The following is a 56,159-nucleotide window of genomic DNA, read 5'->3' as shown; positions in this document are numbered from 1 at the left end:
CCGTCGTTTAGCAAAGCGATTCCGCGATGTCCAGCAAGCTGGCGCAAGTTTTCCCGACTTTTACCAAGCCGAAAGGCCGCCGGATTCCGGCGGCCTTTCATGGGCTTGGCGATGCTGTTCGCGGCCAATGCTCAGAGCCGGCCGGAGCGCTCCTGGTCCGGACCGTCGTCGCGGTCGAAATGATGGTCGCGGCCGCCGCGCTCCCAGCGATCCATGCCACGCTCGAGGCGGTGGCGGCGCCAGCCCTCGGCACCGAAACCGCGGCCTTCCATGTGGGTGAGCATGGTCAGGCGCCGCTTCTGGTTGTCGTCGAGCGTCTTGTAGAGCGGGTCGGCGGCATCGGCGATCTTCTTCAGCGAAGTAGCGGTCGCCGCCATGTTGTCGGCGCGCTCGCGCAGACGCGCAACCGGATCATCGGGCTTCTGCGCCTTGTCGGCATCGGCCTTTTCCGCGGCCATCCGCGCATTGGCGCGATCGAGCCGCATCTTGGCGAACTCGCGGACCGCGGTCTCGACCGGCGGCCACAGCTTCTCCTGATCAGCGTTGAGCTTCAGCCCGGCGTGCACCGCAGCGATGCGCGCATCGAGGAATGCGGCCCGGTCCTCCGGGCTCATCCGTGTCTGGCCATGAAACCAGGGGCGATGCTGGGCATAGACCGCAGTCGAGCCGGCTATCGAGAGTGCCGCGAGACCGGCGAGCAGAACTTTCTTCATCCAAACCTCCTTTGAAGTTTCCCTGAGGATGATGCTGCCCGGTGCCGCCTTCAACTTACGGATTGGACAGAGAGAGCTTTCTTGCCAAGATGTAATCCGTTCCATTGCCCATCAGAAACATCCAGCGCGCGAGCTCGCGCGTTGGATTTCTTGTTTGTTTTTGCGCATGATCTCCGCGCAAACGCTCCGCGTTTGTCGCGGGGGAAACCGCTTCTCATTTTTCCGGATCATGCGCGCGTCAAATCATTCCCAACAACCGCGGCAGCCACAGCGAGATCTCCGGCACGTAGGTGATCAGGCCGAGGAACACCAGCATCGCGCACAGCCACGGCAAGACAGAGATCGTGATCTCGCTGATGCCCATCTTGGCGATACTGCTCGCGATGTAGAGATTGAGTCCGACCGGCGGATGGCACAGCCCGACCTCGGTGTTGACGATCATCAGGATGCCCAGATGCACCGGATGCACGCCGAGCTTGGTCGCCAACGGAAACAGGATCGGCGCCATGATCAAGAGGATCGATGACGGATCCATCACGTTGCCGGCGAGCAGCAGGATGATGTTGACGACGAGCAGGAACATCCAGACCGAGAAGTTCTTGTCGATGATCCAGGCCGCCATCTCCTGCGGGATCTGCTCATGCGTCATCAGGAACGAGAACAGCACCGCGTTGGTGATGATGTAGAGCAGCATCGAGCTCATGCTCGCCGCCTGCAGCAGCACCTTCGGTACTTCGGAGAGCTTCAGCTCCTTGTAGACGAACACGGTGATGAAGAAGGCATAGGTCGCGGCGACCGCGGCGGCCTCGGTCGGCGTGAAGATGCCGCCATAGATGCCGCCGAGCACGATCGCGATCAGCAGAAGGCCCCAGATGCTCTCACGGAACGCCGTGAACTGCTGGCCGATGGTGGCGCGCGGCATCTTCGGGTAGCCGTTGCGCTGCGCGACGAAGAAGGTCACCGCGGCCAGCATCAGCGCGAGCAGCACGCCCGGCACGATGCCGGCCATGAACAGCGCACCGATCGAGGTGTTGGTCGAGACGCCGTACAGCACCAGGATGATCGAGGGCGGCACCAGGATGCCGAGCGCGCCCGAGGTCGAGATCACGCCGACGCCGAACCGCTTCGGATAGCCGTGATCGACCATCGCCGGCATCATGATCGAGCCGATCGCGACCACGGTTGCAACGCTCGAACCCGAGATCGCCGCGAACATCGCGCAGGCCGCGACGCCGGCCAAGCCAAGGCCGCCGGGCAGATGCCCGACCAATGATGTCGTGAACGCGATCATGCGCCGCGCGACGCCGCCGCGGGTCAGGAAGGTGCCCGCCAGGATGAAGAACGGGATCGCCATGATGCCGAAATTGTCGAGGCCGGAAAACAGCTTCAGCCCGACGCTCTCGATCGGCACCTCGGTCATCGTGAACAGGAAGGTCAGCACGGTCAGGCCGAGCGAAATCGAGATCGGCATGCCCGTCAGCATCAGGGCAAACAGCAGTCCGAAAATCAATGCGGCGCTCATCACGCTTCTCCAAGCGCGACGGGCGCGGTCTTGCTGGTTTCGACGCCGTCGACATGGGAGGCGTCATGGTGCGGCAGCTCGCCGGTCTTCCAGTAGGTCCAGCACACCTGCAGGAAGCGGAAGCACATCAGATAGGAGCCGAGCGGGATGCAGGCGTAGACGATCCAGCTCGGGATCTCCATGTCGGGTGACACCTGGTCGGTGTGCATCAGCTCGAACACGAACTTGGCGCCCATGGTGCCGACGATCGCGGTGAACAGCGCGCCGCCGAGCAGGCCGAAGGTGATGGTGCGCTTGCGCCAGAAATCATTGAGGCGGTTGATCAGCACGTCGACGCCGACATGGATGCCGGTGCGCACGCCGTAGGCGGCGCCGAACTTCGCCATCCAGATGAACATGTAGATGCACAGTTCCTGCGACCAGGCGAGGTTGATGCCGAACAAATACGGATAGAGCACGGGCACGTCGACCAGGAAGCGATGCACCACCGTGACGAAGGTCAGGAGCGTCGCGGCCCCCATCAGGCTCGCGATGATGATTTCCTCGAGCCGGTCCAGAATCTTCAGCAGCATTGATCTCCCCTGTCATGGCCGCCCCCCGCGGCCAGAGCGTTGTCTCCCTCACCCCGTTCTTACGGGGAGAGGGTTAGGGTGAGGGGCTTCTTCCTCGCGCACGTTGATAGTTGCGCTGGCGGAGACTCCCCCTCACCCGGAATTCAAGCTGCGCTTGAATTCCGACCTCTCCCCGCAAGCGGGGCGAGGTAAGGCACGCCTCAGTTCATCGGGCTGCGGCCCGTTTCCTTGAGGAATTCGTCGATCAGCGGCTGACCGACCCGCGAAGCGACGTCCTTGTAGACCGGCATCATCGCCTTGCGCATCGCCTCGTCCTGCTCGGGGGTGAGCGAGATGATCTCGGTCTTGCCGGCCTTCTTGATTTCGGCGAGCGCGTCGTCGTTTTCCTTGGCGGACTGGTTGTTGCCGAACTCGGTGGCTTCCTTCATCGCCTTGGAGAGCTCGTCGCGGATATCGGCCGGCAGGCCGTCCCAGAACTTCTTGTTTACGACCACGACGTAGCCGATGTAGCCGTGATTGGTGACGGTGGCGTACTTCTGCACCTCATGCATTTTCTGGGTGTAGATGTTCGACCAGGTGTTCTCCTGGCCGTCGACCACGCCGGTCTGCAGCGCCTGGTAGACGTCGGAGAACGCCATCGCCTGCGGGATCGCGCCGAGCGCGCGGAACTGGGCCTCCAGCACCTTCGACGACTGGATGCGGAATTTGAGCCCCTTGTAGTCTGCAGGCGCGACCAGCTTCTTGTTCGCGCTCATCTGCTTGAAGCCGTTGTCCCAGTAGGCGAGACCGGTCATGCCCTTGGAATCCAGCTTCTTGAGCAACTGGGCGCCGAGCGGGCCGTCGGTCACCTTGCGCAGCGATTTCAGGTCCGGGAGGATGTAGGGCAGATCGAAGACTTCGAATTCCTTGATGCCGATCGGACCGAACTTCGAGTTCGACGGCGCCAGCATCTGGACCGCGCCGAGCTGGAGCGCCTCGAGCTCTTCCTTGTCCTTGTAAAGCGTCGAGTTCGGGTAGACCTCGACCTTCACCTTGCCGCCGGTGTACTTCTCGGCCAGTTCCTTGAACTTGTCGGCCGCCTTGCCCTTCGGCGTGTCCGAGGCCACCACGTGGCTGAATTTGAGAACGATCGGCGCCTGCGCCGAGGCCGGTCCGACAAAGCTCAAAGCTGCGATCGACGCCGCCGCCAATATGAATCTACGCATGTTTCCTCCCGCGTATTGCGGAGCACGAATTCCGGCCCCGAGACATCCGGCCGCACCATTACAGAGAAGCCACGACGATTGCCATTGCCCCTTTAGCAGGGGCTATTTGCGCCGTTGCTGCACTGCAAAATCCGATGCGACGGTATTCCTTTCGGCTCTTGCGACCGTTCAATGACACCGCCCGCACGCTGTGCCCGGCCATGGCGATGCGGTCAATGCGGGTTTCGGCAATGGCGGATTCGCCGGGCGCGAATGCTGGTACCGCAGGATTGCTGGGATAGGTGACCATCGCCAAGCACGCGGTGTCATCACTCGCGAAAGCGGGTGATCCAGTATTCCAGAGACGGCAGTACTTGAGTCGAGAGGCCGCGGCGTACTGGATCGCCCGGTCCCGTCTTCGCCAAGGCTTCGACGGGGCTTGCGGTCTTGGGCTCGCCGAAGCTTCAGCGGAGGCGGCGAGCCGGGCGATGACAGTTGTAGATGAGGATATAGCTTCGCATTCTCGCGACATGAATTGTCCGAGCTTTGCTCTTTCGTTCCGCCCTCTCCGTTGGTGAGGGCGCAGGGAAAGCCGGGTGCCGATCGCACCCATGGGCCCCGAGCAATGGGGTAGAAAGCTCGGGGGTAGGACCACAGGTGTAACCGGAGCAATCCGGCTTTCCCTGCGCGATGGCTTACGGCTTATACGTGCTCTCCCCGGCGAGACTTGGCTTTGTTGTCACCGTCTTCACAACGCGCATTGCGCAATCGGAAGAGACACCTACCACTAGGGCGTCAGGCCTGCACGATTTCGCCGTCCGCCTCATGCGCGTTCGTCAACTGCGCATTCGGCGTCCACCGCATCTCGACCCGCGTTCGTGACGACCGCGAAGCGCCCCTCGATCGGGCGAGACGCGCAGACCATACACTGAGTTGCGCTTCGGATAAAGCGAAATATTTTTGCCGCGGGCACTTGACGCGTTTCGCTGATTTGCCCGTCGTGTCCAATCGGCAACAGCTCTGCCGGCGGCGACATCAGCAACGGGCCAGGCGCGAAACCGGTCGCCGCCGAGTCACCCTTCCCGCCTGCGCCCGGCGAGCCCTGCGAAGATGGAAAAGAACAGCACGTTGTAGAGGACACCAAACATGATTTGCACGCACACAGCCGTCTTGGCCCAGCCCGATTTGGGAAAGATGTCGCCGTACCCCGTGCTCGTCATCGTCACGATGCTGAAGTAGAGCGCGTTGCCGAGAGTGAGCTGGGCGGAGAAAGCGTCGGTGTCGCGACGAACGATAACCGTATAGATCACGGCAAAGCAGAATGCCGCCAGGGCGTAGGCTGCCGTCACCCGAAGCAGGATTCTCCAGACCGGTGTCTGGTCGAGGTAGTGAACGCTGTCAGGGCCGTAGATGCCCTGCAGCGTCTTGACGATGCGCCAGGCCAGATAGAGCCAGATCGCGAATACGCCCGCCTTGGCGACGCCCCCCACCGACGCCGTGACGGCGTTTTCAGGCAGCAGATGCGGCACCGCGGCTTCGACCAGCAGTCCGAAAACGCTGCAGGCAAACACCACCGGAACGACAAGCCGGACCCATCCGCCTGTCAGGTCTCCCCGGCCCACCGCGTTGTCCGGCTGCCCGCTCATGAACGCGCGGCGCCCGGCGGAAGCGCATAAAGCGTCATCGCGAATATCGCATAGATCAACAACAGCATGACGCCGACGAACCATGCGGAGCGGCCACCGCTTGTGATGAAGCCGCAGGTAATGGTCGCTAACAGCACCATCGCCACCGCACCCGGCCAGAACTGCAAGTCCATTGGCGCAGGACCGATGACATAGCTGAGGATCACCAGCACCGGCGCCACAAACAGAGCAATCTGGGACGCGCTGCCGAGCGCGATGCCGACACTCATGTCGAGCCGGTTCTTGCCGGCCGCCGAAAATGCCACGGCCATTTCTGCGGCTCCTCCGACGAGCGAGACAACAATGAAGCCGATGAAGGCCGGGCTCATCCCCAGGGCCTGTCCTGCGCTCTGTACGGATCCGACGAATATCTCGCTGACCAGGGCGACCAGCACGGTGACAGCGACAAGCGTACCGACCGCGAGCCGGATCGGCCAGTTCGCTTCATGCTCCGGGTCGCCATGGTCCTCTGACGCAAATAGACCCTTGTGCGTCCGCAGCGAAAATAGCAAACCAAGTCCATAGGCAACGATCAACAGAAGCGCGAGGCCAAGGCTAAGCTTCCTGGTCACCGCATCACCTTGCGCCAGCTCGCGTTCGGCGATTGCCGCTGGAGCGAACAGCGCGATCGAGGCCAGCAGCAGCAAGGCCGCCTGCAGCCGCGCGCCGGCACGATTGAATTCCTGGATCGGGTAGCGCAATCCCCCGAGCAGAAAGCAGCCGCCCAGCATGAAGAGCGAATTGGTGACGATGGCGCCGACGATCGACGCCTTCACCAGCAGATACTCGCCCGCATGAAGCGCTGCCAGGGCAATGATCAGTTCGGTCAAATTTCCCAATGTCGCGTTGAGCAACCCGCCGATCGCATCGCCGGTTCTGGCCGCGACGCTCTCGGTGGCGTGACTGAGCAGCGCGGCCAGCGGCACGATCGCCAGCACCGCCAGCACGAAGAGTGCGGTATGTGCGGAGGGGGCCACGAGTTCTGCCGCCAGTACGGCAGGAACGAAGATCAGCATCCAGAGCAGTGGGCTGCGGCGAATTTCATCGAGCAAAGGAGCCATTATCCGTCCCCCGCATGAAACAAACTTCCGGGCGGCCGGTAGCCGCCATGGCAAACTCAGTGGCCGCTCAGCACCAGTGTCTTGACCGGCAGCAGCAAGGCCTGGATGCGCAGCAGCAGCGCGTGCACCAGCCCGGTCGCGTCGACGACATGCAAGGCGAAGCCCTTGAGCGCGCCGGTCTTCGGATCGGCGATCACGTCGTGGTTGCTGGTGTAGGCGTTGACGATGCAACTGGAGCCCGGCGTGACGCCTTCGAGGCCGCCGGCATAGAGCGGCTCCAGGAATGTCAGGATCGAACCCGGCTGGCGCAGCGCTTGCGGATCGATCAGTTGCTCGCCGGAGCGGAATTGACCGGCGGCGATGTAGTCCTGCACGCCGGTGACGACGAGCGGAATGATCACCCAGGGCTTCGAGATGCAGGTCGCCTCGGCGATCATGCCGGGCTTCATGACCTGGGCCTCGATCTGGCCAAAGCCGGCCTGTAGCACGCTCCGGCCGGCGCCCTCGGGGATCAAGATGCCGGCCGGGCGCATCATCTGATTGACGACGTCGCCGGTCCGCAAGGTGAATTGCTCGACCCGCCCGTCGACGCCGGCGCGAATATAGGTCTTGTCGAGATCGACCTGCGCCTCCGCCATCGCGGCCTCGGCGCTCGCCTTCTCGGCGGGCAGCAGCGTGGAGACGCGCAGCGCCGCGGTCTCCCGCGCCGCGCTCGCAGCGTCGATGCCCGCCTGTCTTTGATCGACGGCGACCTGCAGCTTCTCGATGTCGCGCTGCGGCACGATGCCGGGATTGCGGCGCTGCAATTCGCTCTTGCTGTCCAGCTCGTCCTTGGCCTGCTGCCAGTGCGACCGGGCCTCGCCGACCTGGGCCTCGGCCTTGACCACATCGGCCCGCGCGCTGGTCAGCGACGCGTCGACCTCGGCGACTTTGCGCTTCGCGGATTCCAGCGCGGCCTGCTGCTTCGAATGATCGAGCCTGAACAGGACATCGCCCATCTTCACGGGGGCGCTGTAGCCGACATTCACTTCGGCGACTCGGCCGGCCACTTCAGGCAGGATCGGCACGGTGCGGAAGTAGATCGCCGCCGAATTGGTGGAGGGATGGTAGTAGAAGATCATGGTGATCAGCGCGATCGTCAGCATCAGGCAGCCGGTGATGCCCCATCTGAGCTCGTGCCACACGGAAAAGAAGGTGATCTCCTTACCGAAGCGCTTGCCCTGCCGGTAGCGGCGATAGAGATAGTCCGGCAGGATCGTGAACAGGGAGCACAGCAGAAGCTCAAGCATGGCCCTGTCCCTCCTCTGCGGCGGAGCTTGCATCCGGCTCCGATAGCGGCGCGGGCCGCGGCGGCGTGGCGTCGGCAATCCGCTCCACCGATCCCGCGATCGTGCGCAGCGGCGTGCTGAAATCCGGCAGGTCGATCATCGCGAGCAGCAAGCCGGCGATCCAGAAGACGTGCATATGGGTGAACAGCGAGATCAGGCCGAGCACGGCAACGATCTCGAACTGCAGCTTCTGCGACTTGTGCGCCATCCGCTCAGGCAGGCTGTGCAGCTTCCAGTACAGCGTGCCCACATACAGGATGGTCGCGACCAGGAAGATGCCCATCACCACCATCAGGGTGTCGGCGCCGTCGGGACCCGGAACGAAGAACGGCAGATGGTGCGGTGCCGCCGGATGCATTTGTCCGCTCACGACCGTCCTCCCTGCGCGCAGAGCGCGGGCCTTTGCATGGCCCTCTGGAGGCATGGTTCCCTAATGTCGGCGCTTTATCAAGAACCGTAGTTCCACGGATAGGACAGTCGCGCCTGGATCAAAGGGCGAGGGCCGCATGGATGGCACGGCAATGTCGTGCCAGGGCATCATGCGAGACCACGAATGTCTTCAGCGGCGTTGCGATGTCGTAGAAATAGATGTTGGCAATGAATCCATAAATGCCGGCGTCGATCGAGGTCGGTTTGTCGCCATGCAGATAGCCTTGCGCCGGAATCAGGCTCGCGAGGGCCGCGAGATCGGCGAGCCCGCGGGCCATCGCGGCGTCGGGCGCAAAGCGGCCGATGCCTTGATAGTAGTAGCGCTGGGCGTTGAACGCCTTGGCCTTCATCAGGCCGTCGTCGGTGAGATCAGGATGCTCGCGCTTGAGCGCATCGCGGAACTGGGGCCAGTAGCGCTCGTCCTGCCAGCGCGAATAGGACATCACCCAATAGAGATCGTCGAGCGTACGGGTGACGAGGAGATTGGTCGTGCGTTGTGCCGGCGTCAGCGCCGCGTCCAGTGTCACGCGATATTTTTCGGTGACATAGGCGAAGATGGTCTCGCTGTCGCCGACGGTGTCATCGCCGTCGACGATATAGGGCAGTTGCTGGCGCGGCGCCTTGGAGGCATCGAAAATGTGCTCGTGCCGGAACGGCACACCCGCGAGCCTCAGAAAGGCGAACACCTTCAGCCCATAGCCATTGTTGTCGGCGACGCCGAACAATGGCGGATAGGAATAGAGCGTGAGCATGGCGGCTCCGTCGCGTTCAAGCCGGCAACAGGCTACCTCAAGATTGATCGGCTGGAAATGTCAGCCGGGTACGCCCGGGTCGGGACGCAGCCGGTTGGTGGCTGCGCCCCGATATGCCGACCGGCACGGCCGGCGCTCACCTTACCGCGACGCGGTGCTGATGTTCTCGCCGAAGAACTTCCAGGTCTTGCCGTCGAACTTCGCGAGCTTGAAGGTGTCGAAGGTCGAATAGTCGGTCGGCGACACCGAGACCGTGATGCCGGGCAGCAGCAACGGCAGCGAGACCTTGCTGAGGTTGGTTGCCTGCTTCAGCAGGTTCTCGCGCGTCAGCTCGTCGCCGCAGTTCTTCAGGATGATCGCGGTGAACTGCGCCGAGAGATAGCCGATCTGGTTGCTGCCATCGATCGGATTGCCTTCGGGATACCATTGCTTCATGAAGGCGAGATAGTCCTGCACGCCCTTGTCGGTATCCCACGCCGGGTCGCCGACCACCTTGGTGGCGAGCGCCGTCATCAGGCCGGTGGACGCTTCGAGGCCGGCAGGCTCGAGCACGCCGCCGATCGAGCTCGCGACCGAGACGATGAAGTGCGTCGGCTTCCAGCCGAGATCGGCCACCTTGCGGATCGCCTGCGCGCCGAACTTCGGCGTCGTGATCGTCATCAGCACGTCGGCGCCCGCGGCCTTCAGATTGACGATCTGGGAATCAATCGTGGGATCGGTCACCTCGTAGCTGAGCTCCTTGACGATGAGACCGGCCTTCTCGCCCAGCGCCTCCTTGAAGCCCTTCAGATAGTCCTTGCCGAAATCGTCATTCTGATAGATCACGCCGACCTTCGCGTTCGGCAGCTCCTTGAGGATGTACTTGCCATAGATCTTCGCTTCCTGCGCATAGGGCGGATAGAACGGCGTGGTCCAGGGAAACTCCTTCGGATCATTCCACTTCGAGGCCCCGGTGGAGATCAGGAGATGCGGGATCTTCTTGCCGTTCAGATATTTTTGGATCGACGAATTGGTCGGCGTGCCCAGTGAACCGATATCGGCAAGGATCTCATCCTGCTCGACGAGCTTGCGCGTCTGCTCCACCGTCTTCGGCGGGCTGTAGCCGTCGTCCATGCTCAACAGCGTGATCTTGCGGCCGTTGATGCCGCCTTGGCTGTTGATCATCTTCCAGTAGGCGGCTTCGGCCCTGCCCTGCGTGCCGTAGGCCGAGGCCGGACCGCTGTAGGGCATGGTCTGCCCGATCTTGATTTCGGTATCGCTGGCGCCGGGATCGTATTTCTTGTCGGCGGCGAGCAGCGCCGAGGTGGAAACAAGGCTGAGCGCGGCGATCGCCGCGAGCGTGATGCAACGCATGTGTTCTCCCCATTCGCGCCGCTGTTTGCCGCGGCGTCGGGCGAGATAATGATCATGCCCGCAGGGGATGTCGACCCCTTAAGTCCGGACTGCCCTCGCCCTCACAGCCCCGTCCAAGCCATCACGGCGGTGAACGAGGCCCAGAGCGTCCATCCGAGCCCGGCCAGGGAAATCAGCGCAGCCGCCATCGCAACCGCCAGCAGCAGGCCGTCCTCCTGCAGATATGCGATCGCGATCAGCACGACCACCATTCCGGGAATGACGTTGACCAGGGGCAGCGGCCAGCCGGCCGAAAAGGCCAGCAGAAAGACCACCAGCCCGACGAGGCGGTCGATCACGTCGCGGCGCGCATCCCAGCGCGGCCGGCTGATCCGCTCGATCGCCTGCAGCATCGGGCGGACAAACACGGTGAACCGCTTGAAGCGCTTGAAGTCGAACTGCCGCTTCGAGATGAAACGCGGAAACGACGGCGCGCTGTGGCCAAGCATCATCTCGACCGCCGGAAACAGCAGCGCCAGCGTCGCAATGGTCGCGACGCCGGGAATGATCACCAAGAGCCCAAGCAGCAGCAGGAGCAGGCCGAACGACCGCTTGTCCAGATTGCCGAGGAGCCATTCGAGGTCGACGGGGCCGTCCGGTGCTTGAGCGACGAGTTCCTCAAGAAGCTGGGACGTGTGCGTGGGCGCCAATGGGGCTCCGGACGAAAGGGACATGGACGCCAAAGTGGTCAGACTCGGCGTCGATTGCAACCGTCGCCGAAGCAGACTAGGAAGCATGGGTGACCCACGATTCCGATCAGGCATGGCACAGCCATGCGCCATCAAGTCCGGATCCTGCCGCGCGCCGCCGCTGGCCGTGGTTCCTGTTGATCGTCGTCATTCTGGCGCTTGCGGGCGCAGGCGGCGTCTACGCCTGGCCGCAAATCGCACCGCTGGTACCCTCGCTCGGCAACGCCGCGGCCGGCGACAAGGCGGCGGCCGACAAGGAGGCGCTGCCGGATCTGCTCGCCGCCCAGCAGAAGCTCGAGGATGACGTCGGTGCGCTCGGCAAGTCGGTGGCCGACCAACAGGAGCAGTTGAAAGCGATCACCGACCAACTGGCGGCCCTGACGTCGAAGGTCGACGCGCTGCAGCGTCCCGCCCCGGCTCCCGTGCCGCCACCGGCCGCGGCCGAACAACCGCATGCACCCGTGGCGCAAGCAGCCCCGAAGCCGCGCAAGCCGCCGGTTCGGGCGCCAAAGCCGTCAGGTCCGATTTCGACCGGCGGCGCGCCGCTGAGCGCGGCACCGAGCAACAACTGAGCCGCAAGTCTCCGTCAGGGTGACGGAATTGACTTACTCAGCTTGCTCAGTGGCATCACTCGCGCATGCGGGTGATCCAGTATTCCAGAGACGGCTGTGCTTGGCCGATAAGCCGCGGCGCACTGGGTCGCCCGGTCCCGTCTCCGCCAAGGCTTCGACGAGGCCACAGGTGCCTGGCACGCCGAAGCTTTAGCGGAGGCGGCGAGCCGGGCGACGACAACAGGGGATGAGGACAAAGCTTCACATCTTCTCAGCAGCGGCAGGTCAGCCGCGTGCCGGCTCCATGCCCGCCCGCTTGATGGCGGCAAGCAAGCGATCGCTGTCCGACGACAGAAAATCGATCAGCCGCTTGGCCGCTTCCGGCGCTTTGGCGTCGTTGACAATGGCGGCCGTGAAGGTCTGGACCAGCTGGAGGTCGGCAGGCAGCAGGCCGACCAATTCGATGCCGCTCTCCTGAACCAGTTCGCTGGTCGGCCCGATCGAGCAATTTGCCCTGCCTGCCCGCAGCGCTTCGGCCGCCTCGGTACCGCGCGCCTCGAGGGTGAGCCGCACCGTGTCCGGCAAGTTCAGCTTCGGCAAGATTTTGTCGCGAACGAACTGTCCGCTGGTGCTGCTCGGCGCCACTATTCGGCCCGCGTCGATCAAGGCGTTCCTGAGCGCGAGGTCACTGCTGATATCAGGCTTGCGATCGCCGGTGCGAACCGCGGCGGCCAGCGGCGCCGTCGCCAGCCCGGCGTCGGACCCCGGACGAATCCGACCGTCTTCGATCAGCGCGCGAAGTCCCTCGCGCGAAAGGATCACCACATCCGCTTGGGTGCCATGCGCAAGCTGGTGCCGGATGGTCTTCGGACCGATCCCCTCCGACGCGCCGGAGCCGGTTTCCACCTTGATGCCGGTGCTTCGCTCGAACTCGGGCAGCACCTCCCGGTAGACCGCAGCAAAGCCGCCGGAGATGATGACCTTGAGCGTCGTCAATGCAGCGGCTCCCATTCCGTCCCGCGACCGCTATTCGGCCGCGGTCCGGATATCGATCTTCTCGGCGCGGACCGCGCAGAACTTGAACTCCGGAATCTTGCCGAACGGATCGAGCGCCGGATTGGTCAACAGGTTCGCCGCCGCCTCGGCGTAGCAGAACGGCATGAACACCATGTTCTCGGGCACGTCGCGATCGGCGCGCACCTTGACCTCTACCGCGCCGCGGCGGGTCTCGAGCCGGATGAAGTCGCCGGGCGCGAGCCCCTTCTTGCGCATGTCCTTCGGCGTCATGAACGCGACCGCCTCGGGCTCGATCTGGTCGAGCACCTGGGCGCGGCGCGTCATCGAGCCGGTGTGCCAATGTTCGAGCACGCGTCCGGTCGACAGCACCATCGGATACTCGTCGTCGGGCAACTCGTCCGGCGGGATCACCTTGGCCGGCACGATCTTGCCGCGGCCGCTCGCGGTCGGGAAGCCGGTGGTGAAGATGATCTCGTTGCCGGGCTTGTCGGGATCGTCGACCGGATAGGTCACCGCGCCCTCGCGCAGCAGGCGCTCCCAGGTGATGTTCTTCAGCGACGGCATCAGCTCGGCCATCTCGGTGAAGACCTCGCCCGGTCCGGCATAATTCCACGGCAATCCCATCCGCTTGCCGATCTCCTGGATGATCCAGAGATCCTGCCGCGCATCGCCCGGCGGCTTGATCACCTCGCGCGCCAGCTGCACGCGGCGATCGGTGTTGGTGAAGGAGCCGGATTTTTCGGCGAACGCCGAGGCCGGCAGGATGACGTCGGCGTGGAACGCGGTCTCGGTGACGAACAGATCCTGCACCACGAGATGGTCGAGCTTGGCCAGCGCCTCGCGCGCGTGCTGCAAATCCGGGTCCGACATCGCGGGATTCTCGCCCTCGACATACATGCCGTGGATTTCGCCGGCGTGGATCGCGTTCATGATCTCGACCACGGTCAACCCGCGCACCGGATCGAGCTCTTGCCCCCACAATTTCTCGAACGCGCCGCGCATGTCGTCGCGGCCGACCGGCTGGTAGTCCGGCAGGAACATCGGGATCAGGCCGGCGTCGGAGGCGCCCTGCACGTTGTTCTGGCCGCGCAGCGGATGCAGCCCAGTGCCGGGACGGCCGACCTGGCCGGTGATCAAGGCCAGCGCGATCAGGCAGCGCGCATTGTCGGTGCCGTGGACATGCTGGCTGATGCCCATGCCCCAGAAGATGATCGACGACTTGGCGCGGGCATAGGCGCGCGCCACCTCGCGCAGCGTCTCGGCGGGAATGCCGCAGATCTGAGACATGCGTTCCGGCGTGAACTCCTGGATCTTGGCCTTGAGGTCGTCATAGCCCTCGGTATAGCCGGCGATGTACTGCTCGTCGGTCAGGCCTTCGGTGATGATGGTGTGGATCATCGCGTTCAGCATCGCGACGTCGCTGCCCGGCTTGAAGGCGAGGTGCTTGGTGGCATGGCGCGACAGCGTCTGCCGGCGCGGGTCCATCACGTAGAGCTTGGCGCCGCGCTTGGCGGCGTTCTTGATGTAGGTCGCGGCGACCGGATGGTTCACGGTCGGATTGGCGCCGATCACCCAGATCACCTCGGCATCGGCGGCCGCCGCGAACGGCGCCGATACCGCGCCGGAGCTCAATCCCTCGAACAGCGCCGCCACCGACGAGGCGTGGCACAGCCGCGTGCAGTGATCGACATTGTTGGAGCCGAAGCCGGTGCGGACCAGCTTCTGGAACAGATAGGCCTCTTCATTGGAGCCCTTGGCCGAGCCGAAGCCGGCGAGCGCCTTGGCGCCCTTCTCGTCGCGGATCTTGCGCAAGCCGGCGGCGGCGAGATCGAGCGCCTCGTCCCAGGTCGCCTCGCGGAAATGGGTGTAGGGATTGGCCGGGTCGACCTGGTCGTTGGCATCCTTCTTGACGCCGGGCAGCCGCACCAGCGGCTTGGTCAGCCGATTGGGATGGTGGATGTAGTCGAAACCGAAGCGGCCCTTGACGCAGAGCCGGTTGTGATTGGCGGGACCATCGCGGCCTTCCGCGTAGATCACCTTCTCGTCCTTGACCTCGTAGGTGACCTGGCAGCCGACGCCGCAATACGGGCACAGCGAGTCCACCTTCCTGTCCGGGTAGGTGACGCGGGTCTGCTTGTCGTCGAGCATCACGGCCGGCATCAGCGCGCCGGTCGGGCAGGCCTGCACGCACTCGCCGCAGGCGACGCAGGTGGATTCGCCCATCGGGTCGTCGAAGTCGAACACGATCTTCGCGTCGTGATTGCGATACGCCATGCCGATCACGTCGTTGACCTGCACCTCGCGGCACGCCCGCACGCACAGGCCGCACTGGATGCAGGCGTCGAGATTGACGCGCATCGCCGGATGGCTGGTGTCGGCGCGCCAGCGCTCGGTCGCCGGGAAGCGGCTTTCGGTGACGCCGGTCTTCTCGGCCCAGTGCCAGAATTTCGAATCCGGATCGTGCGAGGTCTCGCGCGCCGGCTGGTCGGCGACGAGCAGCTCCATCACCATCTTCTGCGCCGCCACCGCGCGCTGGCTCGCCGACTTCACCTTCATCCCGACCGTCGGCGTCCGCTTGCAGGATGCCGCCAGCACGCGCTCGCCTTCGATCTCGACCATGCAGGCGCGGCAGTTGCCGTCCGGTCGATAATCCGGCGCCGGCGAATAGCAGAGATGCGGGATCTCGGTGCCCTGGCGCTTGGCGACCTGCCAGATAGTCTCGCCGGCCCGCGCCTCGACCTGATGGCCGTCGAGTTCGAACTGGATCATCTGCGGGCCGCCGCCCGTTCCGCCGACCTTGCCGATCGGCTCGCTGTGCGTGACGGTGACGCGACCATCTGGGGCATTGCTTCCTCCGGCCGCGCCCTTGGCGTCGTGACCGTAGCCCTGCGGCGGAGAGTTCTTGTCCTTGCTCATTCAAAATCCTCGTCGAAATTCGCCCTACTCGCCCCGCCTATTCGGCGGCTTGCTGCGGACGAAAGCCGTCCGGAAAATACTTGATCACTGAGGTCAGCGGATTGGACGCCGCCTGACCGAGGCCGCAGATCGACGCATCGCGCATCGCCTGGCTCAATTGGTCGAGCAGTTCCTTGTTCCAGACCGGCTGCTGCATCAAGAGCGCCGCCTTCTCGGTTCCGGCGCGGCACGGCGTGCATTGCCCGCAGCTCTCGTCCTCGAAGAACTTCATCAGGTTCAGCGCAGCCTCCCTGACGTCATCGGCCTGCGAGAGCACGACCACGGCGGCCGAGCCGATGAAGCAGCCGTATTTCTCCAGCGTACCGAAATCGAGCGGGATGTCGTCCATCGATGCCGGCAGGATGCCGCCGGACGCGCCGCCCGGCAGATAGGCCTGCAGTGTGTGGCCGTCGGCCATGCCGCCGCAGAACTCGTCAATCAATTGGCGCAGCGTAATGCCGGCCGGCGCGAGCTTGACGCCGGGATGCTTGACGCGACCCGACACCGAGAAGCTGCGCAGGCCGTGGCGCTCGTTGCGGCCGTGGCTCTTCCACCAGTCGGCGCCCTTCTCGACGATATCGCGCACCCACCACAAGGTCTCGATGTTGTTGATCAGCGTCGGCAGGCCGAACAGCCCGACCTGGAACGGATAGGGCGGCTTGTGCCGCGGCAGGCCGCGCTTGCCCTCGATCGATTCCAGCAGCGAGGATTCCTCGCCGCAGATATAGGCGCCGGCGCCGCGCCGCAGATGCAGCACCGGACCGCCCGGCGGGAGCTTGGCGATCTCGCGCGCGAGGATGTCGCGGCAGGCCGGATACTCGTCGCGGATGTAGATGTAGACGTCTGGCGCCTCGACCACGCGGGCGCCGATCAGCATGCCCTCGAGGAAGCGATGCGGATCGGTCTCGAGATAGTAGCGGTCCTTGAAGGTGCCGGGCTCGCCTTCGTCGCCGTTGACCGCCATCAGCCGCGGACCGGGTTCGCCGAGCACGGCGCGCCACTTGCGGCCGGTCGGGAAACCGGCGCCGCCGAGACCGCGCAGCGAGGCATCGTCGAGCGCCTTCAGCAGATCCTCGCGCGGCAGCTCGCCGGAGCGCAGCCGCGCCAGAAGCTGGTAGCCGCCGCCGGCGACATAGGCGTCGTAGTCGACGTAAGAAGGAAGATGCACATGGGTGTCGCCGTTCTTTGCCGCCGCGAGCACGGTGCTGACGGTGGCATGATCGACGAAGTTGTGGCCCACCTCGGCCGCGGGTGCGGTGTCGCAGCGGCCGACGCACGGCGCGCGCACGACGCGGATGCCGGGGCCGGCGCGGGACTGAAGATCCCTGAGCAGCTGCTCGCCGCCGAGCATCGCGCAGGTCAAGGAATCGCAGACCCGCACGGTGAGCGGCGCGATATCCGGCTCGCCCTCCTTCACGATGTCGAAATGCGCATAGAAGGTCGCGGTCTCGAACACCTCGGCGAAGGACAGCTTCATCTCGTCGGCGAGCGCGGCCAGATGCGCCGCCGAGATCTGATGGTACTTGTCCTGGATCAGATGCAGGTACTCGATCAGCATATCGCGCCGTCGCGGCCGGTCTGCGAGCAGCGCCTCGATCTCATGCGCGGCCACCGGGTCGACCTGGCGTCCCTTCGGCGTGGCTTTCGCCCGCTTCCTGCCCTGCCCGGGATGCTCGAACGCGCGAACCTTGTGAACGTCGCCTTGGCTCATGAATCCTCGCCTTGAAACCGCGTCTTTGAAACCGCGTCTTTGAAACCGCGTCTTGAAACCGGGTCTTGGAACTCCGCTTTGCACTGACAGCGTCGGTTCAATCCAACTCTATTCACTGGCATGCCACAGGCAAGCAGATTTAGAACGCCTCTAGCAGCGTCGGGTTGCCGCGCAGGCCATTGTTAATGTTTACCTATCGAGCGATCTGAATTTCAAATCGCGCGATCCGCTCACAGCAGATCGGCGTAGCCGAGAAAGCCGACGGCATCGCCCGGCTCGACCCGCACGACGGCCTCGCCGAGCTCGATCAGCCCATCGGTCTCGACCAGCGACGACAGCAGGCCGGCGCCCTCGCGGGGAAACTTGGTCGCCTCCAGCGCACCGTCCGCCGCCCGGCGCAGCGAGGCGCGAACATATTCGCGCCGCCCGCTCTTCTTCTTGTAGCTGAAGGCGGCCCGCACCGGCATCGGCAGCAACGGCGTCGGCACCGCGCCCGACAGCGCCAGCACGGTCGGCCGCACGACGTGCACAAAGGTCACGAAGCTCGCCACGGGATTGCCGGGCAGACCGATCAGCGGCGTGCCGTCGATGATGCCCATCGCCACAGGCCGGCCGGGCTTGATCGCCATCCGCCATAGTACCAGCGAGCCGGCCTGTTCGATGCCGGCCTTGACGTGGTCCTCTTCGCCGGTCGAGACCCCGCCGGTGGTCAGGATCAGGTCGTAACGCCGCGCAACCTGCTTCAGCGCATCGGCAAGTTCGGCCCGCTCGTCGCGCAGGATGCCGAGATCGCCGACCTCGCAACCGAGCCGCCGCAACATCGCCATCAGCATGAAGCGGTTGGAATCGAACAGCTGTGCCTCGCTGCGCACGCTCCCGGGCGCCGCCAGCTCATCGCCGGTGGAGAATACCCCGACGCGCAGCCGCCGCACCACATCGAGCGTGGTGAGCCCGAACGCCGCAGCAACGGCGATGTCCTGCGGGCGCAGGCGCCGGCCCGCCGCCAACGCGACATGGCCGCGTGCGATGTCCTCGCCGGCCGGACGCACATTGGCGCCGGTCTTCAGGCCGGACGGCAGGATCACGTTGCCGGCATCGTCGATCCGCACGTCTTCCTGCATGAACACGGTGTCGGTGCCGTCGGGCATCGGCGCTCCGGTGAAGATCCGCACCGCCTGGCCGCGCCGTGCGGGCGCCGCCGGCGCGCCCGCCTGCACCCGCCCGGCGACCGGGAACGCGCGCTCGCCGCTCGCCGGCACATCGGCGCCGGATACCGCGTAACCGTCGACGGCGGAATTCATGAACGGCGGCAGCGGCAGCGGCGCGGCGATGTCGCCGGCCAGGATGCGCCCGTCGGCGTCAACCAGCGCAACGGTCTCCGTCTCGCCAACCGGCTTGACGCGCGCAGCGATGATCGCGACGGCTTCGTCGACCGACATCATCGGTCCGCCGAATGCGAAGCAGTCGTCCGAAAGCTGCGCCATGATCTTAGTCCTCGGCCATCGACAGGATTTGTTCGACCCGGATCGCGAACTGCGGCGTTATCCTTCAAGCCGGACCAACAATGCCGGTTCCGGCAAGCCGGCGGAGAGTGGCCAGTCGGTCTCCGACCGTGCTTATATCCCCAGCTTCGCCACCATGTGAACCCATCGGGACTGCGACCTGTGACCGAGAAGACCACCGCTCCCATCATCGTTCCTGATCCGGACGACCCGCGCCTGACCGAGCGCGTGGTCGGCGTCGATCAGACCGGCGCGCGGACCGAGATCAAGGTGCCGGTGGAGCGGCCGTTGACGCTGTACCTCAACGCGCAGGAGATCGTCACCATGATGACGATCAACGACTATCCCGAATACCTCGCGCTCGGCTACCTCTTGAACCAGAACATGCTGAAATACGACGACGTCGTCACCGAGGTCGAATATGACGACGATCTCGAGGTCGTCGTGGTGCGCACCGCGCACCACACCAATTTCGAGGCCAAGCTGAAGAAGCGCACGCAGACCTCGGGCTGCGCCCAGGGCACGGCGTTCGGCGACCTGCTCGAAGCCGTCGAGAAGGTCGCGCTGCCGAAGGCCGAACTGCGCACCTCCTGGCTCTACCGGATGACGCACACCATCAACACGATGCCGTCGCTCTATCTGGAAGCCGGCGCCATCCACGGCTGCGTGCTGTGCAAGGAGGCGACGCCGGTCTGCTACACCGAGGATGTCGGCCGGCACAATGCCGTCGACAAGATCGCGGGCTGGATCTATCGCCACAATGTCGATCCGGCCGACAAGATCCTCTACACCACCGGCCGGCTCACCTCGGAGATGGTGATCAAGACGGTGCGGATGGGCATCCCGATCCTGGTCTCCCGCTCCGGCTTCACGGCATGGGGCGTCGATCTGGCACGGCAGGTCGGATTGACGCTGGTCGGGCGCGCCCGCGGCAAGCGCTTCATCGCGCTGTCGGGTGAGGAGCGGATCGTCTACGACCAGAACCTCGACTATGTCGAAGAGGAATCGATGCGTCACAAGCGCAAGGGCGAGACCGACAATGACTGAGATCCCGGGCGTGCTGCTGGCCGGCGGGCTCGCGCGGCGGATGGGCGGCGGCGACAAGCCGATGCGCGTGATCGCCGGCCGCACCATCCTGCAACGGGTGATCGACCGCCTCGCCCCGCAATGCGGCGGGCTGATCATCAACGCCAATGGCGACCCCGCGCGGTTCGCCGCGTTCGGCCTTCCGGTCGTCGCCGACGATGTCGCCGATTTTCCCGGCCCCCTCGCCGGCATCCTGGCCGCGCTCGATTGGACTGCCGCCAACCGGCCGGATGCGAACTGGGTGCTGAGCGCGGCGGGTGACTGCCCGTTTCTGCCGCGCGATCTCGTTACACGTCTGGAGCAGGCGCGCGCGGCCGAGGATGCCGAGCTCGCGGTCGCATCATCCGGCGGGCAGACCCATCCGGTGATCGGCCTCTGGAGCGTGCGCCTGCGGAACGAATTGCGCCACGCGCTCGTCGAGGAGGATATTCGCAAGATCGACCGCTGGACCGCGCGCTATCCGCTGGCGACGGTCGCATGGCCGACCGAGCCGCTGGACCCGTTCTTCAATGCCAATACCGTGGAAGACATCGCGGAAGCCGACCGCCTCGCCGCACTTGATGGCGGCTAAGGCGGCTGTTCGCATTGAACGCTTCGGCGCGACCGGCAACTGCCGATCGCGCCGAGACTAATCCAGGCGAAGTCCAAGCGGAGCAGCCGATCTGGGCTCCACGGTCAATCAATGCCCCGCGGCGATCCTGGTCGGGCCGCAGACGTCGTCCGCGTCGTGGTCGTTGTCGTGGCCACGGCCATTGTCCTTGATGTGGCCGTGGTCGCCATCGCAATTGACCGGCGCGAACGAGACGCCGCGGTAGACCATTCCGAATGCGGGCGCCGCGACGACGTCGAAGGCTTCATACGCGGGAAGCTGCGTTGCCGCGACCTTGTCGGTGATCGCGACCACCGAATTCGGATCGGCGCCGGGCTCGACCGAAGTGCCCACCGTCGACGTCACCGCGAAGATCGTCGCGGTGCCGTCGCGATTGAGGCGGCCGGTGATGTTGCGCAGGCCGCCGGTCGCCGGATCGGTCGGATATCCGTTCACGTGATAGGTCGCACCGAGGCTCAAGCCCCTCTGCAGCGTGTAGGCGAGGCTCCAGCTGCCATTGGCATAGACCCATTTCTGCAAGCCCGCGGTCGTCGACGTGGCCGCGTCCGCCAGAACGCCGTCGCCTTCCTGGGCGACATAGAGCGTCGTCGCATTGGCGAACCAGATGCCGAACGGATAGAAGCCGTTGGCGCCGGAGTTCGCCGCGGGATTGTTCGGGAAGCCCGGAAGAATGCTGAACGTGGTTGACGCGGCGGTATCGCGGGTCGGCAGCACGCCGGCCTGGCCGACCTGATAGACCGTGTTGATACCGTTGCTGCCGCTGCCCTTGGTCACGTAGAGCGTGTTGCCGGAGATCGCGAGGCTGCGGAAATTGTTGTCCTTGCCGGATTTGTCGACCGCAAAGCCGAGCTGGGCAACCGAGAAGCCGAACTGGAAGCCGTTCTTGCTGCCGGGCGTTCCCTGCTGCACGCCAACCACGGTGTCGGACCCATCGACACCGGGCGTCGCGAGCTGCACGCCGGTATCGTTGACGACGAGCACCGGCTGGATGCCGCTGCCGTTGCCGGCATTGCCGACCGTGAAGTACTGGTCGGCCTGGGTGCCATTGACCTTGTTGGCGCGGATCGCGCCGCGGCCATTGTCGCCGCTGTAGACGTTCACCTTGGTCCGGTGCAGCGAGCCGTCGAAATCGAGCTCCGCCACCACGCGGGCATGCACGCCGGTGTCCGGATTGGTGGGATCGACATGGTTCGGCGAATTGGAGTTGGAGATGTCGAGCTGATTCACCGCGGCGTCATAGCCCATGAACGTCACGGCCTTGCCGTCGGGCGACAAATGCAGCGACAATTCCGACTTCGAGCTGAAGCTCGTCACCGCCACATCCGCCGGAACGCTCAGCGCACCGATTTCGCGAAGCCTGTGGCCTTCCAGATGGAATTTCTTGATCACCACCGGCGCCGTCACGCCGAAGTTCGAATCGACGGACACGTTGTTGAAGACCTCCGGATAGCCGCCGTCGGCCACCGCCTTCGCGCCGGTCGGCAGGGTTTGGCCCACGACGACGGTCGACGGCTTGCCGGCATAGACCGCGGTGCTGACCAGCAATTCATGCGGATTGCCGACGGTCTGCGCGAGCGCCGGATGGACCGCAAACAGCAGCGGTGAGAGCGCCGTCCCGGCGATCAGGCGCCGGACAATGACGCGGTGGGTGGTTTGCGACGTGGCGATCGATTTGAACATGAGCCCCCCATTCTTGAAAATCGGAATGGGTTCGTCATACGGGGCCGATCGCAACACCTTGTGACAGATCGCCGCACACGTGTTCACGTTGTGGAAATCTTGCCGCGCGCGGGCTTGCAGGAGAGCAAGTGCTAGCTGGCTCGCCCGCCAAGGCGCTCGCCCCGATCCGTTTCGATCGTGCGCAGATAGTCCAGCATCAGACGGCTGGTTGCGGACAGATGCGCGGCATCGCGGACCACGATCTTCAGCTCGCGCCGACCCCAGTCGTCGCGCAGCGGGATCGCGCGAAGGCCCATGCCGGCGCCGATGACCTGGAAGGCACGATCGGGGATCAGGCCGAGCCCCATATTGGCCTGCACCATGCGGCAGACCGCATCGAAGCCGGGCACATTGATGCGCAACCGCATGGTCTTGCCGGCCTGCGTCGCTGCATATTGCGAGCGCAGATAGATCGAGCTGGCGGTGTGCAGGCCGATCTGGTCGAAATCGAGCGTCTCGGTGAACAGCAATGTGTCGCGGCCTGCCAGCGGGTGGTCCGGACGCATCACGACCACCAGATTGTCGTAGCGATAGTGGAAAACCTCGAGCGCGCGGCTGTCGGCCTCGGCCGAGCAGATGCCGAGTTCGGCCGCGCCCTCCTCGATGCCGCGCACCACCTGCCCGCTCGGCCGCTCCTGCAGATCGACGCGCAGCAATTCATGCGCTGCGAAGAAAGCCGAGAGATCCTCGGGCAAATACTGCACGATCGCCGAAAGATTGGCGAGCATGCGGACATGGCCGCGCACGCCTTGCGAATATTCCGACAGCTCGACCGCGATCTTCTCGACATTGAGCAGCGTGACCCGGGCGTGATGCAGCAGCGCCTCGCCGGCCGGCGTCAGCGCCATGCCCTTGGCGAGCCGCTTGAACAGCGTGACGCCGAATGCCAGCTCGAAATCGTTCATCCGCTTCGAGACGGCAGAGGCCGCGATGCCCTGGCGCAGCGCCGCGCGGGTCAGGTTCTGCTCGTCGCAGACCGCGACGAACAGGCGAAGCGTCGTAAGGTCGACGCGGCGGGTGAGCGCGGTCTCAGCCGGCGTGGCGGGGCGTGGAAGGTCGACGGCGACGGAGGAGATCGGCATGGGCGGTGTCCCCGGGGATCAGCGCAGGTTAGCGCCGGGGATGCCGCGGAAGATTCCAAAGCAGTGCGGGATCGGAGGAATTGTTGGGATAGGATTCCAACGATGACGCATAAGACCGGATTTTATTGCAAACCGACCTGCCCCATGGCCATCGTTGTGAGGTATGAGCGAAGCGACGAAGCCATCGGCGCCTCGGCGATCGGAGAGATGGATTGCTTCGCTCCACTCGCAATGACGGCAGCGATAGCCAGCACACAATCCCTCACCGTCACCCCCGCGCAAAGGCGTCGCCTTTGTCGCTGGAGGTGCGAGCGGAGCGAGCCTCGAAGGGCGACGGCCCGGTTCTGTCCGCGAGGCGACCGTCACGCACTGAAGCAGCGCGGCCGTGCATCCTTCGAGACGCCGCTTCGCGGCTCCTCAGGATGACGGAATCCCGATCAGCGCGCTCCATCTATCACCGTCATGCTGAGGAGGCCGCGAAGCGGCCGTCTCGAAGCATCGACGGCCACGAGCTGGGCCGTGCATCCTTCGAGACGCGCTGCGCGCTCCTCAGGATGACGGGTTCGAAAGATGCACGCCCTCAAACAAAAACGCGGCGCCGGGGCGCCGCGTTTCCGAATGCGTGATCCAGCGAACCGTCAGCCCGCGGCCTTGGCCGGGACGTCGTCGCGCTGGCGCTTCATCACGATCTTGTTCAGGGCGCCGAGATAGGCCTTGGCGGAGGCGACCAGCGTGTCCGGATCGGCGGCGCGCGCGGTCATCGAACGGCCTTCATGGGCGAGACGCACCGAGACCTCGGCCTGCGCGTCGGTGCCTTCGGTCACCGCGTGGACCTGGTACAGTTCGAGCTTGGCCTCGTGCGGCACCAGGCGCTTGATGCAGTTGAACACGGCGTCGACCGGACCGTTGCCCTCGGCTTCCTCGATCTTGATCTGGCCATCGACGTCGAGCTTCATGGTCGCGCGCTGCGGGCCATGGGTGCCGGCGATCACGGTCAGCGAGGCCAGCTTGATGCGGTCGTGCGCGGCCGCCATCTCCTGATCGACCAGCGCCTCGATGTCCTCGTCGTAGATGTCCTTCTTGCGGTCGGCCAGCGCCTTCATCCGCGTGAAGGCATCCTCCAGCTGGTTGGCGCCGAGCTTGTAGCCCATCTCCTCCAGCTTGTGGATGAAGGCATGGCGGCCGGAATGCTTGCCGAGCACCAGCGACGACTGCTTCAACCCGACCATCTCGGGCCGCATGATCTCGTAGGTCGAGGCGTCCTTCAGCACGCCGTCCTGATGGATGCCGCTCTCATGGGCGAACGCATTGCGGCCGACGATCGCCTTGTTGTACTGCACCGGGAACGAGGTGGCGGCCGACACCACCTTCGAGGCGCGGGTCAGCTGCGTGGTGTCGATCTTGTTCCAGTACGGAAACTTGTCGTTGCGCACATTGATCGCCATCACGATCTCTTCCAGCGCGGCATTGCCGGCGCGCTCGCCGATGCCGTTGACGGTGCACTCGACCTGGCGCGCGCCGCCGACGATGCCGGCCAGCGAGTTGGCGACCGCCATGCCGAGGTCGTTGTGGCAGTGCACCGAGAAGATCGCCTTGTCGGAGTTCGGCACCCGCTCGATCAGGGTCCGCATGAAGTGGGTGTATTCCTCCGGCACGGTGTAGCCGACCGTGTCAGGGATGTTCACCGTGGTGGCGCCGGCCTTGATGACGGCTTCGACGATCCGGCACAGATAGTCCATCTCGCTGCGGGTGCCGTCCTCGGCCGACCATTCGACGTCGTCGATCTGGTTGCGGGCGCGGGCGACCATCGCGACCGAGGTCTCGATGACCTCCTCCGGGGTCTTGTTCAACTTCACCCGCATGTGCAGCGGCGAGGTCGCGATCACGGTGTGGACGCGGCCGCGGCGGGCGAACTTGACGGCTTCGGCGCAACGATCGATGTCGGCCGGATGGGCGCGGGACAGGCCCGCGATCACCGAGTTCTTGGAGCGGCGGGCGATCTCGCTGACCGCCTGGAAGTCGCCTTCCGAGGTGATCGGGAAGCCGGCCTCGATGACGTCGACACCCATATCATCCAGGAGCTCGGCGACCTCGAGCTTCTCCTCGAAGGTCATGGTGGCGCCGGGGCACTGCTCGCCGTCGCGCAAGGTGGTGTCGAAAATGATGACGCGGTCCTTCTCGGACTTATCAGCGGTGGCCATGTCAGAAATTCCTTTGAGCTTTTGCGCCCGTCATTTGCTGCTTCGAGCGATTGGTTGGGCGATGATCAGGGTCCGGTGATCTCGTACAAACCCCTGAGTGCCCAGGCGCAGACGCCCAGCCGGCCCTCAGGGGCAGGTAAGAAGCAGGCCGCCAATAAGCAGGGTGGGCGTTCCGGCCGGGATCGTGGCGGTAGCCTTGGCCACCTCCCTCGAAATCCCATCAATTTGGCCGCGAATCAGCATTGCCGGACCCTGTTGAGCGCCAAAATCCTCGGCCAAAACCATTGACGGTTGGTTGCCGGGAGCGCTTGAGCGCCGCCGTTCTAGACGATTATGGCAAGCCGCCGCAATGGGTAAAGAGGGACAGCGGGGTTGACCTATATGCAGCCGGCGGAGGTGATTGGACGTCGCTGCGCGTGACGGACGCACCGGCAGATGGGTTCCCTCCCCCTGAGTGGCGTGCTCACCTTACGCGAGTGACGACGCGGCTTACGACTGCTCCCCCTCACCTGCGTCCGCGCGAGCTCGCGCGCAGGCTCGACGGCGAGCGGCCATAGAGAGTCGCGAAGGCGGCGTTGAAACGGCGGACGCTGCCGAAGCCGGCGCGGAAGGCGATCTCGGTCATCGCCTCGTCGGTGGTATCGATCAGGCGCTTGGCGCGCTGCACCCGGCGGGTGGCCGCGACCTGCTGCGGGCTGGCGCCGACATGGCGCGCGAACAGCCGCGCCAGATGGCGCGCGGTGATGCCGAGCCGGTCGGCCAATGCGGCGACCGAACCGCGCTCGAGCGCGCCGCCGTCGATCAGTTTCAGCGCGCGCGCAACCGTGGAACGGGTGCCGTTCCAGGCCGGGCAGAATGGCGCGGTTTCGGGACGGCAGCGCAGGCATGGCCGATAGCCCGCCGCCTCGGCCGCGGCGGCGGTCGGGTAGTAGGTGACGTTGCGCGGCAGCGGATGCTTCACCGGACAGACCGGGCGGCAATAGATCCGCGTGGTCTTCACCGCGGTGAAGAAGCGACCGTCATAGCGCGCGTCGCGCCGCAGCCGCGCCGCGTTGCAGACCTCGAAGCTGAGCATGACCGGACACTAGCGCATCATACGATGAGGAAAAGTGGCCGGCGGTGATGAGGTCCGATTCCGGCCAGCACGTCGCGCCGCGCTGACCTAGATCGAGCCGATCGATCAACCCTGCATCCATCCCCCGGAGACATCGCAATGACCAGCCCGACTGCAAAGGACATCGTCCTCAACGCCTGGCAGACCTTCAGGACCCGCGACCCCGGCCAGATCGCCGCATTGTTCGCGCCGGACGCCGAATGGATCGCACCGGGGCGCAACGCCACCGCGGTCGCGCTCGATCATACCGATCACATGGTTGGCGCGGATGCGATCGCCCGCTTCATCTCGACCGAGATGCACCGCCTGTTCTCCGAGATCGACATCACCTTCCGCGCGGTTCACGCCGACGGCAACAGCGTGATCGTCGAGGAGCGCATGCGCGCGACGCTGCCGGGCGGCCGCGCCTACGATAACGACTACTGCTTGGTGTTCGTGGTCCAGGACGGCCGCATCAAGCAGGTGCGGGAATACATGGATACCCGCAAGGGCTGGCAGATGGTGTTCGGAGAAGCTGTGGCGTAAAGGCTGCCGCGCAACGCCAAGACTAACGCCAAGACTGACGCCAAGGCAAACACCAAGACTCTGGCGCGCCCGCGCCAGCACTCTCGTGAGGGGCGCACGACGAAAGGGTTCCTTCCCCCGTTGCGGGGCAGGGTTAGGGAGCCGCCGAGGGGTGCTCTCCTCACCTAACCCGGTGGCTCCCCATCGGCCGTCGATACCGGACAAAGCTGCGTGGCACGCGTGCAGCGAAACCTGTCATACACCATGGCCCCATTCGTGCCGCCGCCACCGACAACCAAGGCGCGTGCGCCCGGACAAATCAATCTTTGCTCAACAGGTTGAATCTAGTCTGCCGTCGCTTCAGCGATGATGGTTAAGGAGATATGGGGATCATGCCTGCGACGAAAATGGCCGAAGGGCTCAATCAGCGACAAGCCGGCTTCAATCTCTTCCTCGTCGGATTCCTGATCCTGTTCCTCGAACTGGCCTGCATCCGCTGGTTTTCGGCCAAGGTCGTTTTCCTTCAGTTCTTCACCAACGTCGTCCTGCTCGCGTCCTTTCTCGGCATGTCCTGCGGCTGCCTTGCCGCGCGTCGCAGCACCAACTGGCTTGCGCTGTTTCCGGGCCTCGTGCTGCTGACATTTGCCGCGGTCTTCTTGATCATGGTGACGTATTCCAACTGGGGCGGGCTCGCGATCGATGTCGGTCACCAGGCTTCGCCGCAGGAGGTGTTTTTCGGCACCGAGGCGCGCAAGCCCGATCTTGCCCAATTCGTCGTGCCGATCGAGGCGATTGCCGGGCTGTTCTTCGTCCTGATCGCGCTGATGTTCGTCGGCCTCGGCCAGACGCTGGGCCGCGCCTTTGACGCCTATCCCGACCGCGTCGGCGGCTACTCCCTGAATATCGGCGGCAGCCTCGCCGGCATCGTCGGATTCTCGCTGCTGTCGTTCGCGCAGGCGCCGCCGGTGGTCTGGTTCCTGGTCAGCTTCGGCGGGATCGCCTACCTGCTCTATCAGGACAAGGGCCTGTCGATCATGCGTTTCGCGACGCTCGTCATCGTGCTGGCCTTTACCGGGCTTTACACCGGCGTCGACGATTCCGACGTCCATCAATTCCGCTGGTCGCCGTACTATGCGGTCGACTGGAACAAATCAAACGACATCATCACCGTCAACAACATCGGCCATCAGGAGATGATTCCGTTCGCCGAACGCGGCGCGTCCTATTCGCTGATTCACCTGCTGCAAAAGCACAGCGGCGGCGCGCCGTTCAAGGATGTCATGGTGATCGGCGCCGGCTCCGGCAACGACCTGGCGCACGCCTTGCATTTCGGCGTCGAGCGCATCGACGCGGTCGAGATCGATCCGGTGATCCAGAACATCGGCATCCACAACCATCCCGACAAGCCCTACCAGGACCCGCGGGTGGTGCCGCATCTCGACGACGGCCGGCATTTCCTGCGCACCACCGACCGCAAATACGATCTCGTCATCTACGCGCTGGTCGACTCGCTGATCCTGCACAGCGGCTACGCCAACATCCGCCTGGAAAGCTATTTGTTCACGGAGCAGGCATTCCAGGACGTCCGCCGCGTGCTGAAGCAGGACGGCATCTTCGTGATGTACAACTACTATCGTCAGGGCTGGATCGTGCAACGCGTGGCCGCAATGGCCAAGCAGGTGTTCGGCTGCGAACCGCTGGTGCTGCCGCTGCCCTACAAGGAAGCGCTGACCTCGTCGGAGGCGGTCGGCTTCACGACCATCATCGCGGGCTGCAATCCGCGCATCTCCACCGCGTTCCGCGACCGAGGCCCGTTCTGGCTGAACAGCGTGCCACCGGAGAACCTGGCAATCGACGGCTTCGACAAGCCGCAGGACAAGGCAAAGGACAAGGCAGCCGCCACGCATGGCGACTGGGTGCCGCTGGCGCCGGCAAAGCTCGTGGTCGACAATGAGGGCGCCAAGCAATCGACCAGCGACGACTGGCCGTTCCTCTATGTCAGCGGGCGGCTGATCCCCGACCTGACCATCCGCTCGATGATCCTGCTCGGCGTGCTCGGGCTTGGTCTCGTCTATCTGTTCAAGCCGAAGGGCGCCTGGCGGCCCAACAGCCGGATGTTCTTCCTCGGTGCCGCCTTCATGCTGCTGGAAACCAAGGCAGTGGTGCAGATGGCGCTGCTGTTCGGCAGCACATGGCTGGTCAACTCGGCGGTGTTCTTCACCGCGCTCGTGCTGATCCTCGCGGCCAATCTCTATGTGATCAAGGTGCCGTCGACCCGGCTGGCGCTGCACTATGCCGGGCTGTTGCTGCTGCTGGCCGTCTCGGTGCTGGTGCCGCTCGACACCTTCCTCAGCGGCGGCATCGTCTGGCGCTACGTGATCCCGTGCGCGCTGGCGCTCGGCCCGATGTTCTTCGCCGGCGTGATCTTCGCCCGCAGTTTCCGCGACGAAGCCAATCCCGATCAGGCGTTCGGATCCAACATCGCGGGATCCGTGATCGGCGGCCTCGCCGAGTCGTGTTCGACTTTGCTCGGCTTCCGCTACCTCCTGCTCGTCGCGATCGGCTTCTATCTGCTGTCGGCCTGGATGCCGTCGCGCAAGGGGTAGCGCGTAAGGGACGCACCCAGAGCGGCCGGGTTCCCTGCCCCGCAAGGGGGGAGGGAGCCTGATAGCTGTGCGCACCTCACGTATTGAAGCGCGAGCGGCAGACCATGGTCGCTACTACTTCTTCGACGCCTTCTTCTCCGCCGTGCCCTTGCCTTCCGCCTCCAGCGCTGCGCGGACGCGCTTGAATTCGCTCAGGTCGGCCTTGTCGACCTCGGGGAATTTCAGATCGAGCTTGTCGAGCGCATTGACGATGGTCGAGCCGATCACGACGCGGGCGAACCATTTGTGATCGGCGGGCACGATGTGCCACGGCGCGTCCGCGGTCGCGGTGTGGTGGATCATGTCCTGATAGGCCGCCTGGTATTTGGCCCACAGCTGCCGCTCGGAAATGTCGGCCATGGAGAACTTCCAGTTCTTGGCCGGCTCCTCGAGCCGGTCGAGGAAGCGCTGGCGCTGCTCCTCCTTGGAGACATGCAGGAAGAACTTCAGGATCACGGTGCCGTTGCGCGACAGATAGCGCTCGATCGCGGAGATGTCCTCGAAGCGCTGGCGCCAGATATTCTTGGTCACCAACTTCTTCGGAATCTTCTGCTTGCCGAGCACGTCGGCATGCACGCGCACCACCAGGCATTCCTCGTAATAGGAGCGGTTGAAGATGCCGATGCGGCCGCGCTCCGGCAGCGCGATCATCGCGCGCCACATATAGTCGTGGTCGAGTTCCCTGGTCGAGGGCTGCTTGAACGAGGAGACCTCGCAGCCCTGCGGATTGACGCCCTCGAACACGCTCTTGATCGCCGAGTCCTTGCCGGCGGCGTCCATGCCCTGGAAGATCAGGAGCAGCGACCAGCGGTCCTGGGCGTAGAGCCTCTCCTGGTAGTCGCTGAGCCGCTTGCGGTTGGCTTCGATGATCTTGCCGCCGGCGTCCTTGTCGATGCCGCCCTTCTCGGCGGTCGGATACGACTTCAGGTGGAATTCGCCCGATCCATCGAAGCGGAACGGCGCGACGTAGGGCTTCAGTTCATCGGCGAGCGATGGGGACGGTTTGTTGCTCATGGCCTCTCGACGGCTTGCGTGGCGATTTGGTCCGGTCGATCACGCTACCAAGAATGCCCTTGGGCAGGAAGATGATGAACAGCACCAGCAAGATGCCGTAGACCAGATTGTCCCAGCCGACCGCCTTGGTGCCGAACGAGATCCGCAGCACCTCGGCCAGCACGATGGTGATGACGGCGCCGACCGTCGGCCCCAAAGCGACATAGACCCCGCCGACGATCGCCGCGAATACCATCTGCAGCGAGACCGCGATGCCGCTCACCGTGTCGGGCGAGATGAACATCTGGTACTGGCAGTACAGCGCGCCGGCGAGCGCGGTCATCAGCGCGCTGATCAGGGTGATCTTGAGCTTCTCGGCGGTGACGTTGACGCCGGCCGCGGCTGCGGCGTCCTCGTCCTCCGAGATCGCCTCCATGGCGTGGCGGATCATGCTGCGGTCGATCGCGCGCCAGATCACGAGGCCCAAAACCCAGACCGCGAGCGCGATCAGGTACCAGGTGGTCTTGTCGTCGAATTGCAGCGCGAACAGGCTCTTGCCGCTCGGTGCGCGCTGCGGCGTATAGCCGAGCGAACCGCCGGTATAGTCGCGAGTCGCGGTGATGACCTGCAGCACGATGCCGGACAGCGCCAGCGTCACCAGCACGAAATAATGCCCGGTGATGCGGAAGCGGAAGCACGGATAGGCCACGATCAGCGCGAGCACGCCTGCGGTCGCCATGCTCAGGGGAATGCCGATCCAGGGCGACACGCCGAGGTGGTTCCACAAGAGCGCGGTGACATAGGCGCCGATGCCCATGAAGCCGCCATGGCCGAGCGAGACCAGGCCGAAGCGGCCCATGATCGACCACGAGGTGTAGGCGAACGACCAGATCAGGATCAGCACCAGCACGTGCAGATGATAGGGATCGCGATGCAGGAACGGCAGCGCGACCAGCGCAAGCAGCGCGATGATCCAGCCGGCGAGCTTGCTGTTCACGAGCGCCTCGCGAGCAGGCCCGCGGGCCGGATGAACATCATCACGATGAAGAAGGCGAACGCCAGCACGTAGCCCCATTCGAGATCGGAGAACAGGCCGCCGAGCGAGATGATCTCGGCGAACACGAAGGCGGCGATGAAGCCGCCGATGAAATTGCCGAGGCCGCCGAGCACGCAGATCAGGAACGTGATCGGACCGAACGACAGGCCGACGAACGGATGCACGTCATATTGCAGCACCAGCAGGCAGGCGGCGAGCCCGGCAAGGCCGCCGCCGATCGCCGAGGTGACGAGATAGATCCGCTTGGGGTCGACGCCCATCAGCGGCATGATCTGGCGATCCTGCGCGATGGCGCGGATCGCGGTGCCGGTGAAGGTCCGGGTCAGGAACAGATAGACGCCGATCATGCCGACCAGCGCCGCTGCAAACGACAGCAGCCGCGCGTAACTGAAATTCATCTCGCCGAGCGCCAGCACCGGCAGGCGGATGCCGAGATTGCGGAAGTCGATGCCGAAGGCGACGGTGGCGAAGCTCTGCAGGATGAACAGCACGCCGCCGGTGGCGAGCAGCTGGTTGATCGGCGGCGCGGTCAAGAGCGGCGCGATCACCAGGAAATGCAGCGCGGCCCCTAACAGCGCCACCAAGAGGATGACGAGCGGCGCGGCGGCCCAATACGGCAAATGGAACACCTGCACGAGGTAATACATGCCGTACATGCCGATCATCACCAGCTCGGCGTAGCAGATCCAGGTGACGTCGATGACGCCGAAGATCAAATTGAGCCCGAGCGCCAACAGCGCCAGCACGCCGCCAAGCAGGATGCCGTTGATGACGGCTTCCAGCAGGTAGATGTCGAAGATGTTGAGGAAGGATTGCATGGTTGCTCTGTCTTAGACCGTGGCGTCGTCTGGCTGATCTGGCAGGACCGTCATCCTGAGGCGCGAGCGGAGCGAGCCTCGAAGGATGGACGGCCACCAGCCGGGCCGTGCATCCTTCGAGACGCCGCTGCGCGGCTCCTCAGGATGACGGGAGAAGACGCCACTCCGCTCGCACCTCAGGACGACGGGAAACTGTGTGGGCGCACGGGCTCGATTCACGATCATCATCCCTCACACCCCCAAATACGCCTGCTTGATGGTGTCGCTCGCCGCGAGCTCCGCCGCCGTGCCGGCGGCGCGGATGCTGCCTGCCTCCAGCAGATAGGCGCGGTCGACCACGCGCAGCACCTGCTGCACGTTCTGCTCGACGATCAAGACCGTCAACCCCGAGGCGCGGATGCGCTTGACCAGTTCGAACACCTGCTGCACCACGACCGGCGCGAGCCCGGCCGAGGGCTCGTCGAGCAGCAGCAGTTTCGGGTTCGACATCAGCGCGCGGCCGATCGCGCACATCTGCTGCTCGCCGCCCGACATCGTGCCGGCCATCTGCTGCAATCGCTCCTTCAGCCGCGGAAACAGTTCGAACACGAATTCCAGCCGCTCGGCGTAATGCGCGCGGGCGGCGGGCATGTAGGCACCCATCTTCAAATTGTCGGCGACCGTGAGCCGCGGAAACAGCCGGCGGTTTTCCGGCACATGCGCGATGCCGAGGCTGACGATGCGATGCGCAGGCGTCGCCACGACGTCGCTGCCTTCCATTGCGATGGTGCCGCGGATCGGCCGGATCAGCCCGGAGATCACGCGCATCAGCGTGGTCTTGCCGGCGCCGTTCGGGCCAATCACGCCGACCGCCTCGCCCGCCTTGACGTCGAGGCTGACGTCGAACAGCGCCTGGAAGCTGCCATAGCCCGCATCGATCGATTTCAGTTCCAGCATGCCGCTCACGCCCCGATCCGGCGGCGCGCCTGCGCGGCGGCGGCCGCCGCGATGCTCGCGTCCGCATCGGTGCCGAGATAGACCTCGATCACCCGTGGATTGCCGGCGACATCGGCCGGCAGGCCTTCGGCGATCTTCTCGCCATGATCGAGCACCATGACCCGATCGACCACGCGCATCAGTACGCCCATGATGTGCTCGACCCAGATGATGGTGACGCCGAGTTCGTCGCGGATCCGCCGCAGCATGTCGGCGGCCTGGTCCATCTCGGTCTCGTCGAGCCCGCCGAGGCTCTCGTCGGCGAGCAAAAGTTTTGGCCCGGTGGCAAGCGCCTTTGCCAGTTCGAGCTTCTTCAACCCGGCGGCGCCGAGCCCCTCGACGCTGGAGTGACGATCGGTCGGCAGCCCGACCATCGCCAGTGCGCGCTCGGCTGCCTCCTCCGCCTTGGCGCGGCTGTGGCGGCCCTGGCCGTAGAAGCCGGCGAGCACGACGTTCTCGAAAATGCTCAGCCGATGGAACGGCCGCGGAATCTGGAAGGTGCGGCCGATGCCGCCCACGATGATCCGGTGCGGGGCAAGGCCCGCGATCTCGCGGCCGTCGAACAGGATCGAGCCCTCGGTCGGCGGCAGCGTGCCCGACAGCATGTTGAAGATCGTGCTCTTGCCCGAGCCGTTCGGCCCGATCAGGCCGAGGATCTCGCCCTGCTCGACGCGGAACGAGACATTGTTGACGGCGCGAAAGCCGCCAAACCGCTTGACCAGGCCTTCCACGGCGAGCACGGCAGTCCCTTTCGTGAGCGAGCTATTTATAGCTGTAGGTGGTGCCGGCCGGCAGCGGCAGCACGGTCTCGCGCTGCATCTGGCTCTTCGGCCACACCACATAGGATTTATCGTCGATATATTGCAGCACCACCGGGAACGAGCGCGCGTTCTGCCCGGCATACTGCTCGCCGTCGCCGTAGAACTTCACGCCGTAGCCGAGCATGGTGCCGCCCTCGGCAATGTCGGTGTCGAGCGCGGCCTTGCGCAGCGCATCCGGGTCGACGCCGCCATAGGTCTTGATCGCCCGCGGCAGCACATCGTCGAGGAACACATAGGCGTTGGCCGCGCCGATGCCGACATGGGCGGAGCGAATCGGCACCCCGGGCTTCAACCGGTCGAACTCCTCGCCGACCATCTTGATGACTGGCGGCAGCTTCGGATCCATGTCCTTCTGATTGGCAAGCCAGATCGAGATCGGATCGGTGTTGAACAGATAGTTGGCGTCGACGCCGAGGCCTTCCTTGAGCTTCTCATAGACGCCATAGCCCGCGCCGTGGCCGACGATGGCGCCGAATTTCAGGCCTTGCTCGCGCGCCTGGCGGAACAGCAAGGTTATGTCCGGATTGTAGCCGGTGTGGAAGATCACGTCCGGCTTGGCGCGCTTCAGCTTGGTGATCAGCGCCGACAAATCCGGCGCGGTCGCCGAATAGCCTTCCTTGAGCACGATGTTGAAGCCAGCTTTCTTCGCGCCGGCCTCGTTGCCCTTGGCGACGTCGACGCCATAGGCGCCGTCCTCATGGATGATGGCAACGCGCAGGTCCTTCGGCTCCTTGCCGAACTTCGGCAGCGAATATTGCGCGATGAATTCGGTCGTCATCATGCCGTATTGGTTGCCGGCGGCCTGCGGGCGGAACACATATTTGTAGTTCTTGCCGTCGAACACGCCCGAGGAGATGCAGGTGGTGATCCACATGAACTTCTTCATCTGGTCGACCCGGGCCGCCACCGGCACGCATTGTGCCGAGGAGAAGAAGCCCATCACCATGTCGACCTTCTCCTGCTCGAGCAGGCGAACGGCCTCGTTGATGGCGATATCAGGCTTGCTCTGCGCGTCGGCATAGACCGCCTCGACCTTGTAGCCCTCGACGCCGGTCTTGGCGTAATGGTCGAGCATGATCTTGACGCCGGTATATTGCAGCTCGGAGCCGCCGCCGGCCAGCGGGCCGGTCAAGTCGAAGATCACGCCGATCTTGATCTTCTTATCCTGCGCCTGCGCGGCAGCGGCCACGCCGAGCGCCGCAACCACGACAGACAGACCCGCGAGCCAGCGGGCAACCCTCCTGACCGGCATGAATCCCTCCCCAGAGATTGTGCACTGCATTTCTTGTTGTCGTTCCGCCCTATCACAGGGGGCGCGGCCGGTGATGTCAAGCACGATGGCTGCGTCGCCACGGCGCAGGCTTGCGCAAAGTTTCGGCGAACCAGCGGAGACGACTTTTCAGACCGGAGAACTACGGAAGGCAGCTTTGCTATTTCTGCCTTATCCTGAGCGCTGCGAAGTAGCTGTCATTGGAGGCGACACATGACTCATATGCTTTGCAGAGCGAGACTCATCCTGTGGTTCGGTGCGTGCGTGATTGGATTCGGAGCGTGGATTGCCGCTTCGTCGGGCGCGCTGGCGCAGAATTCGCCGTCCGCCGAGGCCAGGCTGAAGGAGCTGAACATCACACTGCCGCCCGTTCCGACACCGGTCGCCAACTACGTCGATGCGGTCCGGGTCGGCAATCTGCTCTTCCTCGCAGGAAACACTCCGGCCGCGGACTGGAAGTACAAGGGCAAGGTGGGCAAGGACCTCACCGTGCAGGAAGGCTACGACACGGCCCGTCAGGTCGGCCTGATCATGCTGGCGAAAGTGCGCGTCGCACTGGGGAGCCTCGATCGCGTCAAGCGCGTGGTCAAGGTCTTCGGGATGGTCAATTCAGCCGACGGGTTTGGCGAGCAGCCGAAAGTCGTGAACGGATTCTCCGATTTGATGGTCGAGGTCTTCGGCGATGCGGCCGGCAAGCACGCGCGATCTGCTGTCGGGATGGCGGGACTTCCGTTCAACAACGCTGTTGAGGTTGAGATGATCGTTGAAGTGGCCGAATGATCGGCCGTTGCTCCTGGTCGGGAGCCGTCAATGACGGACGGTGTTAGTCACGCGCGCCCCCAAGTGAGCCTCACCCTACGCCGGCAGCTGCGTTTCGATGAACGCGGTGACGAAGCGCGGCATGGCGGGGGTAAGATCGGCGCGGCTGCGCACCAGGTGGATGCCGGCGAGTTCGGGATTGTCCTGCCGTGCGAGATTGGCCTCGATCCGGGCACGCAGCGCATCGCCTGGCATATCGACGCGCAGGATCTGCATCATCGCCAGCGCAACGCCGGTGTAGATGCAGTGCCAGTCACTATCGGCATGGCAATCCGCTGCGATGAGCCCGGTCTCTTCCTCGAGTTCGCGCATCACGCTGCCCGCGATATCGACCGTCTCGCCCCTGATGTCGTCGAGATCGGGGGTGCCTGAAGGAAAATAGATCCGTCCGGCATTCGCGGTCTGCTCGCCCATCACACCGCAGACGAAGGCGCCGTCGCTCGAGAGCAGCGCGCCCATCCCGAAGCCGTTGAAGATCTCCTTGTCCGGGAATCCCCAGTCGCGCCAGGCGAGGAAGCTTGCGAAATCGGTCTCGAAATAGCTCGCGCTGAGCCGCTCGCCGGCAAACACCGGATCGCGCCCGAGCAGCACGCGGCCGTTCCACAGGTTCGGGTTCAGCCGCTGCTGCTCGGCGAAATGCGCGTCGATCTCGACGCGCCGCTGGTCGGCGAACGGCCAGGGCCGCCGCTGCAAGGCGAGGTCGAGCGCGGTGACGCGACAAATCAGCGGGGACTGCATGTCTTTATGAACTTACTTCGCGCTTCCGGTCGTCTTCTTGACCTGATCGACGAACTTGTTGGTGTAGGTCTTGGTGACGTCGATGCCGGCCTTCGCGACCTCGGGCGAGCCTTCGCTGAACACCGCGAGCACGGCCTCGGCGCCCTTGGGGTCCATCTTGCCGGTTTCCGAGAACATCGGGATCGTGTTCTTCAGCGCGGCCAGATAGAGGTCCTTGTTCTTGCCGACGATCTCCTCCGGCATCTTGGCCATGATGTCTTCGGCGGAATGCGAATGGATCCAGGCCAGCGTCGCCATCATCGCATTGGTCAGCGCCTGCACCTCCTTGTCGTGGCCGTTGACCCATGCCGCGGTCGAATAGAGCGCGCCGCCCGGATATTCGCCGCCGAACACCGCGAGCGTGTCGTGCTGGGTGCGGGTATCGCTGAGGATCTTGAGGTCGGCGTGGCTGCCTTGCAACACAGTGACGGAGGGATCGAGCATCACCGCGGCATCGATCTGGCCCTGCTCCATCGCGGCCACCGCGGTGGCGCCGAGGCCGACGCCGATCACGGCGGTGCCGGCCGGATCGAGGCCGTTCTTCTTCAACAGGTATTTCAGGAAGAAGTCGGTCGAGGAGCCCGGCGCGCTGACGCCGACCTTCTTGCCGGCAAGATCCTTGATCGAATTGATCTCGCCGGTGTGCTTCGGCGACACCACCAGCACGAGGCCGGGATAGCGGTCATAGACCACGAAGGCCTGCAGCTCCTGCTTCTTGGCGGCGAGATTGACGCAGTGATCGAAATAACCGGAGACGACGTCGGCGCTGCCGCCGAGCACGGCTTTCAGCGCATCCGAGCCGCCCTTGAGGTCGACCAACTCGACCGCAAGCCCGGCCTTGTCATATTCGCCGAGCTGCTTGGCCAGCACGGTGGGCAGATAGCAAAGGCAGGCGCCGCCCCCGACCGCGATGGTGATCTTGCTTTGCGCCGCGGCAAGGCCCGTGGACAGGGTCAGCGTCAGCAGCGTTCCGGCAAGCTTGCCAAGCCATTTGTTCATGACGTCCTCCGATCGAATTGACCGGCAAGATAGAGGAGCCGGCATGGCTTGAGAAGGCGACTTTCCGGGTGCTGGTCAAGCCTGCGGCGGCGGCATAGCATCGCGACTACAAGAAAACGCCGAAGAAGCACCAAGAATGCTTCAAGGCAGACATCAGGGAGGTTTTTCATGAATCGGATTGCGACCGCGCTGTCGATTGCCGCCGCTTTCGCCGCCGGCTGCGGCGTCACCCATCTGCTGCGGCCGGCACTCGCCGCCGAAAGCATCACCGCGCAGGTGATCCACACCGGTGAGATGGAGGGCGACAAGCTCGGCGACGCCAACAAGGTCGGCTTCCGCTCGAAAATGTTCGTCTCGGCCGACGGCGCCACCGTCTCGATCCAGGACGGCAATGTGCCGAAGCACATGCACCCCAACACCAACGAGATGCAGTTCATCCTGGAAGGCACCGGCACGGTCTGGCTCGGCGACAAGGAAGTGACGGTGAAGCCGGGCGATTTGATCGTGATCCCGAAGGGCACGCCGCATGGCGGCACCAAGCCGAACGGCCGCGCCTTCAAGGCGATCGCGATCAAGACGCCGCCGCAGGCGCCTGACGATACCAAGCTGCTGGATTGATCCGGACTTAACAGACCTTCCCCGTCATCCTGAGGTGCGCGCCCGGCGGCGCTCTTGCGCGGCTGGGCGCGCCTCGAAGGATGAATCGGCCATAGCTTGGGCCGTGCATCCTTCGAGGCTCGCTCCGCTCGCACCCCCAGCGACAAAGGCGAAGCCTTTGCGCGGGAATGACGGTGCTGACTTCGCTGGGTTGCGCATGAGCGTCATCCGGGCATGTGCAAGTCTCCCCGCATGACGCCAGTTCCATTACATGGCGACTGACAGATAATTCACTTGCCTCGTATCGGCTCGCTCCATAATATGATGATCGTCATTTATAGAGAACATGGACCATGAGCCTCGACGATCACCCCACGGTCAGGGCTGTGCGGGCGCGCAGCAGCCAGCCGGCCCCCGACCTCCCGGTGTCGGCGGAGCTGATCAAGGAGATCGCGCGCAATTGCGGGGCCGACGATGTCGGCGTCATCGAATTCGAACGCGCCGCGATCGCGCCGCAGCGCGACTTCATCCGCAAGGTCTACGGCCGGACGCGTTCCCTGCTCGCGATCGTCTGCCACATGAACCGCGAGCCGGTGCGCTCGCCGGCGCGGTCGGTCGCCAATGAGGAATTCCACTCGACCTACGATCACGTCAACGAAACCGCCCGCGCCATCGTTCGCGCGCTCGACGAGCACGGCATCCCGGCCTGCAACTCGGTCGCCGCCTTCCCGATGGAGATGGACCTGCCGCGGATCATGATGGTCCAGCACAAGCCGATCGCAGTCGAGGCCGGACTCGGGCGGATGGGAATCCATCGCAGCGTGATCCACCCGAAATTCGGCAGCTTCGTGCTGCTCGGCACCATCCTGCTCGGCTGCGAGGTCGACGCCCACGACCGGCCGATCGATTATAATCCGTGCCTGGAATGCAAATTGTGCGTCGCTGCCTGCCCGGTCGGCGCCATCAAGCCGGACGGCGGCTTCGATTTCCTGTCCTGCCACACCCACAATTATCACGACTTTCTCGGCAACTTCGCGCAGTGGGTGGAGAAGGTCGCGGACGCGAAGGACGCGAGCGATTATCGCGCCCGGGTGCCGCGCACCGAGACGATGAACGTCTGGCAATCGCTGTCGTTCAAGCCGGGCTACAAGGCGGCCTATTGCATCTCGGCCTGCCCGGCCGGCGAAGACGTGATCGGGCCGTTTCTGGACAATCGCGAGGCGCATTTCGCCGACGTGGTGCAGCCGCTGATCGACAAGGACGAGTTCGTCTATGTGATCCCGGACACCGACGCCGAGGACACGGTGACCCGGCGCTTTCCGCACAAGAAGGTCCAGCAGGTCACGTCCGGCCGCCATACCGGCAGCATCCAGGCCTATATCTTCTCGCTCTCGCTCGGATTTCAGCGCGGCCGGGCGCGCGGCCTCGATCTCGTGACGCATCTGCGCTTCACCGGAGCCAGCGCGCTGGACATGACGGTCACGATCAAGGGCAAGGAGCTTCAGGTGGTGCCGGGGCGGCATGTCGGAGAGGCGACCCTGACCATCACCGGCGACACAACGGCATGGCTGCGCGTGCAGAATCGCGACCTCGACCTTGCCGACGCGATCGCCTCGGAGCTGGTGAGCGTCAGCGATGAGAAGCTGTTCGCGGCCTACATGCGGTGCTTCCCGCTCTGAGCCGGATGCTTCCCTGCGTAGGGGCGGGTTAGGCGCAGCCGTAACCCGCCTCTTTGCATGCGTGACATCGGCGGGTCACGATCTCACACCAACAGCCCGCCGCCATCGACCGCAAGCGTCTGCCCGGTGACGTAGCTGTTCAGCATCAGATAGACATAGGCGGTGGCCGCCTCGCTCGGCGATGCCGCGCGCGGCAATGGCAAGCCTGCCACATAGCCACGCACCCGCTCCTCCGGCATCTGCCTGACGCGCTCGGTGAGGATGAGCCCCGGGCACACCGCATTGACGCGCACCGGCGCCAGATCGACCGCAAGGCCGCGCGCCAGGCTCTCCATGGCGCCCGCCGCCGCGGTCACGAACGGCATCGCCTTTTGCGGACGATGCGCCAGCATGCCGCCGGTCAGCGTGATCGATCCATTCGCAGCGATCGCGCGGCTGGCGTGCTTGACCGCCGCGAGCGAGCCCCAGAAACGAAGATTGAGAGCCTCGCGCGCGACAGCGAGGTCGAGATCGCGCGTCGCACCGAACACCGGGAGGCCTTGATCGCCTGCCGTGATCGCGAGGTGATCGAAGCTGCCGACCTGGTCGAAGAAGCGCGACACACTGGCTTCGTCGCGCAGATCGACGGTCGTGCCTGATGATCCCGGCAGCCGCGCAACCGCCGCATCGACGTTGGCCGGGTTGCTGGAGGCAATCACCACCTGCGCGCCCCGCTCCTGCACGAGCGCGGCGACGGCGAAGCCGATCCCCGACGATCCCCCGATTGCGATCACGCGCTTGCCGGCAAGCGACATCATGGCTTCTGTCATGGTTCTTGCTCCGCCGCTTATTGTGCGAAATAAGCGGGATGATCGATGTCGGCGAGCAGCCCCGCCTGCTGCGGCTGCCAGTCGAGCCGCGCGCGCGTTCGGGCGCTCGAGGTCGGCACATCGAAAGCGACGAACCTGCTGAACATGCCGAAATGCTCGGCCGCCTCCTCCGGCGATTTCGACAGCAGCGGAACGTTGAGCCGGCGGGCGATGACCTCGGCGATCGCCTTGAACGGCACGCCCTCATCGGCGACCGCATGGAACGGGCCGCCTTCGACGCCGCGCTCGAGCGCGAGCCGATAGACGCGTGCCGCGTCGAGGCGATGCACGCCGGGCCAGCGATTCTGTCCCTCGCCGATATAGGCCGAGACGCCCTTCTCGCGCGCAAATGCCAAGAGGCGCGGCACGAAGCCATGATCGCCGTGACCATGCACCGAGGGCGGCAGGCGCACGACCGCGGCACGCACGCCGCGCGCGGCTTGCGCCATCGTCGTTTCCTCGGACGCACGCGGATAGGCCTCGGAGACCGGAATCGGCGGATCCTCTTCGGTCGCGACGCGGCCCTGTGCCACCCGCGCGACGCCCGAGGTGGTGATCAGCGGACGCGTCGAGCCTTCGAGCACGCGACCCAGCGTCTCGATCGCGCGCCGGTCGTCCGCGCAGTTCTGCGCAAACCTCGAAAAGTCGTGATTGAACGCGCAGTGGATCACGGCATCGGCCTGCGCGGCGCCGCTCTTCAAGCTGTCGAGATCTTCCAGCGTTCCGTAATGAACCCCGGCACCGGCGGCAGCGAGCGCTTCCGCGCCCTTGTCGGATCGGGTCATGCCGAGCACCTGATGGCCGGCAGCGATCAGATCGTTGGTGACGGCGGAGCCGACCCAACCGGTGGCTCCAGTGACAAACACGCGCATCAGCAAGTCTCCATGTTTTTCTGAAGACAAATCTGGGGCGCCGCGCTATCGTGGTAAAGTAGTGACCTTATCATGGTATAATGGCTAACAGGATGAGCGAACCGCTCACGCAAGAGAATCTGCTCGGCGCTTACCTGAAGGACCGCCGCAGCAAGCTCGATCCGGCGACATTCGGCTTTCCGCCGGAGCGGCGCCGCACGCCGGGCCTGCGGCGCGAGGAAGTGGCGCAGCGCGCCAACATCTCCGCGACCTGGTACACCTGGCTCGAACAAGGACGTGGCGGCGCGCCCTCGGCCGACGTGCTCGACCGCATCGCGCGTGCGCTGATGCTGACCGAAGTCGAGCGCGAGCATCTGTTCCTGCTCGGCCTCGGCCGCACACCCGAGGTGCGCTACCAGAAAAGCGAAGGCGTGACGCCGCGGCTGCAACGCGTGCTCGACGCGCTGGAGCCGCAACCTGCCGTGATCAGGACCGCGATATGGGACATCGTCGCCTGGAACCGGGCGGCGACGGTGATGCTGACGGACTACGGATCGCTGCCGCCGCGCGAGCGCAACGTGCTGCGCTTCATGTTCCTCGATCCGCGCGTCCGCGCCGCGCAACACGACTGGGCCAGCGTGGCGCGTTTCGTGGTCGGCGCCTTCAGGGTCGACGCGGCACGCGCCGGCGCGGCCGCCGAAGTGCAACCGTTCGTCGACGAGCTCTGCCGGCTCAGCCCGGAATTCGCGACGCTGTGGCGCGACAACGACGTGCGCGCGCATGGCGAGGGCGTCAAGCAGCTCCGGCACCCGGTCCTGGGCACAGTCAAGTTCGAATATTCGGCGTTCGCGGTCGACGGCCGATCCGACCTCAGCATGATCGTCTACAATCCGATCGACCCGGAGGTGACGGAAAAGATCCGTGGGCTGATCAACGCTGTGCCGGCTGATCAACCGACCTGATCGTTGCCGCCGCAGCGACGTTTCCGCGCAGCCGAGAACCGTTAACCATCGCCTGGCCGCCTTTCACCCCATTATCCCCGCGCCGAAGGCCGACCACCGCATCGCCAAACGCGGCATTCTCCGCATTTTTAACGAATGAGGGTATGCAACCTTAAGGCGCAGATGCGATGCAGCTTCCACGCAGCGGGGTAACGACGTATGACCAGTCAAGTCATCGAGACACGGGCCTTGTGGCTTGTCATCGCCGTCATTGCCGTGATCGACCTGGTGTGGCTGCGCATGTCGGGAATGTCGGTCGCGCTCGCTCCTGCCAAGGCGGTCATGTTCGTGATCGTTGCGTCGCTCGCGCTGGTCTACGTCCGGTTCAGGCCTGATCGACGCATCGCCGAACTCGCCATCGCATGCGCACAACTGATCGCCTTCACCGCGGTCGCCGCGGTGTTGAGCTATCTGACGGTCACCTCGAAATTCCCGTTGATCGATCGCCAGCTCGCCGCGATCGACGCCGCGTTGTATCTGGACTGGCCGGCCTATTTCAGTTGGGTCGACAAACACCCCGCGATCAAGAGCATCCTCGATACCGCATACGATAGCTGCCTGGCGCAGACCGCGGTGCTGCTGGTGTCGCTGAGCGCGTGCGAGCGGTTCGAACAGATGCGCGAGTTCGTCTGGCTGTTCATGATGGCGCTGCTGGTCGCGATTCCGATCTCGTGGATCTTCCCCGCCGTCAGCGCCTGGGTCCAGTTTGACGTCGTCGCCCGCGCCGACGCCTATCACCTGGCCGATTTCAACGCGCTTCGCGCCGGTCAGATGACGCGCATCCCGCTGGCGGACGTGAACGGTCTGATCACCTTTCCATCCTTCCATACTGCGCTGGCCGTCATCCTGATCTACGCCAGCAGGGGCATGAAGCTGCTATTCCCCGTGTTCCTCGTGCTGAACCTGCTGGTGATCGCCTCGACGCCCACCATCGGCGGCCATTACTTCATCGACGTGATCGCGGGTGCGGCCCTCGTCCTGTGCCTGATCGGCCTGCGCCGGATGTCGTGGCGGACATTGTTTGCGCACCGGGCCGCCTCGCCATCATACCAAGTCGAATATGTCCGGGCCGATCAGCGCCGCCGCTGAAGCCTGATCTCGCGGCCCTAGTCCCGCGCCGCCGCCGTCGGCCGCCAGACCAGCAGCCGCTTCTCCACCACCGTCACGCCCATGTCGATCAGGATGACGAACGCCGACAGCACGAACATGCCGGCAAACACGCCGGCGACGTCGAACACGCCTTCGGCCTGCTGGATCAGATAGCCGAGACCGGCCGCCGAGCCGAGATATTCACCGACCACGGCGCCGACCACCGCGAAGCCGACCGAGGTGTGCAGCGAGGAGAACATCCAGGACAGCGCCGAGGGCCAGTAGACATGGCGCATCAGCTGCCGCTCGTTCATGCCGAGCATGCGGCCATTGTCGAGCACCGTGGCCGGCACCTCCTTGACGCCCTGGTAGACATTGAAAAACACGATGAAGAACACCAGCGTCACGCCGAGCGCGACCTTGGACCAGACGCCGAGCCCGAACCACAGCGCGAAGATCGGCGCCAGCACGACGCGCGGCAGCGCGTTGACCATCTTCACATAGGGGTCGAACACCGCGGCGACGCGCGGCTGCCGCGCGAACCAGAAGCCGACCAGGATGCCGCCGGCCGAGCCGATCACGAAGGCCAGGATCGACTCCCACAGCGTGATCGCAAGGTGCTTCCAGATCACCCCGCTCGAGAACCATTTCACGATCTGGCTGAAGACGTCGACCGGGTTGGAGAAGAAGAACGGCGGCAGCAGCACCTTGCCGAACACCGGCACGGTGGAAAAGACCTGCCACAAGGCCAGCGTGACGACGGCGACGAGAATCTGAAGGGAGAGCAGCGTGACGCGCGACATCAGGCGGCCCCCGCCTGTGTCGACTGCGCATAGCCTTTCATGACCTCGTCCTTCAGCACGCCCCAGATCTCGCGGTGCAGGGCGTGGAAATCCTTTTCCATCCTGATCTCGGCGATGTCGCGCGGCCGCGGCAGCGTGATGCGCCAATCGCCGATGATGCGCGCAGACGGACCGGCCGACATGATCACGACGCGGTCGGCCAGCGCGATCGCCTCCTCGAGATCGTGGGTGACGAACAGCACCGCCTTGCGGTCGGCCGTCCACAATTCCAGCAGCAGGTTGCCCATGATCTGCCGGGTCTGGGCATCGAGCGGACCGAACGGCTCGTCCATCAAGAGGATCTTCGGATCGCGGATCAGGACTTGCGCGAGCGCCACGCGCTTACGCTGGCCGCCCGACAGCATGTGCGGATAGCGATTGGCGAACGCGCCGAGCCCGACCGAGGTCAACCATTGCTGCGCGCGAGCGAGCGCCTCACTCCGCGGCGTGCCCCTGATCTCGAGGCCGATCGCGACATTGTCGATCGCGGTCTTCCAGGGGAACAGCGCATCGGCCTGGAACAGATAACCGGCGTCGCGGTTGAGGCCGCCGAGCGGCTTGTCGAAGATCCGCGCCGATCCGGACGCGGGTTTCAACAGCCCCGCGGTGACGTTGAGCAGCGTCGACTTTCCGCATCCGGTCGGCCCGACAATGGCGACGAACTCGCCATGCGCCACCGCAAGATTGGCCTGCTCGACCGCGGTATAGACCCGTCCATCCGCCAACCGAAACGCCACCGTCGCATTGTCAAGTGCGACCGCCGTCGGCTCCGTCATCGCCACGCATTCCTCCCCGAATTTTCGGAAATGGCTTAGCGGTTCGGGCCGGCAAGTTCAACGCAGGAAGATGGCGCAGACGGCCAAGGCCGCGGTCACGCAGTTTTCAGCGCAGCGGGGTTGCGCACCGCGCAACCGGGGTTGCGAATTGGCGCGACATCGTCGAGGCTGCCGGCCAAATCGCAGGATCAGGAGACAATCATGCGGATCGCAGTGGTGGGGGCCGGCGGCGTCGGTGGCGGCTTTGGTGCGGCGCTCGCGCATGCCGGGGCCGACGTCACCTTTATCGCGCGCGGCGCCCATCTCGCCGCGATGCGCAGCGAGGGGCTGAAGGTTCAGGGCGGCCGTGGCGAAAGCCATTTGATGCCGACCCAGGCGACCGACGATCCCGCCAGCGTCGGCCCGGTCGACATCGTGCTGTTCTGCGTCAAGCTGTGGGACGTCGAAAGCGCCGGCGCACACATCAAGCCGATGGTCGGTCCGAACACCGCGGTGATCCCGCTGCAGAACGGCATCGATGCGCCCGAACGGCTGATCCCGATCCTCGGACCCAACGCCGTGATGGGCGGCGTGGCGCAGATCTCCGCCTCGATCATCAGGCCCGGCGTCATCAACCAGGTCGGCAGCTTCATGCGGATGATCTTCGGCGAGCTCGACGGCCGCATCACACCGCGCGGCAAGGCGCTGCTCGAGCTCTGCCTGACGGCCGGCTTCGATGCGACGCTGAGCGAGCAGATCAACACCGAGCTGTGGATGAAGTTCGTCGGCCTCGCCACCAATGCCGGCATGACCGCGGTCACGCGCCAGCCGATCGGCGGGTTGCGCGACGATCCCGATCTGCGCCCGCTGTTCGTGTCGGCCTGCGAGGAGACCATCGCGGTCGCCCACGCCAGCGGCATCAAGCTGCCGCCGGATGCGCTCGAGAAGGTGCTCGCCTTCATCGGTCATGCGCCGCCGGCGATGAAGGCCTCGATGGCGCTCGACCTCGAGCGCGGCAACCGGCTCGAACTGCCCTGGCTGAACGGCAAGGTGGTCGAGCTCGGCCGCAAGCTCGGCATCCCGACGCCGACGCACGATTTCCTCTACGCGGTGCTGAAGCCTTACGCGATGGGCAGGCCGTCCTGATAGCCGAGCAAGACCGAAATCTGCCGGCCCGCTTCGCGCACCAGTTCGGAATAGTCCAACAGCGACGCGCCTCGCGCACCCGCGTCACTGCGCGCGATGGCGATGGCGATGCACCCGGCGCTTCGGAGGCAGCGGCGGCGCAAAAAAGGGATTCACCGAGCACATCGCGGCGCGGCCCGACGCACTCATCTGGCACTGCGGGATCGAGGTGAAGCTGCAATCGATGTAGTTTCCGGCCCTGCCTTGAAAGACCTGCATGCACACCGGATAGTTCGGGTCATAGGCCTGCCCGGCGGCAGGTCCAATCAGGGCGGCCGCAAATGCAGCGATCGCGAGCAGCTTCAGGTACATCGGTCTCTCCTCGGCATTGCAGGGTTTCCTCACAACCGCCGGAGTTAGTCAACAGCACCTGAGACGCGACAGCCATGCAGGCGATCGCAGGCGGGCAACATCCCGATGCGCGAGCCGCTAATCGGCGGGCCGGCGCTGCCTTTGCCCCCGCTCCCTGGGTGGCTTTCTTGGACCCTTGTAGAATGGATTGACCGAGCATGTCGCCGCGCGCCCCGAAGCCGTTGCCTGGCACTGCGGAAGCGACGTGTAGCTGCAATCGATGTATTCCGGCGTCAGCCTGCCGCCATAGACTTCCAGGCACACCGGATAGTTCGGATCGTACATCTGCGCGGCAGCGGGCCCGGCAATGCCCGACCCCGATCACGGCGACGATGAAGCGTGTCAAGCGCATCGCGTTCTCCTCAAGCCTGAGCGCAGGGCACACGGCTATCGCCGTTCGTCGGCCGGCTTGCCGTCGCCTTCACCGAGACAACGGATCATGAAGGCCGTCGTGTCCCGCGGCAGCACCTGGGCGGCGCGCGCTTTGAGGCGGCATTCGAGCTGCGCGATCTGGCGCGCCCGTTGCCGTTCGGACGGCAGAGCCGATTGCCGCAACCGGCGCAAGGTCATCGGCGTGCCGTCCGACTCGAAGCTCAGCTCGTACTTCTTGCCGTTCTGGTCGGTGGCGGCGCAGGTGACGGTGGACACCTGCCGCGTGATGAAACTGCCGACCTGGCGGCAGGAGCCCGTCGACATTTCGACCAACGGCACCGGCAAGCCATCGACGCGCGGGCGATCGCTCGACTTCAGCAACATCCGGTCGACCGAAAGCTCGAACAGATTGTCCTGGGTGCGCTCGGTGCTCTCGCCGGAGAACGAGACGATGTGGCTCTTGTCGGCGGGATCGTCGAGCACCACGGTGAATTCGGAACGGCCGCGCAGGGTGTGGAAATAGGCGACCGCCTTGCAGCTATAGCTGCGGCCCGCGACGGTCACGTTGCGGCAGGTGCCCGACATCAGCGCATACAGATCGACGTCGTAGACCGGGCCCGCGGCGACGGCGAGCGCGGGCCAGCAGACGACGGCAGCCGCAATCAATCGAGCGAAACGGGAGATCATGCTGAAACGGCCGAAAACACGGTCAATCGGGAAGTCCATGGACTCAGGGTCGCTGATTTCCACGGACTGTGCAACGACGAAGCAGGCCTAAATGTGGAGACCCCGCAAACCGGCGGGAAACGCACCACAGCCCGTGCTGAAAGGCCGCGGCCCGGCCGTCTTGCATCAGATCTGCGGGCCGGACAACGTCACCTCGCGCTCGGCGCGGAACACGTTGCTGTAGAGATTGGCGATCCACTGGCGGCCACTTGCCGTCATGTTCAAACAGTTGATGGCGCCCTGGATGTGCGGCGCAACCATGTTCCAGTAGAATTGCGGATAACGGTCGACGATATCGGCCGGCGATTCATATCCGAGCTGGCGGTTGATGCCGACTTCCTCGAACTCGTGATAGAGCGCGTTGGCCTTCCTGATGTAGTTGGGATCACCGAGCTGCCCGATGAAATCGGCCGCCCGGACGATCGCGGCCTCGTCGTCATATTGCTGGCCTTCGGGCGCCGGAAACCGCGTGCCCTCGATGTTGCGCGCGACGCGCTCGCGATCGAGCGGGAGCACGGCCTCGAGCCGGTCGAGCACATACAGCTTCGAGCGATCGACATGGTACGGCATCAGGCCGGCATCCGACGAGCCACGCGGCAGCACCACCTTGTTGCCGGCGGCATCGATGACGTACCCATCCGGACCATCGCCCTTCAGCAGGCCGCGCACATAGCCGATGTCGTGAGTGAGGCAGGCGATGATGGTGTGGGTGTAATCCTCGGCGGTGACGTGGGTGTGCAGCGCGCGGCCGCGAATGATGTCGTGCCCGGCCAGCGTCACCAGCATCGTATGCTCGACATTGTGGTAAAGTGCATCGCTGTTGCCGATGCATTCCAGCGCGATCCGCGCCGCGGCCGGCAGCAGTTCGCCGAAGCGCGCTTGCGAAGCCCCGAAGGTGCGGCTGACATGCGTGGCGAAGAACTTCTCCAAAGCGCCTGCCGCCAACTCAGGTAACGTCATCATCGATGCAGCCCCCGACCGCGCAACGTTCCTCGTTCGCCCTCGATCTCACGCCGTAGTTGGGCAACGAGTATAGCGTATCTGCGGGCGTGCGGCTACGCGCTGCCGAACGCACCGAATGGCTCCCGCCGTACTTTACCGGTGTTGCCGGCCGCGATGCCCGGCCCACTGATAGTGGCATGAACCGTGCATGATTCGATTCAGACCGGGTTAATTCTACGGATAAAGACCATCATGCTTGTTACGCTCGTCGCCATCCTCTGCAATGCTCAGCTCTGCATGGAAAAGGTCGTCACCAACAGCGACCAATCAGGCATCACCATGGGCGCCTGCGCCGTAAATGCCCAAATCGGCATCGCCGACTGGCTCGCCAAGGGCCCGTATCACGAATGGCACCTGCAGAGTTACAAGTGCATCATGGGCAAATACGTCCCCAAGAACGAAGTGTGATGTGTGCTCACAGCCCCGAAAGGGGCTGATCCACTTCACGGGTCCGACTGGAACGGCAGCCGCGCGGCGCCGGCGTTCGCGCCGCAGGCCAATGTCCATTTTGCGAAACCGCAGGTGCGACCACCTGCACCTCGAGTCAAAGTCCGTTTTATGGGCTATCACTGTCGTTCACGATCGTGAGACTGAGGTCGCCCTGGAATGCCCGCAACGCCGCTGATTGCCTACGCGCATGTCGGCAAGAGTTTTGACGATGGTCGCGTGGTGGCGGTCGACGATGTCTCGCTCGACGTGGCGGAGGGCGAATTGCTGGCCATTGTCGGCGGCTCGGGGTCCGGCAAGACGACGCTGCTCAGGCTCACCAACCGCCTGATCGAAGCCGACCGCGGCCAGATCGCAATCGAGGGCGAGGATGTCAGCCGCATCGACCCGATCCTGCTGCGGCGCCGCATCGGCTATGTCTTCCAGAGTGCCGGGCTGTTTCCGCATCTCACCGTTGCCGGCAATATCGGCATCACGCCCAAACTGCTCGGCTGGCCGCAAGCGGATGTCGCGGCGCGCGTCGACGAGCTGCTCGACCTGGTGCGGCTCGATCGCGCGCACTATCGCGACCGTCTCCCCCACGAACTCTCCGGCGGTCAGCGCCAACGTGTCGGCGTCGCGCGTGCACTGGCCGCGAGGCCGCGCATCGTGCTGATGGACGAGCCGTTCGGCGCGCTCGATCCGCTGACCCGCGACGCACTCGGCGACGACTATCGCGCGCTGCACCGCGAGCTCGGCCTGACCACAATCATGATCACCCACGACATGACCGAGGCATTGCTGCTGGCCGATCGTGTCGCGGTCATGCATGGCGGCCGGCTACTGGCCCAGGGCACGCCGGCGGACCTCTCGGCCAGCTCCGATGGCTATGTCGGCGAGCTCATGCGCACGCCGCGACGACAGGCGGACCGGCTCGGCGCATTGCTGCCGCGGGACGGCACGGCATGAGCCTGTTCGCCGATCCACGCTGGCGCGAGGCGCTGTCACATCTGCCTGACTATCTCGGCAGTCATGTGCGGGTCAGCGTGTCGGCGCTGGCGCTCGGGCTGCTGGTCAGCCTGCCGCTCGCCATCATCGCCCGCAACCGGCCGGTGCTGCGCACCACCCTGCTCGGGCTCGCCAGCATCGTGCAGACGGTGCCCGGCCTCGCGCTGCTCGCGCTGTTCTACCCGCTGCTGCTGGCGCTCGCGGCGCTGACCGCGGCGTGGCTCGGCTTCAGCTTCTCCGCCTTCGGCTTCCTGCCGGCGGTGCTGGCGCTCGCGCTCTATTCGATGCTGCCGGTGCTGCGCAACACCATCACCGGCCTGTCGGGCGTCGATCCCGCCGTCCTGGAGGCCGCGGAAGGTGTCGGCATGACGCCGCGGCAATCGCTCACCATGGTCGAGCTGCCGCTGGCGCTGCCGGTGATGATGGCGGGAATCCGCACCGCCGCGGTCTGGGTGATCGGCACCGCGACGCTGTCGACGCCGATCGGCCAGACCAGCCTCGGCAACTACATCTTCGCCGGGCTGCAGACCCAGAACTGGGTGTTCGTGCTGTTCGGCTGCTTTGCCGCCGCCGTGCTCGCACTTGTCGTCGACCAGTTGCTGGCGCTGATCGAGAACGGCCTGCGCAGTCAGAGCCGCATCCGCACCGCGCTCGGCGGGCTCGGCATCGCCGCCCTGATCGGCGCAACGCTGGTGCCCGCACTCGCCCGTCCGCATGCGCGCTATGTGGTCGGCGCCAAGACCTTCACCGAGCAATATGTGCTGTCGGCGCTGATGGCGCAGCGGCTGCAAGCGGCCGGGCTACCGGCCACGACCCGCGCCGGCCTCGGCTCCAGCGTGATCTTCGACGCGCTCGCGTCAGGCGATATCGACGTCTATGTCGACTATTCCGGCACGCTGTGGGCCAACCAGTTCCACCATGCCGACATCAAGCCGCGTGCCGAGCTGTTGAGCGAGCTGAAAACGACGCTGGCGAAGCAGGACATCACGCTGTTCGGCGAGCTCGGCTTCGAGAATGCCTATGCGCTGGTGATGCCGAGGAAGCGCGCCGATCAGCTCGGCATCCATTCGATCGCCGACCTCGCACCGCGCGCCGCGACGATGTCGATCGCCGGCGACTATGAATTCTTCTCGCGTCCGGAATGGGCCGGCATCCAGAAGGCCTATGGGCTGGCTTTCCGCGCCCAGCGCCAGATGCAGCCGGACTTCATGTATGCCGCGGTCGCCTCCGGCGAGGTCGACGTCATCGCGGGCTACACCAGCGACGGGCTGATCGCGAAATACGACCTCGTCACGCTCGAGGACAACAGGCATGCCATCCCGCCCTATGACGCGATCGTGCTGCTTTCGTCGCAGCGGCGTGATGACGACGCCTTCAAGGCGGCGCTACAGCCGCTGCTCGGCAAGATCGACATCGCCGCGATGCGCGAGGCGAATTTGCGCGCCTCGGGCAATGACGCATCATCGTCGCCGGACGCGGTGGCGCGCTGGCTCTGGGAGAAGATCGGGCCACGCTAGAGCCTTTTCCGTTCCGATGGAATCGGAACGGGGCTCTAGATTCTTGTTTTGACGCGTTTTCTTTACGCGAACCGGTAGCCACCTCGCTCGAAAACGCTCTAGTCCCGTCGTCACTGCGAGGAGCGATGGCGACGAAGCAATCCATCTCTCCGCTTGCCGCCAGATGGATTGCTTCGCTCCGCTCGCAATGACGTCGTCAGGCTTACGCCCTGACCTCTTGGCGCTGGAACAGGACGTAGCCCGCGACGAACAGCACGATGGTGCAGGCGATCAGACCGACCGTCTGCGGCCAGGCGATCATCACGCTCTGGCCAAACGGCAGCGGGGCGCCCATCACCGCACCTCGGATCTGGTCGAGGAACACCGGGCCGAGCGTGCGCGTGGTCGGCGACAGCACCGCCAGCATCGCCTCGCCGAACAGGTCATTCGGCGAGAAGCGCTGCAGCAGCTGGGTCCAGATCGCCGTGCCCGGCGTATCGAGCCCGAGGGCGGCAAAGCGCGGATCCGGCGGCACGATGGCCTGCGCGATCGCCGGCGCCAGCATCGGCCACAGCACGGTCAGGAACAGCCAGATGCCGAGCGCGACCAGCGCCGCGGTCGCCGGCGAGCGAAACACGATCGAAAGCAGCATCGCCAGCGACAGCCAGACGCCGGCATAGAAGACCGCGATCACCAGGAAGGCGAGCGAGCGGGCGATCTCCTCGCCGCCCGGCGGCACGCCGAGGAAGATCAGGCCGAGCCCGATCACCAGCAGCCACAGCGCCGTCAGGCTGATCGCGATGGTCGCGAGCCCGGCGAGATATTTGCCGAGCAGCAGGGCATCGCGGTAGATCGGCTGCGCCAGGATCCGCGACAACGTGCGCCGGTTGTGCTCGCTGTTGATCAGATCGAAGCCGAGCCCGATCGCCATCAGCGGGATCAGGAAGCCGAGGACGGCGACGAAGGACGGCAGCGGCGCCTGGCTCACGGTGAACAGGCGCAGCAGCAGGAATGGATCCTCCGCCGTGTTCTGGCGCAGTGCGACGATCGCCTCGTAGAGCGCCGCCATCGCGGTCAGCACGATCAGAAGCTCGAGCATCAGCATGCGGACGCTCGAGATGTTGTCCGACAGCTCCTTGACGAAGACCGCGCCAACGCCCTGGAATGCTGAACCTTCACGCCGCATCGCGCACGCCTCCTGATGGGATGGCCTGGAAGTAATGGGCGTAGATCGCCTCAAGGCTCGGCTCGTCGACCGAGAGCCGCCGCAAGGCGCCATTGGCCGCGACCACCGCGCGCGCCGCATCGGCCCGCACGTCGCGGTCGGCCGTCATGCGGAAGCGGTCTTCCGCCAGCGTCTCGACATTGCCGACGCCCGGGATCGCCGCCAGCCGCCGGGCAATCCCGGCACCGTCGGCCTCGACTTCGACGACGAAGCCTGCGCCCAGCACCTGCACCGAGAGCTCGGCCACCGAGCCCATCATCGCGATCTTGCCGGCACGGAACAGCGCGACGCGGTCGCAGACCCGCTGCACCTGGTCGAGCATGTGCGACGACAGCAGCACGGTAATGCCCTCGGCCTTCAACTCCCTGATCAGATCGAGGAATTCGATCGTCGCCTGCGGGTCGAGGCCCGAGGTCGGTTCGTCGAGGATCGCGATCTCGGCGCGCTTGACGATGATCTCGGCAAGCCCGAGCCGCTGCCGCATGCCGCGCGAGAAGGTCGCGACCCGCTTGTCGGCGACATCGAGCAGACGCACACGGGTCAGCGCCGCCGCGATCCGCCGCGAACGTTCGGCCATCGAGAGTCCCATCAGCTTGGCCGCGTAGGCGAGGTTCTCCACCGCAGTCAGGTGGTCGTAGAAGCCGACGGCATCGGGCAGATAGCCGACCCGCCGCTTGACCTGCAACGGCTGCCGCGCCGGATCGAAGCCGAGCACGCTGACCCGGCCGGCCGAGATCTCGGTGAGCCCGAGCATCATCAGGATGGTCGTGGTCTTGCCGGCACCGTTCGGGCCGAGCAGCCCGAACACCTCGCCCTTGGCGATATCGAAGTTGATGGCGTCGACGACACTGGTCTTGCCGTAGCGCTTGGTGAGATCGCGCGCTGCGATAACGGCCTCCGGCCGCGCGGCAGCACTGTTGTTCTGCTGCGCGCTCATCGCCGTCCGAACCTCGCAACGGCACCCAGCATCAACAGCAGCGCGACGCCGATCACACCTGCGCCCGCCATGCCCCAGACAGTGGACGTACTGACGGTGACGCGGAACTGGCTCGATGCGGTCTCGCCGCGCGAGGTGGCGCGCACCGCGAGCTGGTAGTCGCCTGCGAGCGACTTGTCGCTCGGCGTCACCAGCGCCTGAACCTCGGTGTCCTTGCCCGGCACCAGCCGCTCGATCCTGGCGGGCTGGAACGTGACCTTCCAGCCGCTCGGCGCGGTTGCGGCGAGCTCGATATTGTCGGCCGGCGCGGTGCCGCTGTTGGTGACGACGACCGGGATCGTGCTCTGCTCGGCAGCGACGGCACGCGCGCTCAGCAGGCCATCACGGCCGGAGAGCTGAAGCTGCGGCTGGCCGGCGACGTCGAGCGCAACCTCGGTCTGCGCCGACGCATCCTCCGCATTGACCGTGACCTTGACCGGAAAATGTCCGGCATCGATCGCACTCGGCGGCCGCACCTTGAGCTTGATGTCCTTGGACTGTCCGGCATCGATCGGGATCGATGACAGTTCCTGGGTGCCGTAGGCCTCGGTGAACGAGGTCTCGAAATTTTGCGGCGCCGCCGCGGCAAAGCTTGCGACCAGGTTGCGGCCGCTGTCGTTCTTGATGGTCAGCGTGTACTCGAAGTTCGATTTCGGGCTGCCGCGCAATTCGGGAAGCTTCGACGACACCGTCAGTTTTGCCGGCAATTCCTTGGCGAGCGCGACCACGATCGGCAGCGTTGCCTCGCTGCCCTGCCCTTCGGCCTTCACCGTCAACGTCTGCTCGGCGAGCGACGCGTTGGCGGGCACGTCGAGCCGAAGCTGCAGCGGCACGCTGGAGTCGGGCGCCGGCATCGCGGCTGCGACCGGCTGACCGCCGCCGAGCAGCGTCGCGGTCCAGCCGCCCGGCACGCCCTCGACCGAAAGCTTGTAGCGCTGCGGACCGAGATCGTAGTTCTGCAAACGCAACGAGATGTTGGACGTGGTACCAGGTCTGACGGTGACGGCCGGATAATCCGTCATCATGTAGAGCCCCTTGATATCGTGAGGCGGCTCTGCGGCATGGGCCGAAGGAATGGCGAGGGGAACAGCAAGTCCGAAGGCGGCGACAAGGCGCGCGACATCGAGCGCTCGCATGGGCAAACACTCCTGCAAGAAGGGCCGGATTGGTTGATTTG

The 56,159-nt window shown here is 64.9% G+C and carries 54 protein-coding genes; 15 read left to right on the top strand and 39 right to left on the bottom strand.

Translation table 11 applies throughout. The features are described 5' to 3' along the window. Window positions 1–131: 131 nt before the first annotated feature. The 12 genes from ACVW17_RS20120 to ACVW17_RS20065 form a co-directional block, all read right to left on the bottom strand. Window positions 132–713 (bottom strand): Spy/CpxP family protein refolding chaperone, encoded by a 582-nt coding sequence (locus ACVW17_RS20120; protein WP_456753489.1) that lies wholly within the window; start codon window positions 711–713, stop codon window positions 132–134. A gap of 238 nt (window positions 714–951) precedes the next feature. Next, complete coding sequence (locus ACVW17_RS20115; RefSeq protein WP_456797810.1) at window positions 952–2,235, bottom strand: TRAP transporter large permease; 1,284 nt, start codon at window positions 2,233–2,235, stop codon at window positions 952–954. Continuing rightward, window positions 2,235–2,807: a TRAP transporter small permease gene (locus ACVW17_RS20110; protein WP_456753488.1), complete on the bottom strand. Its 573-nt coding sequence runs from the start codon at window positions 2,805–2,807 to the stop codon at window positions 2,235–2,237. The genes ACVW17_RS20115 and ACVW17_RS20110 overlap by 1 nt, the downstream gene beginning before the upstream one ends. Window positions 2,808–3,007: 200 nt before the next feature. Beyond that, entirely contained in the window at window positions 3,008–4,012 is a 1,005-nt protein-coding gene (locus tag ACVW17_RS20105) for a TRAP transporter substrate-binding protein (RefSeq protein WP_456797809.1), read from the bottom strand. Between the two features lie 58 nt (window positions 4,013–4,070). Beyond that, window positions 4,071–4,301 carry a hypothetical protein gene (locus ACVW17_RS20100; RefSeq protein ID WP_456753486.1) on the bottom strand — a complete coding sequence of 77 codons (231 nt, stop codon included), beginning with the start codon at window positions 4,299–4,301 and terminating at the stop codon, window positions 4,071–4,073. 763 nt (window positions 4,302–5,064) lie between these two features. Further along, window positions 5,065–5,637: a potassium channel family protein gene (locus tag ACVW17_RS20095; protein ID WP_456753485.1), complete on the bottom strand. Its 573-nt coding sequence runs from the start codon at window positions 5,635–5,637 to the stop codon at window positions 5,065–5,067. Continuing rightward, window positions 5,634–6,737 (bottom strand): calcium/proton exchanger, encoded by a 1,104-nt coding sequence (gene cax / locus ACVW17_RS20090; RefSeq protein ID WP_456753484.1) that lies wholly within the window; start codon window positions 6,735–6,737, stop codon window positions 5,634–5,636. The genes ACVW17_RS20095 and cax overlap by 4 nt, the downstream gene beginning before the upstream one ends. Before the next feature lie 56 nt (window positions 6,738–6,793). Beyond that, window positions 6,794–8,026 carry an HlyD family secretion protein gene (locus ACVW17_RS20085; RefSeq protein ID WP_456753483.1) on the bottom strand — a complete coding sequence of 411 codons (1,233 nt, stop codon included), beginning with the start codon at window positions 8,024–8,026 and terminating at the stop codon, window positions 6,794–6,796. Then, window positions 8,019–8,435 (bottom strand): hypothetical protein, encoded by a 417-nt coding sequence (locus ACVW17_RS20080; RefSeq protein ID WP_456753482.1) that lies wholly within the window; start codon window positions 8,433–8,435, stop codon window positions 8,019–8,021. Before ACVW17_RS20080 ends, ACVW17_RS20085 begins: the two co-directional genes overlap by 8 nt. Before the next feature lie 118 nt (window positions 8,436–8,553). After that, on the bottom strand, window positions 8,554–9,246 hold the full coding sequence (locus ACVW17_RS20075; RefSeq protein WP_456753481.1) for a glutathione S-transferase family protein: 693 nt from the start codon (window positions 9,244–9,246) through the stop codon (window positions 8,554–8,556). Window positions 9,247–9,387: 141 nt separating this feature from the next. Then, complete coding sequence (locus ACVW17_RS20070) at window positions 9,388–10,599, bottom strand: ABC transporter substrate-binding protein (RefSeq protein WP_456753480.1); 1,212 nt, start codon at window positions 10,597–10,599, stop codon at window positions 9,388–9,390. Between the two features lie 101 nt (window positions 10,600–10,700). After that, window positions 10,701–11,348, bottom strand: coding sequence for an exopolysaccharide biosynthesis protein (locus tag ACVW17_RS20065; protein ID WP_456753479.1), 648 nt, complete (start codon window positions 11,346–11,348; stop codon window positions 10,701–10,703). A gap of 29 nt (window positions 11,349–11,377) precedes the next feature. Here ACVW17_RS20065 and ACVW17_RS20060 point away from each other — a divergent pair, with 29 nt between their 5' ends. Next, window positions 11,378–11,899: a hypothetical protein gene (locus ACVW17_RS20060; protein WP_456753478.1), complete on the top strand. Its 522-nt coding sequence runs from the start codon at window positions 11,378–11,380 to the stop codon at window positions 11,897–11,899. A 264-nt stretch (window positions 11,900–12,163) separates the two neighbouring features. On the opposite strand, the gene ACVW17_RS20055 is transcribed toward ACVW17_RS20060, so the two are convergent. From ACVW17_RS20055 to ACVW17_RS20040, 4 genes are all read right to left on the bottom strand, one after another. Then, entirely contained in the window at window positions 12,164–12,874 is a 711-nt protein-coding gene (locus ACVW17_RS20055; protein ID WP_456797808.1) for a substrate-binding domain-containing protein, read from the bottom strand. A gap of 30 nt (window positions 12,875–12,904) precedes the next feature. Beyond that, window positions 12,905–15,664: a formate dehydrogenase subunit alpha gene (gene fdhF, locus ACVW17_RS20050; protein WP_456756478.1), complete on the bottom strand. Its 2,760-nt coding sequence runs from the start codon at window positions 15,662–15,664 to the stop codon at window positions 12,905–12,907. A gap of 184 nt (window positions 15,665–15,848) precedes the next feature. Next, complete coding sequence (locus tag ACVW17_RS20045; protein ID WP_456753476.1) at window positions 15,849–17,561, bottom strand: NAD(P)H-dependent oxidoreductase subunit E; 1,713 nt, start codon at window positions 17,559–17,561, stop codon at window positions 15,849–15,851. Between the two features lie 230 nt (window positions 17,562–17,791). Continuing rightward, the gene (locus tag ACVW17_RS20040; RefSeq protein ID WP_456797807.1) at window positions 17,792–19,045 is read right to left on the bottom strand and encodes a molybdopterin molybdotransferase MoeA; all 1,254 of its coding nucleotides are present in this window, start codon (window positions 19,043–19,045) and stop codon (window positions 17,792–17,794) included. On the opposite strand from ACVW17_RS20040, the gene ACVW17_RS20035 reads away from it, so the two are divergent. Genes ACVW17_RS20035 through mobA form a run of 3 tightly spaced genes read left to right on the top strand, consistent with a single transcriptional unit; the run spans window position 19,044 to window position 20,720 of the window. Further along, entirely contained in the window at window positions 19,044–19,205 is a 162-nt protein-coding gene (locus ACVW17_RS20035; RefSeq protein WP_456753475.1) for a hypothetical protein, read from the top strand. The two genes, ACVW17_RS20040 and ACVW17_RS20035, sit on opposite strands and share 2 nt — an antisense overlap. Window positions 19,206–19,225: 20 nt before the next feature. Beyond that, the gene (locus ACVW17_RS20030) at window positions 19,226–20,110 is read left to right on the top strand and encodes a formate dehydrogenase accessory sulfurtransferase FdhD (RefSeq protein ID WP_456753474.1); all 885 of its coding nucleotides are present in this window, start codon (window positions 19,226–19,228) and stop codon (window positions 20,108–20,110) included. Then, window positions 20,103–20,720, top strand: a complete 618-nt coding sequence (gene mobA, locus ACVW17_RS20025; protein WP_456753473.1) for a molybdenum cofactor guanylyltransferase MobA — start codon at window positions 20,103–20,105, stop codon at window positions 20,718–20,720. The genes ACVW17_RS20030 and mobA overlap by 8 nt, the downstream gene beginning before the upstream one ends. Before the next feature lie 108 nt (window positions 20,721–20,828). Here the strand turns inward: mobA and ACVW17_RS20020 are convergent, their stop codons facing one another. The 4 genes from ACVW17_RS20020 to ACVW17_RS20005 form a co-directional block, all read right to left on the bottom strand. Next, a complete protein-coding gene (locus tag ACVW17_RS20020; protein WP_456753472.1) occupies window positions 20,829–22,439 on the bottom strand; it encodes a hypothetical protein in 1,611 nt (536 codons plus the stop codon). 131 nt (window positions 22,440–22,570) lie between these two features. After that, the gene (locus ACVW17_RS20015) at window positions 22,571–23,560 is read right to left on the bottom strand and encodes a LysR substrate-binding domain-containing protein (protein WP_456753471.1); all 990 of its coding nucleotides are present in this window, start codon (window positions 23,558–23,560) and stop codon (window positions 22,571–22,573) included. A gap of 638 nt (window positions 23,561–24,198) precedes the next feature. Further along, complete coding sequence (locus ACVW17_RS20010; protein ID WP_456753470.1) at window positions 24,199–25,761, bottom strand: 2-isopropylmalate synthase; 1,563 nt, start codon at window positions 25,759–25,761, stop codon at window positions 24,199–24,201. Window positions 25,762–26,266: 505 nt separating this feature from the next. Further along, window positions 26,267–26,836, bottom strand: a complete 570-nt coding sequence (locus ACVW17_RS20005; protein WP_456753469.1) for a bifunctional transcriptional activator/DNA repair enzyme AdaA — start codon at window positions 26,834–26,836, stop codon at window positions 26,267–26,269. Window positions 26,837–26,974: 138 nt separating this feature from the next. On the opposite strand from ACVW17_RS20005, the gene ACVW17_RS20000 reads away from it, so the two are divergent. After that, complete coding sequence (locus ACVW17_RS20000; protein WP_456753468.1) at window positions 26,975–27,400, top strand: nuclear transport factor 2 family protein; 426 nt, start codon at window positions 26,975–26,977, stop codon at window positions 27,398–27,400. Between the two features lie 371 nt (window positions 27,401–27,771). Further along, window positions 27,772–29,985: a spermidine synthase gene (locus ACVW17_RS19995; protein WP_456753467.1), complete on the top strand. Its 2,214-nt coding sequence runs from the start codon at window positions 27,772–27,774 to the stop codon at window positions 29,983–29,985. A gap of 114 nt (window positions 29,986–30,099) precedes the next feature. Here the strand turns inward: ACVW17_RS19995 and ACVW17_RS19990 are convergent, their stop codons facing one another. The 6 genes from ACVW17_RS19990 to ACVW17_RS19965 form a co-directional block, all read right to left on the bottom strand. Continuing rightward, window positions 30,100–31,038 (bottom strand): polyphosphate kinase 2 family protein, encoded by a 939-nt coding sequence (locus ACVW17_RS19990; RefSeq protein ID WP_456753466.1) that lies wholly within the window; start codon window positions 31,036–31,038, stop codon window positions 30,100–30,102. Beyond that, window positions 31,004–32,014, bottom strand: coding sequence for a branched-chain amino acid ABC transporter permease (locus ACVW17_RS19985; RefSeq protein WP_456753465.1), 1,011 nt, complete (start codon window positions 32,012–32,014; stop codon window positions 31,004–31,006). The genes ACVW17_RS19990 and ACVW17_RS19985 overlap by 35 nt, the downstream gene beginning before the upstream one ends. Next, a complete protein-coding gene (locus tag ACVW17_RS19980; RefSeq protein WP_456753464.1) occupies window positions 32,011–32,892 on the bottom strand; it encodes a branched-chain amino acid ABC transporter permease in 882 nt (293 codons plus the stop codon). Before ACVW17_RS19980 ends, ACVW17_RS19985 begins: the two co-directional genes overlap by 4 nt. Before the next feature lie 231 nt (window positions 32,893–33,123). Continuing rightward, on the bottom strand, window positions 33,124–33,828 hold the full coding sequence (locus ACVW17_RS19975) for an ABC transporter ATP-binding protein (protein ID WP_456756477.1): 705 nt from the start codon (window positions 33,826–33,828) through the stop codon (window positions 33,124–33,126). A gap of 5 nt (window positions 33,829–33,833) precedes the next feature. Next, the gene (locus ACVW17_RS19970) at window positions 33,834–34,607 is read right to left on the bottom strand and encodes an ABC transporter ATP-binding protein (protein ID WP_456753463.1); all 774 of its coding nucleotides are present in this window, start codon (window positions 34,605–34,607) and stop codon (window positions 33,834–33,836) included. Between the two features lie 22 nt (window positions 34,608–34,629). After that, window positions 34,630–35,940 (bottom strand): ABC transporter substrate-binding protein, encoded by a 1,311-nt coding sequence (locus tag ACVW17_RS19965; protein ID WP_456753462.1) that lies wholly within the window; start codon window positions 35,938–35,940, stop codon window positions 34,630–34,632. Between the two features lie 231 nt (window positions 35,941–36,171). Here ACVW17_RS19965 and ACVW17_RS19960 point away from each other — a divergent pair, with 231 nt between their 5' ends. Then, window positions 36,172–36,738 (top strand): RidA family protein, encoded by a 567-nt coding sequence (locus tag ACVW17_RS19960; RefSeq protein WP_456753461.1) that lies wholly within the window; start codon window positions 36,172–36,174, stop codon window positions 36,736–36,738. A 75-nt stretch (window positions 36,739–36,813) separates the two neighbouring features. Here ACVW17_RS19960 and ACVW17_RS19955 read toward each other — a convergent pair whose 3' ends face one another. Beyond that, window positions 36,814–37,515 (bottom strand): NUDIX hydrolase, encoded by a 702-nt coding sequence (locus tag ACVW17_RS19955; RefSeq protein ID WP_456753460.1) that lies wholly within the window; start codon window positions 37,513–37,515, stop codon window positions 36,814–36,816. A 12-nt stretch (window positions 37,516–37,527) separates the two neighbouring features. Continuing rightward, the gene (locus ACVW17_RS19950; protein WP_456753459.1) at window positions 37,528–38,553 is read right to left on the bottom strand and encodes an ABC transporter substrate-binding protein; all 1,026 of its coding nucleotides are present in this window, start codon (window positions 38,551–38,553) and stop codon (window positions 37,528–37,530) included. A 168-nt stretch (window positions 38,554–38,721) separates the two neighbouring features. On the opposite strand from ACVW17_RS19950, the gene ACVW17_RS19945 reads away from it, so the two are divergent. Beyond that, window positions 38,722–39,171 (top strand): cupin domain-containing protein, encoded by a 450-nt coding sequence (locus ACVW17_RS19945; RefSeq protein WP_456753458.1) that lies wholly within the window; start codon window positions 38,722–38,724, stop codon window positions 39,169–39,171. Between the two features lie 332 nt (window positions 39,172–39,503). After that, on the top strand, window positions 39,504–40,829 hold the full coding sequence (locus ACVW17_RS19940) for a 4Fe-4S binding protein (RefSeq protein WP_456753457.1): 1,326 nt from the start codon (window positions 39,504–39,506) through the stop codon (window positions 40,827–40,829). Between the two features lie 83 nt (window positions 40,830–40,912). Here ACVW17_RS19940 and ACVW17_RS19935 read toward each other — a convergent pair whose 3' ends face one another. Both ACVW17_RS19935 and ACVW17_RS19930 read right to left on the bottom strand, forming a co-directional pair. Further along, a complete protein-coding gene (locus ACVW17_RS19935; RefSeq protein WP_456753456.1) occupies window positions 40,913–41,638 on the bottom strand; it encodes an SDR family oxidoreductase in 726 nt (241 codons plus the stop codon). A gap of 17 nt (window positions 41,639–41,655) precedes the next feature. Then, window positions 41,656–42,549, bottom strand: coding sequence for an SDR family oxidoreductase (locus tag ACVW17_RS19930; protein WP_456753455.1), 894 nt, complete (start codon window positions 42,547–42,549; stop codon window positions 41,656–41,658). 92 nt (window positions 42,550–42,641) lie between these two features. Between ACVW17_RS19930 and ACVW17_RS19925 the strand changes: the two genes are divergently transcribed. Both ACVW17_RS19925 and ACVW17_RS19920 read left to right on the top strand, forming a co-directional pair. Further along, a complete protein-coding gene (locus tag ACVW17_RS19925) occupies window positions 42,642–43,490 on the top strand; it encodes a helix-turn-helix transcriptional regulator (RefSeq protein ID WP_456753454.1) in 849 nt (282 codons plus the stop codon). Between the two features lie 198 nt (window positions 43,491–43,688). Beyond that, window positions 43,689–44,618: a phosphatase PAP2 family protein gene (locus tag ACVW17_RS19920; protein ID WP_456753453.1), complete on the top strand. Its 930-nt coding sequence runs from the start codon at window positions 43,689–43,691 to the stop codon at window positions 44,616–44,618. 17 nt (window positions 44,619–44,635) lie between these two features. Here ACVW17_RS19920 and ACVW17_RS19915 read toward each other — a convergent pair whose 3' ends face one another. Next, complete coding sequence (locus ACVW17_RS19915) at window positions 44,636–45,421, bottom strand: ABC transporter permease (protein WP_456753452.1); 786 nt, start codon at window positions 45,419–45,421, stop codon at window positions 44,636–44,638. Then, a complete protein-coding gene (locus ACVW17_RS19910) occupies window positions 45,421–46,236 on the bottom strand; it encodes an ABC transporter ATP-binding protein (protein WP_456753451.1) in 816 nt (271 codons plus the stop codon). The genes ACVW17_RS19915 and ACVW17_RS19910 overlap by 1 nt, the downstream gene beginning before the upstream one ends. Window positions 46,237–46,437: 201 nt before the next feature. Between ACVW17_RS19910 and ACVW17_RS19905 the strand changes: the two genes are divergently transcribed. Beyond that, the gene (locus tag ACVW17_RS19905; RefSeq protein WP_456753450.1) at window positions 46,438–47,361 is read left to right on the top strand and encodes a ketopantoate reductase family protein; all 924 of its coding nucleotides are present in this window, start codon (window positions 46,438–46,440) and stop codon (window positions 47,359–47,361) included. 84 nt (window positions 47,362–47,445) lie between these two features. Here the strand turns inward: ACVW17_RS19905 and ACVW17_RS19900 are convergent, their stop codons facing one another. The 4 genes from ACVW17_RS19900 to ACVW17_RS19885 all read right to left on the bottom strand — a co-directional run bounded on the left by ACVW17_RS19900 (window position 47,446) and on the right by ACVW17_RS19885 (window position 49,812). Next, window positions 47,446–47,712: a DUF3551 domain-containing protein gene (locus ACVW17_RS19900; protein WP_456753449.1), complete on the bottom strand. Its 267-nt coding sequence runs from the start codon at window positions 47,710–47,712 to the stop codon at window positions 47,446–47,448. A 117-nt stretch (window positions 47,713–47,829) separates the two neighbouring features. Further along, a complete protein-coding gene (locus ACVW17_RS19895; protein ID WP_456753448.1) occupies window positions 47,830–48,036 on the bottom strand; it encodes a DUF3551 domain-containing protein in 207 nt (68 codons plus the stop codon). 102 nt (window positions 48,037–48,138) lie between these two features. Further along, window positions 48,139–48,810 carry a hypothetical protein gene (locus ACVW17_RS19890; protein ID WP_456753447.1) on the bottom strand — a complete coding sequence of 224 codons (672 nt, stop codon included), beginning with the start codon at window positions 48,808–48,810 and terminating at the stop codon, window positions 48,139–48,141. Window positions 48,811–48,975: 165 nt separating this feature from the next. Beyond that, window positions 48,976–49,812 (bottom strand): metal-dependent phosphohydrolase, encoded by an 837-nt coding sequence (locus tag ACVW17_RS19885; protein WP_212022280.1) that lies wholly within the window; start codon window positions 49,810–49,812, stop codon window positions 48,976–48,978. Window positions 49,813–50,043: 231 nt separating this feature from the next. On the opposite strand from ACVW17_RS19885, the gene ACVW17_RS19880 reads away from it, so the two are divergent. The 3 genes from ACVW17_RS19880 to ACVW17_RS19870 all read left to right on the top strand — a co-directional run bounded on the left by ACVW17_RS19880 (window position 50,044) and on the right by ACVW17_RS19870 (window position 52,802). Further along, window positions 50,044–50,259 (top strand): hypothetical protein, encoded by a 216-nt coding sequence (locus ACVW17_RS19880; protein ID WP_076866967.1) that lies wholly within the window; start codon window positions 50,044–50,046, stop codon window positions 50,257–50,259. Window positions 50,260–50,457: 198 nt separating this feature from the next. Next, window positions 50,458–51,246: an ATP-binding cassette domain-containing protein gene (locus ACVW17_RS19875; RefSeq protein ID WP_456753446.1), complete on the top strand. Its 789-nt coding sequence runs from the start codon at window positions 50,458–50,460 to the stop codon at window positions 51,244–51,246. Further along, on the top strand, window positions 51,243–52,802 hold the full coding sequence (locus ACVW17_RS19870) for an ABC transporter permease/substrate-binding protein (RefSeq protein ID WP_456753445.1): 1,560 nt from the start codon (window positions 51,243–51,245) through the stop codon (window positions 52,800–52,802). The genes ACVW17_RS19875 and ACVW17_RS19870 overlap by 4 nt, the downstream gene beginning before the upstream one ends. Window positions 52,803–53,004: 202 nt before the next feature. On the opposite strand, the gene ACVW17_RS19865 is transcribed toward ACVW17_RS19870, so the two are convergent. Genes ACVW17_RS19865 through ACVW17_RS19855 form a run of 3 tightly spaced genes read right to left on the bottom strand, consistent with a single transcriptional unit; the run spans window position 53,005 to window position 56,118 of the window. Beyond that, the gene (locus ACVW17_RS19865; RefSeq protein ID WP_456753444.1) at window positions 53,005–53,967 is read right to left on the bottom strand and encodes an ABC transporter permease; all 963 of its coding nucleotides are present in this window, start codon (window positions 53,965–53,967) and stop codon (window positions 53,005–53,007) included. After that, complete coding sequence (locus ACVW17_RS19860; protein ID WP_456753443.1) at window positions 53,957–54,943, bottom strand: ABC transporter ATP-binding protein; 987 nt, start codon at window positions 54,941–54,943, stop codon at window positions 53,957–53,959. Before ACVW17_RS19860 ends, ACVW17_RS19865 begins: the two co-directional genes overlap by 11 nt. Next, complete coding sequence (locus ACVW17_RS19855; RefSeq protein WP_456753442.1) at window positions 54,940–56,118, bottom strand: COG1470 family protein; 1,179 nt, start codon at window positions 56,116–56,118, stop codon at window positions 54,940–54,942. The genes ACVW17_RS19860 and ACVW17_RS19855 overlap by 4 nt, the downstream gene beginning before the upstream one ends. Window positions 56,119–56,159 lie beyond the last annotated feature (41 nt).

This window comes from Bradyrhizobium sp. USDA 4473, assembly GCF_054063335.1.
Note: the sequence above shows the minus strand (reverse complement) of the source record. Positions and strands in the feature narration are given on the sequence as shown.

Bases quoted from the DNA above. Each gene is read 5' to 3' on its own strand.
- ACVW17_RS20120 (WP_456753489.1), bottom strand. From the start codon at position 713: ATGAAGAAAGTTCTGCTCGCCGGTCTCGCGGCACTCTCGATAGCCGGC.
- ACVW17_RS20115 (WP_456797810.1), bottom strand. From the start codon at position 2,235: ATGAGCGCCGCATTGATTTTCGGACTGCTGTTTGCCCTGATGCTGACG.
- ACVW17_RS20110 (WP_456753488.1), bottom strand. From the start codon at position 2,807: ATGCTGCTGAAGATTCTGGACCGGCTCGAGGAAATCATCATCGCGAGC.
- ACVW17_RS20105 (WP_456797809.1), bottom strand. From the start codon at position 4,012: ATGCGTAGATTCATATTGGCGGCGGCGTCGATCGCAGCTTTGAGCTTT.
- ACVW17_RS20100 (WP_456753486.1), bottom strand. From the start codon at position 4,301: ATGGTCACCTATCCCAGCAATCCTGCGGTACCAGCATTCGCGCCCGGC.
- ACVW17_RS20095 (WP_456753485.1), bottom strand. From the start codon at position 5,637: ATGAGCGGGCAGCCGGACAACGCGGTGGGCCGGGGAGACCTGACAGGC.
- cax (WP_456753484.1), bottom strand. From the start codon at position 6,737: ATGGCTCCTTTGCTCGATGAAATTCGCCGCAGCCCACTGCTCTGGATG.
- ACVW17_RS20085 (WP_456753483.1), bottom strand. From the start codon at position 8,026: ATGCTTGAGCTTCTGCTGTGCTCCCTGTTCACGATCCTGCCGGACTAT.
- ACVW17_RS20075 (WP_456753481.1), bottom strand. From the start codon at position 9,246: ATGCTCACGCTCTATTCCTATCCGCCATTGTTCGGCGTCGCCGACAAC.
- ACVW17_RS20070 (WP_456753480.1), bottom strand. From the start codon at position 10,599: ATGCGTTGCATCACGCTCGCGGCGATCGCCGCGCTCAGCCTTGTTTCC.
- fdhF (WP_456756478.1), bottom strand. From the start codon at position 15,664: ATGATCCAGTTCGAACTCGACGGCCATCAGGTCGAGGCGCGGGCCGGC.
- ACVW17_RS20045 (WP_456753476.1), bottom strand. From the start codon at position 17,561: ATGAGCCAAGGCGACGTTCACAAGGTTCGCGCGTTCGAGCATCCCGGG.
- ACVW17_RS20035 (WP_456753475.1), top strand. From the start codon at position 19,044: ATGATCTTAGTCCTCGGCCATCGACAGGATTTGTTCGACCCGGATCGC.
- ACVW17_RS20040 (WP_456797807.1), bottom strand. From the start codon at position 19,045: ATGGCGCAGCTTTCGGACGACTGCTTCGCATTCGGCGGACCGATGATG.
- mobA (WP_456753473.1), top strand. From the start codon at position 20,103: ATGACTGAGATCCCGGGCGTGCTGCTGGCCGGCGGGCTCGCGCGGCGG.
- ACVW17_RS20020 (WP_456753472.1), bottom strand. From the start codon at position 22,439: ATGTTCAAATCGATCGCCACGTCGCAAACCACCCACCGCGTCATTGTC.
- ACVW17_RS20015 (WP_456753471.1), bottom strand. From the start codon at position 23,560: ATGCCGATCTCCTCCGTCGCCGTCGACCTTCCACGCCCCGCCACGCCG.
- ACVW17_RS20010 (WP_456753470.1), bottom strand. From the start codon at position 25,761: ATGGCCACCGCTGATAAGTCCGAGAAGGACCGCGTCATCATTTTCGAC.
- ACVW17_RS20005 (WP_456753469.1), bottom strand. From the start codon at position 26,836: ATGCTCAGCTTCGAGGTCTGCAACGCGGCGCGGCTGCGGCGCGACGCG.
- ACVW17_RS20000 (WP_456753468.1), top strand. From the start codon at position 26,975: ATGACCAGCCCGACTGCAAAGGACATCGTCCTCAACGCCTGGCAGACC.
- ACVW17_RS19995 (WP_456753467.1), top strand. From the start codon at position 27,772: ATGCCTGCGACGAAAATGGCCGAAGGGCTCAATCAGCGACAAGCCGGC.
- ACVW17_RS19990 (WP_456753466.1), bottom strand. From the start codon at position 31,038: ATGAGCAACAAACCGTCCCCATCGCTCGCCGATGAACTGAAGCCCTAC.
- ACVW17_RS19980 (WP_456753464.1), bottom strand. From the start codon at position 32,892: ATGCAATCCTTCCTCAACATCTTCGACATCTACCTGCTGGAAGCCGTC.
- ACVW17_RS19975 (WP_456756477.1), bottom strand. From the start codon at position 33,828: ATGCTGGAACTGAAATCGATCGATGCGGGCTATGGCAGCTTCCAGGCG.
- ACVW17_RS19965 (WP_456753462.1), bottom strand. From the start codon at position 35,940: ATGCCGGTCAGGAGGGTTGCCCGCTGGCTCGCGGGTCTGTCTGTCGTG.
- ACVW17_RS19960 (WP_456753461.1), top strand. From the start codon at position 36,172: ATGACTCATATGCTTTGCAGAGCGAGACTCATCCTGTGGTTCGGTGCG.
- ACVW17_RS19955 (WP_456753460.1), bottom strand. From the start codon at position 37,515: ATGCAGTCCCCGCTGATTTGTCGCGTCACCGCGCTCGACCTCGCCTTG.
- ACVW17_RS19950 (WP_456753459.1), bottom strand. From the start codon at position 38,553: ATGAACAAATGGCTTGGCAAGCTTGCCGGAACGCTGCTGACGCTGACC.
- ACVW17_RS19945 (WP_456753458.1), top strand. From the start codon at position 38,722: ATGAATCGGATTGCGACCGCGCTGTCGATTGCCGCCGCTTTCGCCGCC.
- ACVW17_RS19940 (WP_456753457.1), top strand. From the start codon at position 39,504: ATGAGCCTCGACGATCACCCCACGGTCAGGGCTGTGCGGGCGCGCAGC.
- ACVW17_RS19935 (WP_456753456.1), bottom strand. From the start codon at position 41,638: ATGACAGAAGCCATGATGTCGCTTGCCGGCAAGCGCGTGATCGCAATC.
- ACVW17_RS19930 (WP_456753455.1), bottom strand. From the start codon at position 42,549: ATGCGCGTGTTTGTCACTGGAGCCACCGGTTGGGTCGGCTCCGCCGTC.
- ACVW17_RS19925 (WP_456753454.1), top strand. From the start codon at position 42,642: ATGAGCGAACCGCTCACGCAAGAGAATCTGCTCGGCGCTTACCTGAAG.
- ACVW17_RS19920 (WP_456753453.1), top strand. From the start codon at position 43,689: ATGACCAGTCAAGTCATCGAGACACGGGCCTTGTGGCTTGTCATCGCC.
- ACVW17_RS19915 (WP_456753452.1), bottom strand. From the start codon at position 45,421: ATGTCGCGCGTCACGCTGCTCTCCCTTCAGATTCTCGTCGCCGTCGTC.
- ACVW17_RS19910 (WP_456753451.1), bottom strand. From the start codon at position 46,236: ATGACGGAGCCGACGGCGGTCGCACTTGACAATGCGACGGTGGCGTTT.
- ACVW17_RS19905 (WP_456753450.1), top strand. From the start codon at position 46,438: ATGCGGATCGCAGTGGTGGGGGCCGGCGGCGTCGGTGGCGGCTTTGGT.
- ACVW17_RS19900 (WP_456753449.1), bottom strand. From the start codon at position 47,712: ATGTACCTGAAGCTGCTCGCGATCGCTGCATTTGCGGCCGCCCTGATT.
- ACVW17_RS19895 (WP_456753448.1), bottom strand. From the start codon at position 48,036: ATGTACGATCCGAACTATCCGGTGTGCCTGGAAGTCTATGGCGGCAGG.
- ACVW17_RS19890 (WP_456753447.1), bottom strand. From the start codon at position 48,810: ATGATCTCCCGTTTCGCTCGATTGATTGCGGCTGCCGTCGTCTGCTGG.
- ACVW17_RS19885 (WP_212022280.1), bottom strand. From the start codon at position 49,812: ATGATGACGTTACCTGAGTTGGCGGCAGGCGCTTTGGAGAAGTTCTTC.
- ACVW17_RS19880 (WP_076866967.1), top strand. From the start codon at position 50,044: ATGCTTGTTACGCTCGTCGCCATCCTCTGCAATGCTCAGCTCTGCATG.
- ACVW17_RS19875 (WP_456753446.1), top strand. From the start codon at position 50,458: ATGCCCGCAACGCCGCTGATTGCCTACGCGCATGTCGGCAAGAGTTTT.
- ACVW17_RS19870 (WP_456753445.1), top strand. From the start codon at position 51,243: ATGAGCCTGTTCGCCGATCCACGCTGGCGCGAGGCGCTGTCACATCTG.
- ACVW17_RS19865 (WP_456753444.1), bottom strand. From the start codon at position 53,967: ATGCGGCGTGAAGGTTCAGCATTCCAGGGCGTTGGCGCGGTCTTCGTC.
- ACVW17_RS19860 (WP_456753443.1), bottom strand. From the start codon at position 54,943: ATGAGCGCGCAGCAGAACAACAGTGCTGCCGCGCGGCCGGAGGCCGTT.
- ACVW17_RS19855 (WP_456753442.1), bottom strand. From the start codon at position 56,118: ATGCGAGCGCTCGATGTCGCGCGCCTTGTCGCCGCCTTCGGACTTGCT.